The sequence below is a fragment of the Pseudoalteromonas sp. SG45-1 genome, from assembly GCF_014164135.1.
In the GTDB taxonomy this organism is placed as follows: domain Bacteria; phylum Pseudomonadota; class Gammaproteobacteria; order Enterobacterales; family Alteromonadaceae; genus Pseudoalteromonas; species Pseudoalteromonas distincta.
In genome coordinates this window covers 1-57,671 of record NZ_JACJEP010000001.1, presented here as the reverse complement: position 1 = coordinate 57,671, position 57,671 = coordinate 1, and the positions used below count along the sequence as shown (strand labels likewise).

The 57,671-nt window shown below is 39.4% G+C and carries 56 protein-coding genes and 2 rRNA genes (1 of these 58 running past the window's edge); 20 read left to right on the top strand and 38 right to left on the bottom strand.

What is annotated here, in order from left to right; translation table 11 throughout:
* Positions 1-81, top strand: the final stretch of a protein-coding gene (locus H5117_RS00290) for a MoxR family ATPase (RefSeq protein ID WP_182692907.1). It extends 765 nt beyond the left edge of the window; only the last 81 of its 846 coding nucleotides appear in the window; its start codon lies beyond the left edge, outside the window; it ends in the stop codon at positions 79-81.
* 265 nt (positions 82-346) lie between these two features.
* Positions 347-1,534: a VWA domain-containing protein gene (locus H5117_RS00285; protein ID WP_182735924.1), complete on the top strand. Its 1,188-nt coding sequence runs from the start codon at positions 347-349 to the stop codon at positions 1,532-1,534.
* A 253-nt stretch (positions 1,535-1,787) separates the two neighbouring features.
* Here the strand turns inward: H5117_RS00285 and H5117_RS00280 are convergent, their stop codons facing one another.
* From H5117_RS00280 to tkt, 6 genes are all read right to left on the bottom strand, one after another.
* On the bottom strand, positions 1,788-2,588 hold the full coding sequence (locus H5117_RS00280) for a hypothetical protein (RefSeq protein WP_182735923.1): 801 nt from the start codon (positions 2,586-2,588) through the stop codon (positions 1,788-1,790).
* 187 nt (positions 2,589-2,775) lie between these two features.
* Positions 2,776-3,231, bottom strand: coding sequence for a GNAT family N-acetyltransferase (locus H5117_RS00275; protein ID WP_182735922.1), 456 nt, complete (start codon positions 3,229-3,231; stop codon positions 2,776-2,778).
* 71 nt (positions 3,232-3,302) lie between these two features.
* On the bottom strand, positions 3,303-4,478 hold the full coding sequence (locus H5117_RS00270; protein WP_182736056.1) for an NRAMP family divalent metal transporter: 1,176 nt from the start codon (positions 4,476-4,478) through the stop codon (positions 3,303-3,305).
* Between the two features lie 202 nt (positions 4,479-4,680).
* Positions 4,681-5,037 carry a ribosome hibernation-promoting factor, HPF/YfiA family gene (gene hpf / locus H5117_RS00265; RefSeq protein WP_007376058.1) on the bottom strand — a complete coding sequence of 119 codons (357 nt, stop codon included), beginning with the start codon at positions 5,035-5,037 and terminating at the stop codon, positions 4,681-4,683.
* 177 nt (positions 5,038-5,214) lie between these two features.
* Positions 5,215-5,529, bottom strand: coding sequence for a pyrimidine/purine nucleoside phosphorylase (locus tag H5117_RS00260; RefSeq protein ID WP_002958974.1), 315 nt, complete (start codon positions 5,527-5,529; stop codon positions 5,215-5,217).
* Between the two features lie 184 nt (positions 5,530-5,713).
* Positions 5,714-7,705 (bottom strand): transketolase, encoded by a 1,992-nt coding sequence (tkt, locus tag H5117_RS00255; RefSeq protein WP_182735921.1) that lies wholly within the window; start codon positions 7,703-7,705, stop codon positions 5,714-5,716.
* Positions 7,706-8,009: 304 nt separating this feature from the next.
* Here tkt and metK point away from each other — a divergent pair, with 304 nt between their 5' ends.
* The 5 genes from metK to serA all read left to right on the top strand — a co-directional run bounded on the left by metK (position 8,010) and on the right by serA (position 12,445).
* On the top strand, positions 8,010-9,161 hold the full coding sequence (gene metK / locus H5117_RS00250) for a methionine adenosyltransferase (protein WP_002958976.1): 1,152 nt from the start codon (positions 8,010-8,012) through the stop codon (positions 9,159-9,161).
* A 175-nt stretch (positions 9,162-9,336) separates the two neighbouring features.
* Positions 9,337-9,894 carry a hypothetical protein gene (locus H5117_RS00245; protein WP_182735920.1) on the top strand — a complete coding sequence of 186 codons (558 nt, stop codon included), beginning with the start codon at positions 9,337-9,339 and terminating at the stop codon, positions 9,892-9,894.
* An 8-nt stretch (positions 9,895-9,902) separates the two neighbouring features.
* Positions 9,903-10,499, top strand: coding sequence for a 5-formyltetrahydrofolate cyclo-ligase (locus tag H5117_RS00240; protein ID WP_182735919.1), 597 nt, complete (start codon positions 9,903-9,905; stop codon positions 10,497-10,499).
* Positions 10,500-10,552: 53 nt separating this feature from the next.
* Positions 10,553-11,206 carry a ribose-5-phosphate isomerase RpiA gene (gene rpiA / locus H5117_RS00235; protein WP_002958979.1) on the top strand — a complete coding sequence of 218 codons (654 nt, stop codon included), beginning with the start codon at positions 10,553-10,555 and terminating at the stop codon, positions 11,204-11,206.
* Between the two features lie 9 nt (positions 11,207-11,215).
* A complete protein-coding gene (gene serA, locus H5117_RS00230) occupies positions 11,216-12,445 on the top strand; it encodes a phosphoglycerate dehydrogenase (protein ID WP_024595232.1) in 1,230 nt (409 codons plus the stop codon).
* 52 nt (positions 12,446-12,497) lie between these two features.
* Here serA and panP read toward each other — a convergent pair whose 3' ends face one another.
* Complete coding sequence (gene panP, locus H5117_RS00225) at positions 12,498-14,123, bottom strand: pyridoxal-dependent aspartate 1-decarboxylase PanP (protein WP_002958981.1); 1,626 nt, start codon at positions 14,121-14,123, stop codon at positions 12,498-12,500.
* A 532-nt stretch (positions 14,124-14,655) separates the two neighbouring features.
* On the opposite strand from panP, the gene H5117_RS00220 reads away from it, so the two are divergent.
* Positions 14,656-16,536 (top strand): GGDEF domain-containing protein, encoded by a 1,881-nt coding sequence (locus H5117_RS00220; protein WP_182735918.1) that lies wholly within the window; start codon positions 14,656-14,658, stop codon positions 16,534-16,536.
* 266 nt (positions 16,537-16,802) lie between these two features.
* Here the strand turns inward: H5117_RS00220 and H5117_RS00215 are convergent, their stop codons facing one another.
* From H5117_RS00215 to folB, 8 genes are all read right to left on the bottom strand, one after another.
* Positions 16,803-17,480 (bottom strand): tRNA (guanosine(46)-N(7))-methyltransferase TrmB, encoded by a 678-nt coding sequence (locus H5117_RS00215; RefSeq protein ID WP_024603594.1) that lies wholly within the window; start codon positions 17,478-17,480, stop codon positions 16,803-16,805.
* Positions 17,480-18,247 carry an ABC transporter permease gene (locus H5117_RS00210; protein ID WP_002961025.1) on the bottom strand — a complete coding sequence of 256 codons (768 nt, stop codon included), beginning with the start codon at positions 18,245-18,247 and terminating at the stop codon, positions 17,480-17,482. The genes H5117_RS00215 and H5117_RS00210 overlap by 1 nt, the downstream gene beginning before the upstream one ends.
* Positions 18,248-19,177 carry an ABC transporter ATP-binding protein gene (locus H5117_RS00205; RefSeq protein ID WP_024595485.1) on the bottom strand — a complete coding sequence of 310 codons (930 nt, stop codon included), beginning with the start codon at positions 19,175-19,177 and terminating at the stop codon, positions 18,248-18,250.
* The gene (locus tag H5117_RS00200) at positions 19,177-19,797 is read right to left on the bottom strand and encodes a flavin prenyltransferase UbiX (protein WP_002961027.1); all 621 of its coding nucleotides are present in this window, start codon (positions 19,795-19,797) and stop codon (positions 19,177-19,179) included. Before H5117_RS00200 ends, H5117_RS00205 begins: the two co-directional genes overlap by 1 nt.
* 1 nt (position 19,798) lies before the next feature.
* Positions 19,799-21,154, bottom strand: a complete 1,356-nt coding sequence (mpl, locus tag H5117_RS00195) for a UDP-N-acetylmuramate:L-alanyl-gamma-D-glutamyl-meso-diaminopimelate ligase (RefSeq protein ID WP_182735917.1) — start codon at positions 21,152-21,154, stop codon at positions 19,799-19,801.
* A 175-nt stretch (positions 21,155-21,329) separates the two neighbouring features.
* Entirely contained in the window at positions 21,330-22,130 is an 801-nt protein-coding gene (locus H5117_RS00190) for an undecaprenyl-diphosphate phosphatase (RefSeq protein WP_149603106.1), read from the bottom strand.
* The gene (gene folK, locus H5117_RS00185; protein WP_024595488.1) at positions 22,127-22,615 is read right to left on the bottom strand and encodes a 2-amino-4-hydroxy-6-hydroxymethyldihydropteridine diphosphokinase; all 489 of its coding nucleotides are present in this window, start codon (positions 22,613-22,615) and stop codon (positions 22,127-22,129) included. The genes H5117_RS00190 and folK overlap by 4 nt, the downstream gene beginning before the upstream one ends.
* Positions 22,616-22,975: a dihydroneopterin aldolase gene (gene folB / locus H5117_RS00180; protein ID WP_024604056.1), complete on the bottom strand. Its 360-nt coding sequence runs from the start codon at positions 22,973-22,975 to the stop codon at positions 22,616-22,618.
* Positions 22,976-23,205: 230 nt separating this feature from the next.
* On the opposite strand from folB, the gene plsY reads away from it, so the two are divergent.
* A complete protein-coding gene (gene plsY, locus H5117_RS00175) occupies positions 23,206-23,817 on the top strand; it encodes a glycerol-3-phosphate 1-O-acyltransferase PlsY (RefSeq protein WP_182735916.1) in 612 nt (203 codons plus the stop codon).
* Between the two features lie 11 nt (positions 23,818-23,828).
* On the opposite strand, the gene tsaD is transcribed toward plsY, so the two are convergent.
* From tsaD to H5117_RS00160, 3 genes are read right to left on the bottom strand one after another with little or no spacing between them, the layout of a single operon-like run.
* A complete protein-coding gene (gene tsaD / locus H5117_RS00170) occupies positions 23,829-24,842 on the bottom strand; it encodes a tRNA (adenosine(37)-N6)-threonylcarbamoyltransferase complex transferase subunit TsaD (protein ID WP_165744224.1) in 1,014 nt (337 codons plus the stop codon).
* Positions 24,843-24,880: 38 nt separating this feature from the next.
* Positions 24,881-25,471, bottom strand: coding sequence for a YjaG family protein (locus H5117_RS00165; RefSeq protein ID WP_002961040.1), 591 nt, complete (start codon positions 25,469-25,471; stop codon positions 24,881-24,883).
* Positions 25,464-25,817, bottom strand: coding sequence for a DUF2007 domain-containing protein (locus H5117_RS00160; RefSeq protein WP_182735915.1), 354 nt, complete (start codon positions 25,815-25,817; stop codon positions 25,464-25,466). The genes H5117_RS00165 and H5117_RS00160 overlap by 8 nt, the downstream gene beginning before the upstream one ends.
* A 75-nt stretch (positions 25,818-25,892) precedes the next feature.
* Between H5117_RS00160 and H5117_RS00155 the strand changes: the two genes are divergently transcribed.
* From H5117_RS00155 to H5117_RS00145, 3 genes are all read left to right on the top strand, one after another.
* Positions 25,893-26,315: a DUF2721 domain-containing protein gene (locus H5117_RS00155; protein ID WP_002961042.1), complete on the top strand. Its 423-nt coding sequence runs from the start codon at positions 25,893-25,895 to the stop codon at positions 26,313-26,315.
* 378 nt (positions 26,316-26,693) lie between these two features.
* Complete coding sequence (locus H5117_RS00150; protein ID WP_002961044.1) at positions 26,694-27,578, top strand: LysR family transcriptional regulator; 885 nt, start codon at positions 26,694-26,696, stop codon at positions 27,576-27,578.
* A gap of 91 nt (positions 27,579-27,669) precedes the next feature.
* Entirely contained in the window at positions 27,670-28,290 is a 621-nt protein-coding gene (locus tag H5117_RS00145) for a 2OG-Fe(II) oxygenase (RefSeq protein WP_182735914.1), read from the top strand.
* Positions 28,291-28,328: 38 nt separating this feature from the next.
* Here the strand turns inward: H5117_RS00145 and ubiA are convergent, their stop codons facing one another.
* Together ubiA and H5117_RS00135 are read right to left on the bottom strand one after the other, a co-directional pair.
* Positions 28,329-29,207, bottom strand: coding sequence for a 4-hydroxybenzoate octaprenyltransferase (gene ubiA, locus H5117_RS00140; RefSeq protein ID WP_039489667.1), 879 nt, complete (start codon positions 29,205-29,207; stop codon positions 28,329-28,331).
* The gene (locus H5117_RS00135; RefSeq protein WP_002961048.1) at positions 29,204-29,743 is read right to left on the bottom strand and encodes a chorismate lyase; all 540 of its coding nucleotides are present in this window, start codon (positions 29,741-29,743) and stop codon (positions 29,204-29,206) included. The genes ubiA and H5117_RS00135 overlap by 4 nt, the downstream gene beginning before the upstream one ends.
* A 154-nt stretch (positions 29,744-29,897) precedes the next feature.
* Here H5117_RS00135 and H5117_RS00130 point away from each other — a divergent pair, with 154 nt between their 5' ends.
* Positions 29,898-30,296, top strand: coding sequence for a flagellar basal body-associated protein FliL (locus H5117_RS00130; RefSeq protein WP_002961049.1), 399 nt, complete (start codon positions 29,898-29,900; stop codon positions 30,294-30,296).
* A 3-nt stretch (positions 30,297-30,299) separates the two neighbouring features.
* On the opposite strand, the gene glpG is transcribed toward H5117_RS00130, so the two are convergent.
* The 6 genes from glpG to H5117_RS00100 form a co-directional block, all read right to left on the bottom strand.
* Entirely contained in the window at positions 30,300-31,118 is an 819-nt protein-coding gene (gene glpG / locus H5117_RS00125) for a rhomboid family intramembrane serine protease GlpG (RefSeq protein WP_182735913.1), read from the bottom strand.
* Positions 31,115-31,432 carry a thiosulfate sulfurtransferase GlpE gene (gene glpE / locus H5117_RS00120; protein ID WP_182735912.1) on the bottom strand — a complete coding sequence of 106 codons (318 nt, stop codon included), beginning with the start codon at positions 31,430-31,432 and terminating at the stop codon, positions 31,115-31,117. The genes glpG and glpE overlap by 4 nt, the downstream gene beginning before the upstream one ends.
* A gap of 68 nt (positions 31,433-31,500) precedes the next feature.
* The gene (gene tdh, locus H5117_RS00115) at positions 31,501-32,526 is read right to left on the bottom strand and encodes an L-threonine 3-dehydrogenase (RefSeq protein ID WP_024595694.1); all 1,026 of its coding nucleotides are present in this window, start codon (positions 32,524-32,526) and stop codon (positions 31,501-31,503) included.
* 50 nt (positions 32,527-32,576) lie between these two features.
* The gene (locus H5117_RS00110) at positions 32,577-33,770 is read right to left on the bottom strand and encodes a glycine C-acetyltransferase (RefSeq protein WP_002961055.1); all 1,194 of its coding nucleotides are present in this window, start codon (positions 33,768-33,770) and stop codon (positions 32,577-32,579) included.
* Positions 33,771-33,929: 159 nt separating this feature from the next.
* On the bottom strand, positions 33,930-34,493 hold the full coding sequence (gene gmhB / locus H5117_RS00105; protein WP_182735911.1) for a D-glycero-beta-D-manno-heptose 1,7-bisphosphate 7-phosphatase: 564 nt from the start codon (positions 34,491-34,493) through the stop codon (positions 33,930-33,932).
* Positions 34,493-35,551: a glycosyltransferase family 9 protein gene (locus tag H5117_RS00100; protein WP_182682154.1), complete on the bottom strand. Its 1,059-nt coding sequence runs from the start codon at positions 35,549-35,551 to the stop codon at positions 34,493-34,495. The genes gmhB and H5117_RS00100 overlap by 1 nt, the downstream gene beginning before the upstream one ends.
* A 122-nt stretch (positions 35,552-35,673) precedes the next feature.
* On the opposite strand from H5117_RS00100, the gene H5117_RS00095 reads away from it, so the two are divergent.
* Entirely contained in the window at positions 35,674-36,402 is a 729-nt protein-coding gene (locus H5117_RS00095; RefSeq protein WP_182735910.1) for a 3-deoxy-D-manno-octulosonic acid kinase, read from the top strand.
* Between the two features lies 1 nt (position 36,403).
* On the opposite strand, the gene H5117_RS00090 is transcribed toward H5117_RS00095, so the two are convergent.
* On the bottom strand, positions 36,404-37,489 hold the full coding sequence (locus H5117_RS00090) for a glycosyltransferase (RefSeq protein WP_182735909.1): 1,086 nt from the start codon (positions 37,487-37,489) through the stop codon (positions 36,404-36,406).
* On the bottom strand, positions 37,486-38,559 hold the full coding sequence (locus H5117_RS00085; protein WP_182735908.1) for a glycosyltransferase: 1,074 nt from the start codon (positions 38,557-38,559) through the stop codon (positions 37,486-37,488). Before H5117_RS00085 ends, H5117_RS00090 begins: the two co-directional genes overlap by 4 nt.
* 211 nt (positions 38,560-38,770) lie before the next feature.
* Here H5117_RS00085 and H5117_RS00080 point away from each other — a divergent pair, with 211 nt between their 5' ends.
* Positions 38,771-40,276 carry a capsule assembly Wzi family protein gene (locus H5117_RS00080; protein WP_182736055.1) on the top strand — a complete coding sequence of 502 codons (1,506 nt, stop codon included), beginning with the start codon at positions 38,771-38,773 and terminating at the stop codon, positions 40,274-40,276.
* A gap of 98 nt (positions 40,277-40,374) precedes the next feature.
* On the opposite strand, the gene hldE is transcribed toward H5117_RS00080, so the two are convergent.
* Together hldE and H5117_RS00070 are read right to left on the bottom strand one after the other, a co-directional pair.
* Complete coding sequence (gene hldE, locus H5117_RS00075; RefSeq protein ID WP_182735907.1) at positions 40,375-41,814, bottom strand: bifunctional D-glycero-beta-D-manno-heptose-7-phosphate kinase/D-glycero-beta-D-manno-heptose 1-phosphate adenylyltransferase HldE; 1,440 nt, start codon at positions 41,812-41,814, stop codon at positions 40,375-40,377.
* On the bottom strand, positions 41,814-42,404 hold the full coding sequence (locus H5117_RS00070) for an SIS domain-containing protein (RefSeq protein ID WP_002961065.1): 591 nt from the start codon (positions 42,402-42,404) through the stop codon (positions 41,814-41,816). Before H5117_RS00070 ends, hldE begins: the two co-directional genes overlap by 1 nt.
* A 182-nt stretch (positions 42,405-42,586) precedes the next feature.
* On the opposite strand from H5117_RS00070, the gene waaA reads away from it, so the two are divergent.
* Positions 42,587-43,870: a lipid IV(A) 3-deoxy-D-manno-octulosonic acid transferase gene (gene waaA / locus H5117_RS00065; RefSeq protein ID WP_182735906.1), complete on the top strand. Its 1,284-nt coding sequence runs from the start codon at positions 42,587-42,589 to the stop codon at positions 43,868-43,870.
* A complete protein-coding gene (locus H5117_RS00060) occupies positions 43,867-44,415 on the top strand; it encodes a DUF1415 domain-containing protein (protein WP_002961067.1) in 549 nt (182 codons plus the stop codon). The genes waaA and H5117_RS00060 overlap by 4 nt, the downstream gene beginning before the upstream one ends.
* 48 nt (positions 44,416-44,463) lie before the next feature.
* Here the strand turns inward: H5117_RS00060 and H5117_RS00055 are convergent, their stop codons facing one another.
* From H5117_RS00055 to purL, 4 genes are all read right to left on the bottom strand, one after another.
* Positions 44,464-44,793: a YdbL family protein gene (locus H5117_RS00055; RefSeq protein WP_182735905.1), complete on the bottom strand. Its 330-nt coding sequence runs from the start codon at positions 44,791-44,793 to the stop codon at positions 44,464-44,466.
* 11 nt (positions 44,794-44,804) lie between these two features.
* Positions 44,805-45,002, bottom strand: coding sequence for a YnbE family lipoprotein (locus tag H5117_RS00050; RefSeq protein WP_007378800.1), 198 nt, complete (start codon positions 45,000-45,002; stop codon positions 44,805-44,807).
* Between the two features lie 2 nt (positions 45,003-45,004).
* The gene (locus H5117_RS00045) at positions 45,005-47,455 is read right to left on the bottom strand and encodes a YdbH domain-containing protein (protein WP_182735904.1); all 2,451 of its coding nucleotides are present in this window, start codon (positions 47,453-47,455) and stop codon (positions 45,005-45,007) included.
* Positions 47,456-47,732: 277 nt separating this feature from the next.
* A complete protein-coding gene (gene purL, locus H5117_RS00040) occupies positions 47,733-51,623 on the bottom strand; it encodes a phosphoribosylformylglycinamidine synthase (RefSeq protein ID WP_182735903.1) in 3,891 nt (1,296 codons plus the stop codon).
* A 211-nt stretch (positions 51,624-51,834) separates the two neighbouring features.
* On the opposite strand from purL, the gene mltF reads away from it, so the two are divergent.
* Together mltF and H5117_RS00030 are read left to right on the top strand one after the other, a co-directional pair.
* Entirely contained in the window at positions 51,835-53,343 is a 1,509-nt protein-coding gene (gene mltF / locus H5117_RS00035; protein ID WP_182696573.1) for a membrane-bound lytic murein transglycosylase MltF, read from the top strand.
* A gap of 164 nt (positions 53,344-53,507) precedes the next feature.
* Positions 53,508-53,675: a hypothetical protein gene (locus tag H5117_RS00030; RefSeq protein ID WP_002961076.1), complete on the top strand. Its 168-nt coding sequence runs from the start codon at positions 53,508-53,510 to the stop codon at positions 53,673-53,675.
* A gap of 2 nt (positions 53,676-53,677) precedes the next feature.
* On the opposite strand, the gene tadA is transcribed toward H5117_RS00030, so the two are convergent.
* Positions 53,678-54,193 carry a tRNA adenosine(34) deaminase TadA gene (gene tadA / locus H5117_RS00025; RefSeq protein WP_002961078.1) on the bottom strand — a complete coding sequence of 172 codons (516 nt, stop codon included), beginning with the start codon at positions 54,191-54,193 and terminating at the stop codon, positions 53,678-53,680.
* Between the two features lie 178 nt (positions 54,194-54,371).
* On the opposite strand from tadA, the gene H5117_RS00020 reads away from it, so the two are divergent.
* A complete protein-coding gene (locus H5117_RS00020; RefSeq protein ID WP_033021433.1) occupies positions 54,372-55,676 on the top strand; it encodes an inosine/guanosine kinase in 1,305 nt (434 codons plus the stop codon).
* A 36-nt stretch (positions 55,677-55,712) separates the two neighbouring features.
* On the opposite strand, the gene glsB is transcribed toward H5117_RS00020, so the two are convergent.
* From glsB to rrf (H5117_RS00005), 3 genes are all read right to left on the bottom strand, one after another.
* Positions 55,713-56,636 carry a glutaminase B gene (gene glsB / locus H5117_RS00015; RefSeq protein ID WP_002961081.1) on the bottom strand — a complete coding sequence of 308 codons (924 nt, stop codon included), beginning with the start codon at positions 56,634-56,636 and terminating at the stop codon, positions 55,713-55,715.
* A gap of 741 nt (positions 56,637-57,377) precedes the next feature.
* A 5S ribosomal RNA gene (gene rrf, locus H5117_RS00010) occupies positions 57,378-57,492 on the bottom strand.
* A gap of 62 nt (positions 57,493-57,554) precedes the next feature.
* A 5S ribosomal RNA gene (rrf, locus tag H5117_RS00005) occupies positions 57,555-57,669 on the bottom strand.
* Positions 57,670-57,671 lie beyond the last annotated feature (2 nt).

The following is a 57,671-nucleotide window of genomic DNA, read 5'->3' as shown; positions in this document are numbered from 1 at the left end:
TTAATGCCCATGTTTGGCGCATTACTTAAAAATGAGCAAGATATAAGCCTAATCGAAAAGCTCGCGTTTATGAGCCGCTAGGGCCTGTTGACCTTTCAGGATTAAATTTGTTCTAACTAAGGACGATTTAATCGTGGCGCGAGGTTTGTAACCTAGTGGGCTAAGTAAAAGCCGAGCAACAAAGAGTTAATCGTCCCTAGGACGAACCTTCAGGCAGCGCGTGTTTGGTATTTATGCTGTGTTATCGCCTATTTACGGGGAATAAACACACTACATAGGCTCTGCCTTGCCTAAATACCAAACACACTGCTGCAAATTTAACCTCGAAAGATAAACAGGCCCAAACATGTTAGTACAGTTTTTTTTCAAATTACGTAAATACCGCTTACCGGTGAGCCTGCGCGAGTTACTCGATTTAATTAACGCCTTAAAAAAAGGCGTTATATTTGCCGACGTAGACGCCTTTTACCATCTAGCACGCACCATCATGGTAAAAGATGAAACGCATTTTGATAGGTTTGATAAAGCCTTTAGCGACTACTTTAGCGGTATTGCCGATCTTGATTTGCTCGAGAGTTTAAAGCAACAGCACAACTTACCTGAAGACTGGCTACGTAAAGAGTTTGAAAAAAACCTAAGCGATGAAGAAAAAGCCCAACTTAAAGCTATGGGCGGACTCGATGAGCTTATGAAAACCTTAAAAGAGCGTTTAGAAGAGCAACAAAAACGCCACGCTGGCGGTAATAAATGGGTAGGTACTGGCGGCACATCACCTTTTGGGGCATACGGCTATAACCCAGAAGGTGTGCGCATAGGGCAAGACGGCAATCGTAACCGCCAAGCAGTAAAAGTGTGGGATAAACGAGAATACAAAAACCTCGATACCGACAGAGAAATTAGTTCGCGCACAGTTAAACTCGCCCTTAAAAAGTTACGTAAGTTTGCCCGCACAGGCGCAAGCGACACCCTTGATTTAAACGAGACTATTCGCGCTACTGCAAAACAAGGCGGCATGCTTGATGTAAAAATGGCACCCGAACGCCACAATGCAGTAAAAGTATTGATGCTGTTTGATATTGGCGGCTCAATGGATGACTACATCCACACCTGCGAAGAGCTATTTAGCGCCGCCCACAGCGAGTTTAAACATCTAGAGTTTTACTACTTTCATAACTGTTTATACGAGCACGTTTGGCAAGACAACGCGCGCCGCCATTCAAATGTAATAGACACCATGACGCTGATTAATAAATTTACCAGCGACTATAAAGTAATATTTGTTGGCGATGCCACTATGGGACCTTACGAAATAGCTTATGCGGGCGGCTCGGTAGAACACTACAACGAAGAGCCCGGCAGTGCATGGCTTGCACGCATTACCAACCACTTTGATAAAGTCGCCTGGCTCAACCCACAACCCGTTGAACACTGGCCGTACTATCAATCAATTGATTTTATAAAGCAGCTGATGGATAACAGAATGTACCCGCTGAGTTTGGATGGAATAAGTAGAGCGATAAAAGAGCTGAGTTAGAATATTAATTTACGACTGCTCAGTGCCAGCGGCAGACCTTCAAGTCGTTTATCTGAAACCCTGTTGGGTGGCGCCTTCAGCTTAACCAACCTACCTTTTGACGTAGGTCGGATAAGTGGCGCAGCCACGCCATCCGACAAAAATGATGAATTTATTAGAAACAACCCGACTTACCGCGTTAATCGTATGCAAGCAAAACACCTCTCATTTTTGTGGTTATTTAGAAATAGAAGCTTCTTTTATGGTCGTAAATTTAAGTTATCTTTAACTTTTCTAACTCTTTATATATTTTAAAAACTTCTCCTATTATTGAATTACTTTTAGCTCCAAGGAGCTTTGGCATCCTATGAAATAGTGATCCTCTTCGTTTGTAATCCAAGCCAGGATAGTGCGATATAAACTCGTTTTTATTATTAACTACGCAATCACACTTTATTTCTGAGCTTCTCATTTTTGAGACTGTATTGGTATAATAATCAGCTCTCAACTCGTAATTATGAATTGCGTCTTCTAACTCTTCTAAAATACAAAGCAAACGTTTAGTTTTCGTGCCTATTAATATTTCTAAGTATGTACTCATAGAAAAAATATTAGCAGCCTGTGCACTTAGCTGATGGTGTCGGGCAGAAACTTTTTCTTCAAACAGCTTTAATTTATTCTCAAGCTCTTGGATTTCATGGATTACTTCGGGTCTTTTTAAGTCTTCTTCAGCTTTACGATCCAACTTAGCAAATAGTAAATAAGCCTCATCGGCCATCTCAAGAATAAAGTTAGGCAAAGGTTGTACCTGTTTAATAAAAAACTCTCTAAACTCTTTAACACCTTGATTATGCCTAAATAATATAAATTCTCTTACAGCAACAAGAGCAGCTACAACTGTAGCCATTCCACCAGAAAAGCTTCCAAAGTTTGCTAAAATATTACTAGACTCTCCCTTTACTGATAGAATTATAAATGAGCCGTATAAAAGAGTTGCTATTGAAAGCCAAAGAGCGAGCCAAAAGAAATAATTTATATAAAGTCGACCTACTTTTACTTTTAGATGCTTAAGCATTTAACATTTCCTTTATATAGACATCTAGTAACATAACACAATCTCGGCTTCCCCTCATGAAAGCAAAGTGTCAAATCTTGACTTCATACATCATAATTTTTGACTGTTAGCTTCACACTCTGAGCCGCCATACAGATAATATATACGTCGTCTGACTATAAAACCTTACTTTCTCGTTCATTTTGGTTTAAACCGATTTACTCATGAACAAACTGTACGGATCTAGCTCATAATCATCAAACGGCTCGCACTGGTTAAAACCAAATTGGCCATAGAGCTTTTGTGCAGGTAAAAATGCCTCAGCAGTGCCCGTTTCTAAGCTTAGCTTTTTGTAACCACGCAGTGTTGCTTGCTCAATAATATGCGCGAGTAATTTAGCGGCTATGCCTTGGCGTAAATAGTTACTTGATGTGCGCATTGATTTAATTTCGCCTTCGCTCGCATTTAGTGCTTTTAATGCGCCAACACCCGCTAAGTTATTATCAATCCATAAGCTATAAAAAGTTATATCGGGCTGAGTGAGTTTGCTCACATCAAGTGCATGCACGCTCTCAGCGGGTGAGTGTTTTAGCATATCGTTATGATGCGCTTGTAGTAACTTAATAACGTGTGGGTTTGAAAGCTTACCTATTCTAATATCCATTTATACCTCGTTTAATCCTAGAATTTAATGCTTTAGGGCTTTAATTAAAACCCTAAAGTAAGTGGCTCTATTTAGGCTGCTAGTTTCCATACTACAAACGCAACAGCAAAGCCTACTAAATACACTAGCCCTAACCACGTTAAACTACGTAATAACACGCTGTGCTTTATAGCAGGCTCTGAGCGCACAAGGCTAAAGTTAAGCCATGCAAAAACAGGCGTTGTTACAAATGAAAGCGTCATGGCAAAAGTAAGCATGGGGCCAAGGGCTGATTTAAAAAATAAAATAACGGCCATACCGGCAAATGCTTGTAGTATTAACCAAATATTTAGACTGTGTTTTGATTGCCCAAAGCCAAGTAGTTTATGAGATTCGTTAAGCGTACGGGCGTAGCCATCTAGCACGGTGAGTGTAGTGCCAAACATACATAAAAAGGCGATTGCTGATACAAGCGGCCTTGCCCACTCGCCTATTGTGAGTGCGTACATATCTATAAGCTGCTTGGCAAACGCGACACCGCCAAGTTCTATACTACTGGTTTGCCCGTACTGTACTAATACACCTAAGCTAAAAAATACCAAGGCTAAGCCAGCTGTAAGCCAGTAACCTACGTTAAAATCGAACAAGCCTTGGCTTTTAGAAACTGTTTGCTGCGCTTGTTTTTCTTTTAGCCATAAAGAACTTAATGCAGATATTTCGATAGGTGCTGGCATCCAGCCCATTAAAGCCACTATAAAGCTAAGCATGGCAAGTTCATACGGTGAAGGTCCCACATAATCAGCAGGTGCCATTGGGCCGTTACTAAACGCGATAACTAACGCAATAACGGTAGCCAGCGTTAATAACCCCATTATGCCTTTGGCCACACTGTCGAGCGCTTTAAAGTGCCCTAACAATAATATGGCTAAGCACACTCCTAATAATATCCAACATAGCAGTGTTACTTCTATCACTACGGGCAACGCGTAATGCAGTAAGCTTGCAGTAAGTAGTAATACGCCGGCGGTATTAACTACGGCGGCTACAATGTTTAAACCGATAAAACTGTAAAAATAAAACGGGCCTTTGCTTTTATAGCCCTCCACTAGGCTATTTTTAGTGGCGAGTGTGTATTCCATACCAAAGCGAAAAAACGGGTACTTTAAAACATTAACAACGAGGATAAGCCAAAATAATTGCCAGCCAAATATTGCCCCAGCTTGCGTAGAGGCAACTAGGTGAGATCCGCCAATAGCGGCTGTTGCCATGAGTATTCCAGGTCCAAGCGCACCTAGTCGAGACTTCCATACTGCTTTTGTTGTGTGCATTAATTTCTCAAAATATGTGTGTTATACGCTGCTTTTATTAATTTTTTTGATTAATAAACTGCAAGAACGCATAACTTACCTAAATTACAGGCAATAAAAAAGAGCCATACGGCTCTTTTTTACAATACTTTGTGACTAAATTTTATTTAAGATCCATCTCTTGGATGATCTCGTGTGCGATTTCAGGTGTAGTGCTAACAGGCTTTTCGTGTAAGTTTGCTTTTATCTGCCCTTTTCGATGTTTTAGTGCCGCATCGAGTTTTTTAGCTGCGCTTGCAATGGCTGGGTACATAACTTCGTTTTCCCCTTTTACCGATATGCGCGTGCCTTCGTAATTAGTGCTAATTTCAGCTTGGATTTTATGATGCTCTTTAGACAAAATAATATCGAGTGCAATAAGCGATGGAAAGTGGCTCTCGATTTTTGAAAATTTTTCGTTGATGTGCTCTCTAATAGAGTCAGTAACTTCAACATGGTGACCAGAAAGATTAATTTTCATAGGGTATCCTTTTATTTGTTACCTCATAAATAGTATTGGGGGCTATTTAGATTAACACAAGGAAAAAAGAGAGATATTTGAGGTTTATTTGCGGTTTTTGGTGATTTAAATCATACGTTGCGCAAAGTTTATGCAAAGCCCATAGTACATGGGCTTTCAGACGTCTAGCTGTATTGATTAATCTGTGTACGAACAACAGTAGTCAGCAAAATCAGATACTTTTACTTTAAAGCTTACATTTGCATCAACATTAAACGATTCACCTGCGTTAAATGTTTTCCACTCACTTGCCCCTGGTAATAAAATATCCCATTGGCCAGCTAAAAGCTCCATGCACTCTTTTTGGTTTGTATCAAAAACAAACTCACCTGGTTGCATAAAGCCTAACGTTTTCGCTTCGCCATCACCTAAAATAACGGTACGGCTCGACACTTTTCCGTCAAAATATACATTGGCTTTTTTTACTACACTTACGTTATCGAACTTTGGCATTTTTAGCTCCTGCTATTAATTTAAGATTTTTATTTATAAATTTTATCGCACTACCTTGCCTGATAGCTTACTTTCTTGCAAGGAAAGCAGCATTGTTCAAGGTGAAGTTGCTTCATGTAAGGGCATAAAAAAACCCGCAACATGTGCGGGTTTTTCAATTACTTACTTTATTTAATCAAAGCGATTAAAAAAGCTCGTTTGCTTTGCTTACAATGTTTGCCACTGTAAAACCAAAGTGCTCAAACAGCTCACCAGCAGGTGCCGACTCACCAAAGGTAGTCATACCTACTACTGCGCCATTTAGACCTACGTACTTGTACCAGTAGTCAGCAATACCTGCTTCTACTGCTACGCGGCGTGTAACAGATGCCGGTAATACGCTTTCTTTGTACTCTGCGCTTTGATCTTCAAAGGCATCAGTACATGGCATAGATACAACACGTACCTTTTTACCTTGGCTGCGTAGTTCGCTTGCTGAATCTTGTGCTAGTTGCACTTCAGAACCCGTTGCAATTAAAATAATCTCAGGGTTGCCGTCACAGCTAAGGATGTAACCACCCTTTTTAACGTCTGCTAATTGCTGTGCGTCACGCGCTTGTTGCTCAAGACCTTGGCGAGTAAAGATTAACGATGTAGGACCGTCTTTACGCTCAATAGCTTGTTGCCATGCAATTGCCGACTCAACTTGGTCACATGGGCGCCAGTTGTATAAGTTAGGCGTTAAACGCATGCTTGCAATTTGCTCTACTGGTTGGTGAGTTGGACCATCTTCACCTAAACCGATTGAATCGTGCGTGTATACAAAAATGCTTGGTTGCTTCATTAATGCAGCCATACGTACGGCATTTTTTGCATATTCAACAAACATTAAGAACGTAGCACCGTAAGGAATAAAGCCTTTATGAAGGGCAATACCATTCATAATTGCCGACATACCAAACTCACGTACACCGTAGTAAATGTAGTTACCGCTTGCATCGTCGTGTGTTAAACCTTTAGAGCCATCCCAAATTGTTAAGTTTGAGCCTGCTAAATCGGCTGAGCCACCCATAAATTCTGGTAATAACGGACCAAATGCGTTTAATGCATTTTGCGATGCTTTACGAGACGCTGGGTTTGCAGGGTTTGCTTGTAATTGCTCAATGTACGCTTGAGATTTTTCAGCCCAATCGCCAGGCAGTTCGTTATTAATACGACGCTTGTATTCAGCCGCAAGCTCTGGGTATGCTTTTGCGTATGCTGCAAATTTTTCGTCCCAGCTTGATTCAAGCTGCTGACCTTTTTCTTTGCTATCCCATTGTGCGTAAATATCATCAGGAATTTCGAACGCATCGCCAGTCCAACCTAAGAATTCGCGAGACGCTTTAATTTCGTCATCACCTAGTGGTGCACCGTGACAATCGTGGCTACCAGATTTATTAGGTGAGCCGTAACCAATAATTGTTTTACAACAAATTAGTGATGGTTTATCGGTAACACTTTTAGCTTCTGCAATTGCAGCACTTATAGCATCGCTGTCGTGGCCATCAACACCACTAATTACATGCCAACCGTATGCTTTAAAGCGAGCTGGCGTGTCATCTGTAAACCAACCTTCTACTTCACCATCGATTGAAATGCCGTTGTCATCCCAAAATGCAACAAGTTTACCCAGACCTAATGTGCCTGCAAGTGAACCAGCTTCATGAGAAATACCTTCCATAAGGCAGCCATCGCCCATAAATGCATAGGTAAAGTGATCAACAATATCGTGACCTTCACGGTTAAACTGCGCAGCTAGCGCTTTTTCAGCAATTGCCATACCTACGGCATTTGTGATCCCTTGACCTAATGGACCCGTAGTAGTTTCGATTCCTGGTGCATAGCCATATTCAGGGTGACCTGGTGTTTTAGAATGCATTTGACGGAAGTTTTTAATTTCGTCCAGTGGTAAGTCGTAACCACTTAGATGCAATAGAGAATAGATAAGCATTGAACCGTGGCCGTTTGAAAGAATAAATCTGTCACGGTCAGCCCACTCTGGATTTGTTGGGTTGTGTTTTAGATAATCGCGCCATAATACTTCTGCGATATCAGCCATGCCCATAGGGGCTCCAGGGTGACCAGATTTGGCCTTTTGTACTGCGTCCATTGACAAGACGCGAATAGCATTTGCAAGTTCTTTGCGAGATGGCATGAATTCTCCTACCTTTATGTGTATTTGCGCGGGTATTTATGTGTTTGTTTATGCACCCAAGTAACTTGGGTTTGTTTATATCGACCATTCTTACTTATTGTGGGGGCTGTGTGCAATTAAAAACCCTATAAAAGTGAGGCATTATGAATATTTTTTAAGACCAAAAAGTTATTAGTAATTTTATTTAGACGTCTAGGCGTAAAAACACTATGCAAGGTGTTTTGTTTTCGATAAAATACGCCCCTTAATTTTTTAGCGCTAATACCGACGTTTGTGAAGCGCAATATTTGTGAGCAGAAATACAATGGCAAAACATTTATTTACTTCTGAATCAGTTTCTGAAGGTCATCCGGATAAAATCGCCGATCAAATCTCTGATGCGGTACTTGATGCTATCCTAGAGCAAGACTCTCATGCCCGTGTTGCGTGCGAAACTTACGTAAAAACAGGTATGGTTATGGTTGGTGGTGAAATCACTACTAGCGCATGGGTTGATATTGAAGAAATTACACGTAAAACAGTACGTGAAATTGGCTACACGCATTCAGACATGGGTTTCGATGCAGATTCATGTGCAATTTTAAACACTATTGGTAAACAGTCTCCTGACATTAACCAAGGTGTTGACCGTACTAGCCCAGAAGAACAAGGTGCTGGCGACCAAGGTCTTATGTTTGGTTACGCATGTAACGAAACAGAAGTGCTAATGCCTGCGCCAATTACTTACTCACACCGTTTAGTACAGCGCCAAGCGCAAGTACGTAAAAGCGGCGAGCTTAACTGGTTACGTCCAGATGCAAAATCTCAAGTTACTTTTGCATACGAAAATGGTAAGCCAGTAGGTATTGATGCAGTAGTACTATCTACTCAGCACAGCGAAGACATTTCGCAAAAAGATTTAGTAGAAGCGGTGATGGAAACTATCATCAAGCCGGTACTTCCTGCAGAGCTTATTACAAGCGCGACTAAATTTTTCATTAACCCAACGGGTCGCTTTGTAATTGGCGGACCAATGGGCGATTGTGGTCTAACAGGTCGTAAAATCATCGTTGATACATACGGTGGTATGGCTCGTCACGGTGGTGGTGCTTTCTCTGGTAAAGATCCATCAAAAGTTGACCGCTCAGCTGCATACGCTGCACGTTACGTTGCTAAAAACGTAGTTGCGGCTGGCCTTGCTGATAAATGTGAATTACAAGTTTCTTACGCAATCGGTGTTGCAGAGCCTACATCTATCAGCGTTGAAACGTTTGGTACAAGCAAGTTAGAAGAAAGCCGTTTAATCGAGCTTATTCGTGAACACTTTGACCTGCGCCCTTACGGCTTAATTCAAATGCTTGATTTAGAGCGCCCTATCTACCTTCCTACAGCGGCTTACGGCCACTTTGGTCGTGACGAATTCCCTTGGGAACGTACAGATAAAGCTGATGCACTTCGTGCAGCTGCTGGCCTTTAAGCTGAAAGTGTTGAAGAAAATTAAAAACGGCCCTTAATAGGGCCGTTTTTGTGTCTAAAACTTATCAGTTACATTGTTTGTAGTGCGTCTACAAAATAACTATAAAATCGACCTCGAATTCTTTTGTACTTTAGGTATATACTCACTTCATTATAAAAGCTTTAGGGATAGTTAAATGGCCGATAACTTTCGCGTTATATTTGCAGGACTTGCCGATAACGTTGACATAAAAACAGCGTGCGCAAACTTAGCTGCAAAATTAAAAACCTCAGATGAAAAAGTAGCTCTTTTTTTTAAAGGTAAGCCGCTGTTTGCGCCAAGCGATAAAGACAAAGCGTTAAAACAGACTAAGTTATTAGCAAGCCTAGGTATTAAAAGTAAGCTGCAAGCTGTTTCAAATGCGATTCAAAATAGCTCCCCCGCAGCTGCAAATAACAACCAACGTGATGAACGTATTTTTGATGCACTAGATTACATCACTAGCAGCTTAATACGCCTTGAAGAAAAGCTAGATGAGCTAGAGCAACGCCTTCCTGAAGCTCAATTAAATACATCAGACGAAAGTGTAGACGAATGGCAAAATGATGACCTAATGCTAGATGAGGATTTAGCGACTCCTAAAAAACACAGTAACTTACTTTTATATTCATTGATTGCAACTGCCACCATCTTGCTAGTCGTACTGGCTGTTTTTTTGATTTTTCCCGATTTATTCTCTTTTAAAAATGGCTAATTAGTTTAATGAGCAATAAACGCGCACAAATAAGAGCTGAAATTCGTAACACCCGTAAAAACTTGTCAAATAATCAGCAAATAATTGCTGCGCAATCGCTAAAAATGAATTTTATTCAACACTTAAAAAGCGAAAATACAACGAATTCAAAGCATATTGCCATTTATTTAAGTAACGACGGAGAACTAGACACTTCATTGTTAATTAAAGAATTATGGAACTTAAACCACGTTGTTTATCTACCTATAATACACCCATTCAATGGCGCTAATTTACTATTTCAGCGCTATGAGAAAAACTCACCCATGAGAGCAAATCGCTATGGTATCTTGGAGCCTAAGCTGAACTGCTCTCAAATATGCCCATTACCAGTGCTTGATTACCTCCTTTTGCCATTAGTTGCATTTGATAAACAAGGTAATCGCCTAGGAATGGGAGGTGGGTTTTACGACCGGACATTGGCACGTTTACATGAACAAAATTGGCAAAAACCACAACTAATTGGCCTTGCACATGAATGCCAAAAAGTTGAGGCCTTACCAATCGAGTCGTGGGATGTACCACTTAAAACCATTATCACCCCAGATAAAACATACTGTTGGTAACAATTAAATTTGATTACTAACCGCATATTTCTGACATACATGAGCGCAAAGCAATGACACAAGACGAATTAAAAAAAGCAGCTGCTTGGGCAGCACTCGAGTTTGTAAAAGAAAACACCATTGTCGGTGTGGGTACAGGCTCTACTGTTAATCACTTTATTGATGCCCTTGGCTCAGTAAAGGACACTATTGTAGGCGCTGTATCAAGCTCAGAAGCGTCAACTGCACGTTTGGAAGCGTTAGGTATTGAAGTGTTTGAACTTAATAACGTTGATGCTTTAGATGTATACGTTGACGGCGCTGACGAAATAAACGCTCAAAACGAAATGATTAAAGGCGGCGGCGCAGCGCTAACACGTGAAAAAATAGTAGCAGCAGTTGCAAAACAGTTTGTGTGTATTGTTGATGACACAAAGCTGGTAGATACATTGGGTGACTTCCCGCTTCCGGTAGAAGTTATTCCAATGGCGCGCAGCTACGTTGCACGAGAATTATTAAAACTTGGTGGTGACCCTGTTTATCGCCAAGGCGTAGTTACCGATAATGGTAACGTTATATTAGATGTATTTAACTTAAAAATTACCAATGCCAAACAACTTGAAACACAAATAAATTCAATTGTTGGCGTAGTTACCAACGGGCTATTTGCGATGCGAGGTGCTGATAAAGTGATTATCGGTACCAAAAATGGGCCACAAATTAAATAGGATGAGGTTATGAGTAAGGTATCGTTAGCAAAAGACAAAATTAAAATTCTCTTGCTTGAAGGTGTTCACCAAAGCGCTGTTGAAACGCTAAAACGTAACGGTTACAGCAATATCGACTACGTTAAAACATCCTTACCTGAGGACGAGCTTAAAGAGCGCATTAAAGATGTTCACTTTGTAGGACTTCGTTCTCGTACTCATATTAACCAAGCTGTATTAGACTCAGCTGAAAAGCTAGTTGCTATTGGTTGTTTTTGTATTGGTACAAACCAAGTTGATTTAGATGCAGCACGCGAACGTGGTATTGCTGTATTTAACGCTCCATTTTCTAATACTCGTTCAGTTGCTGAACTTGTACTTGGCGAAATTCTACTTTTATTACGTGGTATTCCAGAGCGTAATGCAGCGGCTCATCGTGGTGGCTGGTTAAAAACAGCAAATGGTTCGTTTGAAGCACGTGGTAAAACATTAGGTATTATTGGCTACGGTCACATTGGTACTCAGCTAGGTATTATGGCTGAAAATATCGGTATGAACGTGGAGTTTTACGATATCGAAGATAAGTTATCACTGGGCAATGCAACACAAGTTCATAACCTTACTCAGCTGTTACAACGCTCTGATATTATTAGCTTACATGTACCAGAAACACCGCAAACTAAAAACCTTATTGGTACAGCAGAACTTGCTGTTATGAAGCAGGGGTCTATTTTGATCAATGCATCACGCGGAACTGTTGTTGATATTGATGCTCTTGCAGAAGCGCTTACAGAGAAAAAACTAAGTGGTGCAGCAATCGATGTGTTCCCTACTGAGCCAAAATCTAACGATGAAGAATTTGTATCGCCACTGCGCCAATTCGACAATGTTATTTTAACGCCGCACATTGGTGGTTCTACACAAGAAGCGCAAGAAAACATTGGTATTGAAGTAGCGGGTAAATTGGCTAAATATTCAGATAATGGCTCAACTATTACTGCGGTTAACTTCCCTGAAGTATCGCTACCTGAGCTTGCTAATCGTAGCCGTTTATTACACGTACACCACAACCGCCCAGGTGTACTAACGCAAATTAACCAAGCGTTTGCACAGCACGGTATTAATATTGCTGCGCAATACCTACAAACAGACGCATCTATTGGTTATGTAGTTATTGATGTTGATACAGATCAATCTGAAGTAGCACTTAAAGAACTGAGCGCTGTTGAGGGTACAATTAGAGCACGTATTTTACATTAACCATTCTTTGATATTAAAAAAGGGTCCTTATGGACCCTTTTTTGTATTTAGATTACATATACTTTCTCAAGTATTTTTTGAATACCGGATCTGTTGCAGCCAACTCTTTTTGCTCAGCTAATATCTCTTTTAAAATAGCGCCTGAGGTAAGCGGGTTAGCAAGAACCACTCTAAATACAACCGTTGGTTGATTGTCGTATTTAGAAGGCGTTAAGCGTGTACGTGATACAAATGAGCGACCAGACTCGCGTTGACGCTTTTGCATACTGGCAGTAAAACGGTTCAGTGAAGCAAAAATATCTAACCGAGTTGCAGCATCTGCATCGGCTATTGCTTGTTTAATTTGCTTAGGTACATAACGATACGTTAATAAGCACAACTCAGGCTCCGAAATAAGCTCAAAGTCTTCATCAGCCTTAATTAAATCAGCAAAGTAATGTGCTTTTTTGATGCTTCGATCAATCAGCATTTCGTAACCTTTACGACCAATAACACGTAAGCAAGCATGTACTAACATTGCCATACCAGGTCGGCTGCCTTCAAGCGTGTGGCTACCTAAGTCTTTTGAACCTTTACGTAATATATACTCAGCGTGATGCTCTATTGCATCAGTTGCAGCGGGGTCTTTAAATAAAACCAAACCCGCTCCCATTGGTACATACATTTGTTTATGTGCATCGATGGTAATTGAATCTGCTCGCTCAATCCCTTTTAGTAAAGGACGGTGCGTACTCGATAAAAGGGTCGCTCCCCCCCATGCTGCATCTACATGAAAATGGCAGTTAATGTCTTGTGCTAAGTCGGCCATTTCATCAAGTGGGTCAATATTACCGGTTTCGGTTGTCCCCGCGACCCCAATAATCGCCATTACTTTAATACCTTGCGCTTCAAGCTCACGTGCTTTTTCGCGCATAGCTGTTACATCGACTTTATTATTTTCACAGGTTTTAATACCAATTAAGTTATCGCGACCAATGCCGAGTAAATCAACCGATTTACCTAACGAGTAATGCCCGCGTTCTGATATTAATACCGCTAAACCTTTATAACCGTAATGCAGCATACCAGCAATTAAGCCTTGTGCACCTATACCTCTAAAATCGCCATCAGGTTTTAATAAGCGGTTTCGCGCAATCCAAAGCGCAGTAATATTAGCAACCGTACCACCAGAGCAAAATGCACCTAATGAGGTTTTAGCACTGTGCATCCATTTAGAATAAAATGAGTCTTCTTGCCCATAAGCTAAATGATGCATCATCCCAAGCACTTGACGCTCAAGAGGCGTAAACGCTTTAGATGTTTCTATTTTTACTAGATTTTGATTTAGCCCTACCATCAATTTTGACAGCGGTAATAAAAAGTGCGGCAAGGCAGAGGTCATGTGACCAATAAAACTAGGCGCAGCTGTATGCACAGAATGTGCAACAAGTTGCTCCATTATGTCTTGGGCATAAGCAGAGACAAACGTTGGATCTTCTGGGATCACTGCCGATTGAAAATCTTTTTCTATTTCATGTAATGGTTTTTCAATTGCCGCTATATTTTCGTTTAGAAAACCTGCTAAATTACTCGAAATTTCAAGCTCGATTTTGCTTAAAGTTGAGTCTGGCGCTTCAGGTACAGTAAATATACGCTTAAGGCTTTCTTTAGAGGCGACGGCACAACGCTTTTGATCCATCTTAATACCTAGTGTGTGTGTAGCTAAAACACGCGCTTACCGATCAAAAACGCCTACTTATTAGGACATTTGGAGCAATCGTGTTTCTTTAAAAATTGCGCTAACTTTACTGCAATATAACTAAAATGTCTCGTTTAAACCTATAAAAGCAATCAAAGCGATGACAAAAAAATGATAATTTAGGGTCTATTTATCTTTCAAGGTTAAATTTTCAGCAGCCTGTTTGGTATTTAGGCAAGGCAGCGCCTATGTAGTGTGGTTATTCCCCATAAATAGGCGATAACGTAGCATTAATGCCAAACAGGCGCTGCCCAAAGGGTTCTGCCTAGGGTCTATTTACTCTTTGTTGCTCGGTTTTTACTTAGACCACTAGGTTACAAATCTCGCGCCGCGATTAAATCCCCCCTAGTTTGAACAAATTATAATCCGCAAAGATAAACAGACCCTAATTAAAACTCTACCAAACCTAATTATTTATTGGGCATTTACTTATTTTGGGTATAATAAATTTGATAACAAAAAAGGGACACATATGCCAGAAGGAAGAGTCAAAGTTAGTTGGATAGTGGCAGGCTTTAGCTTGTTTTTAATAAGCTTGCTAACCTACGTTTACTACACTTACCAAACCACGCGTGCTGAAATAATGCAGTCGGTTGATAATCGCTTACTTAATGCCGCCACCAGCGTTAAACATATTTTAGGTGACGATTATTTAAGTGCGGTTAATCAAGGCGATAATATAAGTTTTTCTTACTATCAAGATAAAAGTAAACAACTCTCTGAGTTTGCTCAAGCACTTGATATTGCTTATGTCTATTCAATGATTTTAAAAGACGGTAAGGTGCTTTTTAGCTCATCAAGCTACACGCAAGGCGATCAGAATAATGGCAAGGTAACTCAATTTTTAGATCTCTACCCTGAAGCTACCGATGCAAATATAAGTGCTTTTTATTCAACAGAGCCAGTATTTGAAATATCGAGCGATCAGTGGGGCCACTTTAAAACAATTTTTATTCCTTACGTTGACCCAATCAACGGCAATACCTATTTAACGGGTGCCGATATAACTATTTATGATTTAAACGAGAAACTTAAAGAAAGCGTATCAAAAGCAGCTGCAATGGCTAGCTTCTTCTTTTTTATCGCGATACTCGTTGCCGCCATATATATTTATTTACTAAAACGGTCTTTAGCAACTGACTCAAGTACTGGTTTTTCAAATCATATTGCACTTGAGTACTTTATTAAAAAAAGTAATGCTCATCACATGCAATTAGCCGTTATTTGGGTTAATGAAATAGAAGATATAAACAGTTTTTATGGCACTGAAGTGGGTGACAAGGTAATGAAAAACTTACTTATTCACTTTAAACTTAGAAGCTCTACGCATTGCCATATATACAGACTAGCAACAAATAAAATAGTATTACTCGCGCCTAAGGAAATGAGTAATGACGAATTTACCGACCTCGTAAAAACATATAACTTTAATACACCGGTATTAACTGACCCTTTTATCTACATAACCCTATGTGCAGGTATTGCCAGTGGTAATAAATCGCTACTACTTGAAAACGCTCATATAGCAGCGCTGCAAGCTAAACAAGGCAGGCATAGTGTAGTTAACTACTCAAAAGCGCTACACGATGTAAAAACGCAATATCAATACAATGTAGAAATGGCTAAAGAAGTGCGAGAAGCGTTTGATAACAATCGTATAGTGCCTTACTTTCAACCCATTATTGACACAAATACCAATAAGGTCGTTCAATACGAATGTTTAGCTCGAATGGTAACAGCGCAAGGGGAAGTATTAAAACCTGATGCATTTTTAAATGTTGTTACCCGCTCAAGAATGGACGGAATACTTACCCGTACTATATTTTCACAATGTGTTAGTCGCTTTAGAAAAACCGATATTTGCTGGAGTTTAAATATAACAGCACAAGATATGCTCGACCCTAATTTAAGTGAGTTTATTGCGGACGAACTTAAGCGCTACCCGCATCCTGGTAATATCACATTAGAGCTTTTAGAAACCCAAGCTATTGCCAACTTCTCTGAAGTAAAAGCATTTATTGGCATGGTTAAAACGAAAGGCGTTAAGGTTATTATTGATGACTTTGGTAGTGGTTATTCAAATATATCAAACGTACTTAAGCTTGAAGTAGATGGTATTAAATTAGATGGCGCACTAATAAAGCAAATAGTGAATGACAAAGATATCTACTTGTTTATTGAGCATATAGCCAGCTTTGCTAATCAACTTGGTTTACAATTAATGGCAGAGTCGGTAGAAAATACAACCATAGTAACCGCACTTAAAAAGGCGAATGTGACACTAATGCAAGGCAATTATTTTGCCCACCCAGTGCCACATGTTAATACGGTTACAGAAGAATTAGCACTTTGACTTACTTTAACCAGGGCGTGTTGATCTTTGTGGATTGAAATTTGTTCAATCTAGGGGCGATTAAATCGCGGCGCGAGGTTTGTAACCTAGTGGGCTAAGTAAAAACTGAGCAACAAAGAGTTAATCGTCCCTAGAAAGAACCCAAAGGGCAGCACATGTTTGGTCTTTATGCTGCGTTATCGCCTATTTATGGGGAATAACCACACTACATAGGCTCCGCCTTGCCTAAAAACCAAACATGCTTCTGCAAAATCAATCACGAAAGGTCAACACGCCCTAGGTAAGTTTATAACGAGTCGGTGGCTTTGCTGGCCACTGGCCCAGTATTTACGCTCAAAAGGCGTAATTGCATCGTCTGACTCATAAAGTGTTACATCGCAAGGGTTGCCTGTTAATTCAAGCGCCCGAGCAAACTCCTTAACGTAAATATCCCAATTGCTGCGCACTTCTAATTTTCCACCTAACTTAACGATAAATGGAAAAATAGCTGCGCCATGCCAGCGCCTACGAATATGCTTAGATTTAGGCCACGGGTTTGGATACAACAAATAATGGTGCGTAGGTTGCCAATTGGCGGCTACCGCTAAACGCCAAAAGTCATTTAAATCTGCTTGCACTAAGATGTACTGACCACTGTCGGTTTGCTTATATTCAACATCATGCTTATCTAATCGGTGCGAAGATTTATCAATTCCAACTATAAGTGCATCAGGGTGGCGCTTAGCTAAGTTAGCTGAGCTTTCACCCACGCCACAACACGAGTCCAAAATAAGCGGGCCACTAAAGGCTTGTACTTTAGCATTAACCTCGTCAAATGCAGTTTGCGTATGCGCTGCTATTGGCTTTTTAAATTCAGCATCTAAGTGCTTATTTACTATTTCATCAAGCTTTTCGTGAATACCCGCTTGATTAGATACAATACTACGTGAATTTGCATCACTCATTAGTGTCTTAGCCCCACACCTTTTTTAATTAAAGTTAGCGCTAAAGTAAATAACACCGTAATAAACACCAAAATAACACCTAGCGCTACACTTAAATCAACATCCGACACACCTAAAAAGCCATAGCGAAATGCATTTACCATGTAAATAATAGGATTTATTTGCGATACGTTTTGCCAAAATTCTGGCAATAACGTTATTGAATAAAATACACCGCCTAAGTAAGTTAATGGCGTTAGTATAAAGGTGGGAATAATGCTTATATCGTCAAAGCTATTTGCGTAAATTGCATTAATTAAACCACCTAAAGCAAACACAGCTGAGGTTAAAATAACGGTCGCCATAATTACAAAAATATTATGAATTTGAATATCAACAAATAACAACGATACACAAGTAACTATAAAGCCCACCATAATACCGCGCGTCATACCGCCGCCCATATAACCCAGTACAATGATGTAATTAGGCACAGGTGCAACTAAAAGCTCTTCAATGCTTTTTTGAAATTTTGTTGAGTAAAAACTAGAGGCTACGTTGGAATAGGAATTAGTAATAACCGACATCATTATAAGGCCAGGTACAATAAACTCCATATAACTAAAGCCGCCCATATCACCAATACGTGAACCAATTAAGTTACCAAAAATAACAAAATATAAGCTCATCGTAATTGCTGGCGGCACTAAGGTTTGTACCCAGATACGTAAAAAACGAATACACTCTTTAATCCATAAACTCTTTAAGGCTACGCCATATTTAAACATTTATTCGCCCCGCCCTTGCTCTAGTAATCCTACAAATAACTCTTCTAGTCTGTTTGCTTTATTTCGCATACTCAATACTGTATTTCCTTGGGTTGTTAATGCGCTAAATACCGCATTTAAGCCCTGTGATTTAGCGACTTCTACTTCAACAGTATGATCGTCCGTCATCGTAAACTTATAACCTTCAAGCGTGACAGGGTTTGCTGGCATTTTTAAATCTAAAATAAAGGTTTCTTTATCAAGTTTTGCAAGCAGTGCTTTAATGGTGGTGTTTTCAACAATTCGACCAGAATCAATAATCGCTATGTTTTTACACAGTAACTCAGCTTCTTCAAGGTAGTGTGTGGTTAAAATAATAGTAACGCCTTGCTCATTTATTTGGCGTAAAAAATCCCACATTGAACGACGAAGTTCAATGTCTACACCCGCTGTTGGCTCATCAAGTATAAGTAATTTTGGCTCGTGCATAAGGGCGCGTGCAATCATTAATCGACGTTTCATTCCGCCTGAAAGCGTACGTGCTTGCTTGTCTTTTTTCTCTAACAAACCCAGCTGCGCTAAATATTTATCAGCACGTTTATGGGCTTCACCACGTGGCACACCATAATAACCGGCTTGGTTAACCAGTATTTGGCTAAGCGTTTCAAACTGGCTAAAGTTAAACTCTTGCGGCACTAGGCCTAAATGCGCTTTTGCAGCTTCTAAATCAGTATCAATATCACAGCCAAAAACTTCTACTTTGCCTTTTGTTTTATTAACAAGTGACGAAATAACACCAATAGTGGTTGATTTACCGGCTCCATTTGGACCAAGCAAAGCGAAAAAATCGCCCTCTTCAACTTGTAAATCAACGCCTTTAATTGCCTCAACACCATTTTTATAAACCTTGGTAAGGCCTTCTATATTTAAAGCAATATTTTGCTTATTCATTACTTACCCTCACCATAACCCCAACGTTTTGTTAGGTTATGCTCAATATTTAAATGATCTAAAATTCTCGCCACCATAAAATCAACTAAGTCTTCGATACTTTGTGGCTTATGATAAAAACCAGGGGCGGCTGGCATAATTGTTACCCCTAAACGAGATAACTTAAGCATGTTTTCTAAATGAATTTCGTTAAATGGTGTTTCGCGAGGCACTAAAATGAGCTGTCCGCGTTCTTTAATTACCACATCAGCGGCGCGTTCTAATAAATTATCAGACGCCCCCACTGCAATTGCAGAAACCGATCCGGCACTACATGGGCATACTACCATTTTTTTAGGAGCAGCAGAGCCCGAAGCCACAGGACTAAACCAGTTATCTTTACCGTATACTTTTAGTTGTTCAGGTTTGGCATTAAACAGCGTACTTAACTGCTCTGTGGCTTTATCTTCATTACCAGAGAGCTTAATATTTGATTCTGTATCAAGCACCACGCGTGCTGCACTTGAAATGAGAACGTAGACCTGAAATTGCTGCTCTAGTAATACTTCAAGTAACCTAAGCCCATAAGGCGCACCCGATGCACCACTAAATGCGAGCGTAATTCTATCTTTAAATTGCACACTATTCTCCGCTGTATTTATCAGCTAAGCCATCAACAAGGTGTTGATGAAGGCCATTAAAACCACCATTGCTCATAATTAAAATATGTTGATTAGGCTCAATATTTTCAAGCACTGTATCAATAATTGTTTGTGTGCTGTTAAAGCACTGCATGCCTGCTTTATCTGCTTGCTCTTTTAGCGACCAATTTAGATTCTCTGGTTCAAAAAGGAGTACGTTGTCAGCATCACGCAGTGAATCTAATAATGTATATTGGTGCACGCCCATTTTCATGGTGTTTGAGCGCGGCTCTAAAATAGCGATAATTTTTTCATCGCCTACTTTTGCGCGCAATCCTGCAAGCGTAGTTTTAATTGCTGTTGGGTGATGCGCAAAGTCGTCATACACTTTAATATTATTTATATCCGCCTTTAGCTCCATACGCCTTTTAGGGCTAATAAACTCTCCTAAAGCATCAATACTATGATCAATGGCTATACCCACATGGCGCGCTGCTGCGATAGTCATAATCGCATTTTTAACGTTATGCTCGCCTATTGCTTGCCAACAGACAGTGCCCTGCTTTTCGCCATTAAGTAATACATTAAACTCACTTCCATCGGCTTTTATTAATTCATAGCTCCAATCATCGCCTAGCGTTTCGCTTTCGCTCCAAAGCCCTTGTGCTATTACGTCATTAAGCGCTACGTCTTGCTTTGGCCAAATTACCTTGCCGCTTTGAGGTAATGTACGCATTAAGTGATGAAATTGTTTTTTTATTGCGTTTAAATCTTCAAAAATATCAGCGTGATCGAATTCAAGATTATTTAAGATAAGTGTACGCGGGAGGTAATGCACAAACTTACTGCGCTTATCAAAAAAAGCAGTATCGTATTCATCGGCTTCAATAACAAAAAATGGCGTTTCACCCACTTTTGCCGATACACCAAAATTTTGCACTATGCCGCCAATTAAAAACCCTGGTTTTAAACCTGCGTACTCTAACACCCACGCGAGCATACTTGCTGTGGTTGTTTTACCATGCGTACCAGCAACCGCAAGTACCCAAGAATCTTGCAGTAAGTTATGCTTAAGCCATTCAGGGCCTGAAGTATAAGGCAGACCTTTATCAAGCACATATTCAACACATGGGTTACCCCGGCTCATTGCATTACCAATAACGACCATATCTGGCTTTGGCTCTAATTGAGATACGTCGTAGCCTTGAGTTAGTTCAATGCCAAGCTCTTCAAGTTGCGTACTCATTGGTGGGTAAACGTTCTGATCAGAACCCGTTACTTTATGACCCAACGATTTAGCAATGGCTGCAATACCGCCCATAAACGTGCCACAAATACCCAAAATATGTATATGCATATACTTTCCTTAAATCGTATGCTCACTTTACAGCTATGCAAAGTTTAATGGCGCTATAATGCCAAAATTCGTGCTTAGTTACCATTGCGAGTAAGCATTTCACTCGTGCCAAAATGACCACTTGATAATAAAAAAGCCTTCTTAATTAGAAGGCTTTTTTATTAGTCATTATTTGCTACATCATTAAAAATACTATTAAACCTACACCGAGCAATAAACGATATATCACAAATGGCAACATGCCCATTCGCTCTATTACTTTTAAAAACATAAATATACATGCATAAGCCGATAAGAACGATAGCACTACACCTAGTAATAATGTATTCCAATCAACCACATGGTCACCCAAAGCAAGCTCTGCAGTATAATAAAGCCCCATCATAGAAATAATTGGAATTGCCAGTAAGAACGAAAAACGCGCTGCGCTTTGCTTATTCATTCCAAGCATTAAACCAGCAGTCATCGTGATACCTGAGCGAGAAGTTCCCGGGATCATTGCAACAGCTTGTGCAAAACCAATAATAAGTGCTGTTTTCCAATTAAGCTGATAAATAGTTTTAATTTGCTTACCTTTTGCATCCGCGTACCAAAGCAATAAACCAAACACAATTGTGGTAGTAGCAATTACCCAAGCGCTTCGTAGGTACAACTCTATAAAGTCTTTTAAAAGTAAGCCTAAAATAGCGGCAGGCACAGTGCCTAAAATTATCCACCAACCTAGCTTACTATCATCAGTAGTACCCTGTGCTCCAAAGGATTTAAACCACGCACTGAGTATGTCGACGACCTCTTTGCGAAAATAAATAACAACGGCAATTAAAGTACCAACATGTACTGCCACGTCAAACGCAAGCCCTTGATCTTCCCAGCCTAAAATTTGCGATGGGAGAATTAAGTGCGCAGAACTAGATATTGGTAAAAACTCAGTAAATCCCTGTATGAGGGCTAAAATAATTATTTCGATGATACTCATGGGTTAGAAAACTCCACCTTCCATAGCTTTTGTTGAGGGTTATTATATTCATTCCATAACTGCGCAATCGTTTGTTTAGCAACAGGATGATAGAAATCTGGGGCAACCTCGCTAAGAGGTTGTAATACAAATGCGTTTTTAGTTATTTCATCTCGTGGTAATTGCGCTGGGGAGTCGCAAATTACATCATCATAAAACAGTAAATCTAAATCGAGCGTTCGTGGACTAAACTTTTTATCGTTCGCTGTGCGTCCATTATCACGCTCTATTTGTTTTAATAAAGCGCATACATCAACAAGCGACATATCAGTTGTAGCGCCAACGACTGAATTATAAAAATTATTGCCAGCAAACCCTACTGCTTCACTTTCAAAAACAGACGAGTGTACAATATGTTCAAAGTGCTGCTTAAGTGCAATTAATGCACATTGTATATAATGCGCTTTATTTATATTTGACCCTAGGCTGATATAAATTTGAGCCATTTAGTCAGTTGCCTTAACACGTGTAATTTCAACACCTACAGTTTGCGCTTGTGCTACTGCTGCTGGTTTACTTACTCTTATAGTAACTTGTGGAGTATTAAACTCGCTTAAAATAATATGCGCTAATTGTTCAACTAAAGTTTCTAGCAACTCTACAGGTTTTAAAGTGCAGTGCTCAATAACTCGCTCACTTACTTTTGAGTAATCCAGTGCTAAATTAATATCGTCATTTTCAGCTGCAGGCTTAATATCGCTTAGCATTTCAATATCAAAATAAAGGCTCTGTTTACTTTCTTTTTCAAAGTCGTACACTCCAATAATAGTGTCGACGTGCAATTGAGATATAAAAACCTTATCCATTGATACTCCAAATAACAACAAACTACTAAGCAACTATACTAAGCATCAATAAAATTAATACTGTATATGGTTTAGCCAGTGTTTAAATATGTAAAAATAACTTCTACAATAGCAAAATAACTAAACTAGCTATTAAATAGCCTGTTAATAATTTTTACGATAAATTTTGCTGTCAATAATAGCCTAAAAGCACTATCAATTGGTATAGCAATTAAAAAATAAGGAAGCGCGTGTTAGCCTCTATAATGTTTGTTTTAGCTTATTTACTTGGGTCGATTTCGTCGGCTATTTTAGTGTCGCGGTTGTTCAAACTTCCAGACCCTCGTAATAGTGGTTCTAACAACCCAGGAGCTACAAATGTTTATAGATTAGGCGGAGCATTTCCGGCTTGCTTGGTTCTGGTGTTTGATATTTTAAAAGGCACTATTCCGGTATGGGGGGCTTATTTTTTAGAAGTTGAACCTTTAGAGCTTGGTTTAGTCGCAGTAGCTGCTTGTTTAGGCCATATGTACCCACTGTTTTTTAGCTTCAAAGGCGGTAAAGCCGTAGCAACGGCATTTGGCTCATTATTACCTATTGGCTTATCATTGGCTGGTTTACTTGTGTGTACTTGGTTAGTTATAGTGGCAATAACACGCTATTCATCACTGGCAGCGCTTGTAGCTGTATCTTTAGCGCCCTTGTATACATGGCTAATAAAGCCACTTTATACTCTTCCCGTTACTTTTATCACGCTGTTAATTATATTTCGTCACCGTACTAATATTATTCGATTATTTAGTGGGGAAGAACCAAAAGTGGGTGCTAAAAAAGCACCCACCGATGAAAACAAAAATATCTAAAATATGATTCATTAAATCGGCTCAAGGCTATCTATAGGCCAACGAGGTTTTGTTTTCATATCAAGCGTGGCAAATTGCCCTGCTTTTAAGCGTTGCATTCCAGCATAAGCAATCATTGCACCATTGTCGGTACAAAATTCAGTACGCGGATAAAACACTTCGCCTTTCATACCTTTCATTACGCGTTCGAGCTGCAGTCGAAGCTGTGTATTCGCACTCACACCACCGGCGATGACCAAACGCTTAATACCTGTTTGTTTAAGCGCACGCTTGCACTTAATAACGAGGGTATCAATAACCGCAGTTTGAAATGCATGCGCTATATCAGCTTTGGTTTGATCATCGTCGTCATTTTCACGAATCGTGATTGATGCCGCTGTTTTTAAACCACTAAAACTAAAATCAAGACCTGGCTTGTCGGTCATAGGGCGAGGAAATACAAAGCGCTTTGCTACGCCTTGTTCGGCCATTTTAGCTAAGCGTGGGCCACCGGGGTAATCAAGACCAAGTAACTTAGCCGTTTTATCAAAGGCCTCGCCTGCGGCATCATCAACTGACTCACCTAGTACTTCGTATTGTCCAATACCCGCTACTTTAACCATCATGGTATGACCGCCCGATACAAGCAATGCAATAAACGGAAACTCAGGGGTATTTTCCTCAAGCATCGGAGCAAGTAAATGCCCTTCCATGTGATGTACTGCTACCGCAGGTATATCCCAACCGTATGCTAATGAACGACCAATAGACGTACCTACCAATAATGCACCAACTAGACCTGGGCCTGCAGTATAAGCAATACCGTCTAAATCTTCAGGGCCACAACCTGCTTGTGCAAATGCTGCATCTATAAGTGGTAATGTTTTACGAACATGATCGCGCGATGCAAGTTCCGGCACTACACCGCCGTAATCAGCGTGTACTTTTACTTGGCTGTATAATTGATGAGCTAACAAGCCTTTTTCGTCATCATATATTGCAATACCCGTTTCATCACATGACGATTCAATGCCTAAAATTCGCACTGTACTTCTCCTGCCTTTTAAATTCTACTTTGCTTCTTTTATAACGTAAGACCAATATTTGTTTGGCCATCTTCAAGGGCAAACTTTTTTAGTGCTTTTACGCTATCAGAGGTAATACGCCCCATATTTTCTACAAAATCAATTAGCTCACCTAATACTTCAATTTCGTACTGCATTAATGGGTGCTCTCTCACTGCTGTGTTATCAGCAATCTCACCTTCAACCGTCATTTGATATTCAATAAAGCGAGCCACTGTTGCTTGAGATATTTTGCTCACACTAATGAACTCTTGCTCATCTTGCGCCACTAAACCGTGCATTAAGCTAAGTAAAGACGTTGCAGCATCAATAGCAGGATAAGTACCAAACATATCAAAATCAGCAAGTTCAGGAACATTTGGCTCTATTTTTTCAACTTGTTTTTCGAGATCTATTTTACTTTTAGGCAGTAAGATTTTTTCCCAACAAACATTAAGCGAATTACGTAATAAGGTTTCATCACCAAACCCCGTTGCTTCGCTAAATAAACCGTAATTTGGCAGCATTCGCTCTATTAAAGCACTTGCTAAGACGGCCTTTTGTAAATAGTTAAGCTCTCTAATACGCTGAAAATTATTTGCTTTAGTCATTCTTTAACGTCTCACACGACCAACAAAAATCAAATGTTGATCCATTATGCTCATTACAATTAGGGCATACCCAATCTGGAGCGGATTGTTTTACTTGTTGATAGTTTACCAATATTTGCCGCGCATGGCGCTCTTTTATCGCATAAACCTGCACTCTAACTTGCGCCTGATCATATGGAATTTCTCCAAGCGCCCCTTGGAGCATCTCGCCTTTAATTTTACACTCTATTCCAGCAGTTTGTATTAAGCCTTTTACGATATTCGCTTCCAAGGTATTTTCAGCTTTATAAATTGTAACCCATTGAAAAGAGCTATCTGTTGAATTGTTATTATTAATATTTTGCAATATTCACCTCATTTATTTTGTGTTAACAATATCCTGCGCTAAATTATTAGCATGCTGTACTTTTAAGGAATAAACATGACACTAACAACCCCAGGCTTACTTTTTCCGGCCATATCGCTGCTATTACTCGCCTATACAAACCGATTTTTAGTTTTAGCGCAATTAATTAGGGAGCTAAATGCGCGTGAAGGTGAATCTATTCGGCCTGTTGTAGTGGCTCAAATCACTAACTTACGTAAACGTATTAAGCTAATTAGAACGATGCAAGTGTACGGGGTAGCCTCTTTTCTACTGTGTACACTATCAATGTTTGCATTATTTATTGAGTTTAATGCCACAGGAATTATTTTATTTGGCATTAGCTTAGCTTGCTTAAGTTTATCGTTATTAACGTCTTTATTTGAAATACATATTTCCTGTGATGCAATCGAGATAGAACTGCAAAGCATTGAAAATAAACCACTAAGTAGCCGAATAAATAGAAATTTTGTAAAATAGTTTATTATAAATAAAACACTCTATTATTTGTCACAATCATGTTGTATGAACGCCCCTTTTTGGGGCGTACTTTTTTATTAATTAGAACAATTTAATCCAAATATACTAACTAACTTACTGACTACAAATAAGTTTACTTAGCTAGCCCATTGCAAAAACATAGATAAAATACAATAAAAAACTAGTTATGAATTTTAAAAAGTAATACTATTTGGTCGCTTTTCTCTTTAATTAATACTAAAAGGGGGGTATCCTGCTGGAAACACGTATGAACTTGCAACCGTATTTCAATATAGAATTTTACTAAACTTTAGAATAAAAATTAATATATTTGATGTCCGTGGTATCTGCGACTTACTTATAAAAAGGGACTATAAAGTGAGATTTGAACAATTAGAGCAATTTGTAGCACTTGGTATATTACGTCATTTTAGACAAGCTGCTGAACAAACCCAAATTAGTACTTCAGCGCTAACGCGCAGCATTCAAACACTTGAAGATGAAATGGGATATGAGTTAGTAAAACGCTCAACACGCTCTGTTAAATTAACGCCAGAAGGCGAGCTTTTTCTAGAATATGCTAAAACGACCCTATCGGAACTTGAGCTAACGAAAAAGCGGATTTTTCAATCAGTAAACGGTAATGCCAATGAAAAGCTCGTTATTGGGTATACCAATAAGGCAAGCAGCATAGTCCCTATTTCTTGTGGACAGTTTTTAGCTCAATACCCTCATATAAAAATTGAGATGCAGCTACAAGATCAGCAAGAGCTAACGCGCAAACTCCAACAAGGTGAAATAGACATTAGCGTATACTCTCAAGCTATTAATAGTATTGGCAGTGACATTCACTTACCTGATCAGCTTGTGTTATTTGTTTCAAAAAACCACCCTCTTGCCCATAAAAACGATATAAGTAAACAAAACCTTGATAGCTACCCGATGTTTGGCTGTTTCTCTGAGTCTAAACAAGTACAAACTATGCTTAATGAAGCAATTGATTCTTTAAATAAATCATCAAGTATTAAAGTGGGCAGTATTGAGCAAGTAATGGCAGGTGTAGTTAAATCAGATCATTTTGCTATTGCAAGCATTGAACATGCTAATGCAATCGCAGAGAATTCTGAATTAGTACAACTTAAAACAAATAAAGGTTTAAACCACGAACAACTCGTTGTACAAACAAGCCAACAGACGTCGATTACTGAACATGTAGAGCATTTACTATCGCTTATAAAAAAAGCGGGTGCTGCATTTAGCTAATCTGATGTTTCAAAAAGTGCGGCACAATAAACAGTAGCTTTTAACAGCTTTTCGGCTACACTGTCGCACCTTTTTTAAACAGCTGATGTGAATGAACACACTTTTTGGTCCTGATGTCTATTTAGATGATATAGAACGCCAAGGATATACCGTAATTCATAACGCGCTTATTGCCGATTTAGTTAACGATTTAGTTGCAGACTGCCACCGTATAAACCCTCACTTTAGCCTTGCTGGTATTGGTCGATTAAATGACTTACAAATAGATAAAGCCGTACGTACTGATAAAACCTATTGGTTTGACGGCAGCTCTCAAGCACAGCTTACCTATCAAGCAATAATGCAAAGTATAAAGACCACGTTAAATCGCAGTTTTTTTATGGGGTTATTTGATTACGAATGCCATTATGCAAAATATACACAGGGTGATTTTTACAAAAAGCACTTAGATGCATTTAAAGGTCGCTCTAATCGAGTATTTACAACGGTACTTTATTTAAATACGCCTAAGCAAGGTGGCGAACTTGTTATTTATAAACTTAAAAGTAAAGAGATAGAAATAACAATTAAACCAACTGCTGGCACATTAGTAATGTTTGAAAGCGAACGCTTTGCCCACGAAGTACTTCCCGCCGTTGACGATCGCTATTCTATTGCAGGCTGGTTTAGGAAAAACGCCTCTATTAGCGGCATTATTGATCCCCCCCGATAACTCCTAATAGAGCATTTTAACAGCCTTTATTGAGGCTTTTAAAATGCTATTGGGTATGAAAGTAATAACCCTATAAAGATAGCCAAACCCACGTAATGATTATTTAAAAACGCTTTAAAACAGGCATCTCTTTCACGTTTATGAATAAGCGTTTGTTGGTATGCCAATAGGCCCACAGCAATACTTAAACCAACGCCAAATGCGACACTTAAATGATTGCTTATACCAATAAAAGCAACCAACGCTATAAATACAGCATTAAGTAAAAAGATAATATGGCGGTCGTATTTACCAAATAAAATAGCGGTTGATTTTACTCCTATTTTTAAATCGTCGTCCCTATCAACCATCGCATACATGGTGTCGTAAGCCACTGTCCAGCAAATATTGGCTATAAATAATAACCATGCCTGCTGTGGTAGTGCATTAATTGAAGCCATATACGCCATAGGAATAGCCCAACCAAATGCAGCCCCTAAAACAACTTGAGGTAACTGTGTATAGCGCTTCATAAAGGGGTAACAAAAGGCTAAAGCCAAAGCACCAAAAGAAAGCAAAATAGTATTGACGCTAAGCATTAATACTAAAATGAACGCAATAACTATGAGTAGTAAAAATAGACTAAGTGCTTCACCACTACTCACCTGTCCTGAAGCTAGCGGCCGTTGAGCTGTGCGTTTTACCGAGCCGTCTATTTTTCTATCTGCAAAATCATTAATTACACACCCTGCGCTACGCATAACAACAACGCCCAGCGTAAATACAATAAAGTTGAGTAAGCTCGGCATCCCACTATTAGCAAGCCATAAAGCCCAGTATGTTGGCCAAAGTAATAACAAGGTACCAATGGGCTTATCTATACGCATTAACTGTATATAATAAGGAATATGTTTTGGCTTTAAAGCGGCTAATTTCATGAGTATAAATATGCTCCAGGTAAAAACACTTCACACACTAAAAACTTATATTCTTTGAGTGAGAATACACTTCGACGCCCTAGTAAGTTTTTCTCGGGTAAGTTCAATTTTGTAACTAATTGCTGAATAGGGTGCGTGTCATCAAAATAAGCAATTTCTATATCCGTTCTTTTTAATGCTGGGTCTTGAAAAATCACATCACCTAAAGGACGCTCGCCCATATTGTGCAAAGGATTAATAGAATCATTTTTAGGAAGCCAGCTTTGTGCGTACACCACAGGTTTGTTATCGCACAGTAAGAGAACTTCTCTATTAATAGCTGTTTTAGCTGTGCTGTTTAGTAGTAAGTTTTGCTCTGGGCTTAAAGTAAATAACTGCTCACTTAACACCTTTACATTAAAAGTTTTTGAGTTACTTTTTAATTTAGCCGTTAATGAATTCTGTTCAAAAAGCCACTCTTGCTCTAGAGGAGATAAGTCACTTATATAAGAAGTGGACTGCCAATTAGCAGATATAGACAGAGGATAAGTAATCACAATAGCTCAACAAAATAAAAAACAACGAGATGATACCATTGCCAAAGCTTTTGAAAAAGTGATGTTTTATAACCATAAATAATTGCTTGGCGCTGTTTATTACCTACTATTAAGTATAAACTATTTGTAACAAGTTTTAAGAAACGCTTTAAATATGAAAAAAATAGTATACGCAGGTCTTTTTACGTTCTTTGTAAGCGTTATAAGCTTTACAGCTCGTGCTGAATCCACAGTTGGTTATTTTGGTTTTGAGCCAGATATAATCACCAACTACATTGGCGCATCAAGTAAAAAAATGGGCTATGTGCGTGTAACTATTGATTTAATGCTTACTGATACTTCTGATATTGCAGTGGTTGAACACCACACGCCATTACTTCGTGATGCCCTAGTAGAGATTTTATCTAAAGAACCAGAAGAAAAAATAAAATCACTTACTGGCCGTGAAGAAATACGTGCAAAGTGCGCCGAAAAACTAAAAAGCCTGCTAAAAGAAGAAACAGGACAAGAGATCATCCGTGAAGTCTTGTTCACTAAATATTTATATCATTAGTATTTAACGTTTTGCGTTAAATATTTTGGCGGTATAGGCAAAAGCCATACCGCTAACTAACCCACCTAAGTGCGCCCAATTAGCCATACCTACAAACAATACATCAGCAAACCCAAGTACTAACCAAATCAACATAAAGCCAACAATAGCCGTACTAACTAGGGCAGGCTTGTTAGGATTTAAAAAGCTATGAATCCAACAAAAACCGAGCAATCCATACACCACGCCGCTTAGCCCACCAAAATTGGGGCCAACCATTAAGTATTGTGCCCAATTACTTATAAGTGCAGTTACTAAAAACAAACCTATTAAGCTTAGTTTTCCGCATTGTTTTTCTATATTGTCACCAAGCGACATCCACCAAATTAAGTTAAACACTATATGCATCGCACTAAAGTGAACAAATGCGGGAGTTAACCAACTTAAAGGCTGCGTAGGTTTAAACTGCATCATAGTGTAAATGGTCTCAAAACCACCTAGTAAGAAAGCAAAATAAATTATAACGCTTACAATACTTACGGTTTGATTTAACCAGCTGAGCGCTTTAAAACGGGCTATTAGATTAAGTGATTGCCCTTGATATTTAAGCGGCGATTGTGTGCTACCTACATCCCATGAAGCTTGTTGATAGCGTTCATGGTTAGGGTTTTGTGTAAATTCGGCCCATAAAGGTTGTATTTGATGAAAATGCTCAGGTGCAACACTAATAATGACATTGCTACCATCTGAGGAGCTTAATTGTCCTTGTAAACCTTGGCTTTTTAAATAATCTATAAAGCCCTGTGCGGCGCGCGGGTTATTTAAACTGCCAAGCTCTATCATCGCTCTACTTTCTCGCTGTAAGCAGCTTCCCAAGCTGTAAAGCCGCCATCCATACTGTAAACGTCTTCAAAACCTTGCTCAACTAAGTAGCTAGCTGCGCCTTGTGAACTCATACCGTGGTAGCAGACAATAATAATTGGCTGATCGAATTCTTTTTCCATCATAAATTGTGCGATATTACCGTTAGAAAGTGCTTCTGAGCCTGGAATGCGACCGACTTGATACGAATTAGGATCGCGAATATCTGCAATTACCACGTCTTCTTTATCTAAAAGCTCTAACGTTTGCGCTATAGAAATATGTTTAAATGCCATTGAAGTCTCTTTAATTAATAGTATAAAAAAGGCGGCTAAAGCCGCCCTTCTTGTAATTTAGTGATGAACTAATCCCAGTTTAAAATTACTTTACCTGACTGACCTGAAATCATCATATCAAAGCCAGCTTGGAAGTCATCCACAGAATATTGATGTGTAATGATTGGGTTTAAATCTAGGCCAGATTGAATCAAACTTGCCATTTTGTACCACGTTTCGAACATTTCGCGACCGTAAATACCTTTAATCACTAAACCTTTAAAAATAACTTGGTTCCAGTCAACTGCCATATCAGATGGTGGAATACCCAGCATGGCAATTTTACCGCCGTGGTTCATATTATTAAGCATTGAATTAAACGCGCTTGGCACACCTGACATTTCAAGGCCAATATCAAAACCCTCTGTCATACCTAGCTCTTTCATTACATCTTCAAGCTTTTCATTGGCAACGTTTACAGCGCGTGAAGCTCCCATTTTACGTGCTAAATCTAGGCGGTATTCGTTTACGTCGGTAATTACAACGTGGCGAGCACCAACATGTTTTGCAACAGCTGCTGCCATAATACCAATTGGGCCTGCACCAGTGATAAGTACATCTTCGCCAACTAAGTCAAACGATAGTGCGGTATGAACTGCGTTACCAAATGGGTCGAAAATAGAAGCGAGTTCGTCAGAAATATTATCTGGAATTTTAAATGCGTTAAATGCAGGAATAACTAAATATTCGGCAAATGCACCTTCACGGTTTACACCTACACCCGTTGTATTACGGCATAAATGTACACGCCCTGCACGACAATTTCGACAATGCCCACACGTAATATGCCCTTCACCAGATACGCGGTCGCCAACCTGAAAGCCACGAACTTCTTGGCCCATATCAACGACTTCACCAACATATTCATGGCCAACAACCATAGGCGTTGGAATGGTTTTACTTGCCCATTCGTCCCACTTGTAAATATGTACGTCGGTACCACAAATAGCTGTTTTGCGAATCTTAATCAGTAAGTCGTTATGACCTACTTCTGGCTTTGGTGCATCTGTCATCCAAATGCCCGGTTCTGCTTTTAATTTTGATAATGCTTTCATAATCCACACTCAATTAAAAAACCGAAGCGAGGCTTCGGTTTAAAATAAAATTAAATAACGCCCATTTCTTTACCAATACGGGTAAATGCATCGATAGCTGTATCGAGTTGCTCAATACTATGTGCCGCTGAAATTTGTGTACGAATACGCGCTTGCCCTTTTGGTACTACAGGGAATGAAAAACCGGTTACGTAAATGCCTTCAGCAAGTAATTTATCAGCCATTAACGAGGCTACTTTGGCATCTCCTAGCATTACGGGGATAATTGCATGATCTTTACCTGCACACGTAAAACCAGCAGCTTCCATTTGCTCACGGAAATATTTAGCATTTGACCAAAGTTTAGCGCGAAGCTCGCCGCCATTTTCAAGCATTTCAAGTACTTTAATTGATGCAGTAACAATTGAAGGCGCTAATGAGTTTGAGAACAAGTATGGGCGTGAACGCTGACGTAACCATTCAACAATTTCTTTTTTACCTGATGTATAACCACCTGAAGCACCGCCCAGCGCTTTACCTAATGTACCGGTGATAATATCTACACGGTCTAATACATTACAGTACTCAGGTGTACCCTTACCGTTTTCGCCAACAAAGCCAACTGCGTGAGAGTCATCTACCATTACAAGCGCATCATATTTATCGGCTAAGTCGCACACAGCTTCTAAATTACAAATAACGCCGTCCATAGAAAACACGCCATCGGTAGCAATTAGTTTAGTTTTAGCACCGGCTTCGTCTGCTGCAATAAGTTGCTTCTCAAGATCAGCCATGTCGTTATTTGCATAACGAAAACGTTTAGCTTTACATAAACGTACACCGTCAATAATTGATGCATGATTTAATGAATCAGAAATAATAGCGTCTTCTGCGCCTAAAATAGTTTCGAACAAACCTGTATTTGCGTCAAAACATGAAGAATATAAAATAGTATCTTCTGTTTCTAAAAACGCACTGATTTTTTGCTCTAGTGTTTTATGGATATCTTGCGTGCCACAAATAAAACGTACTGAAGCCACACCAAAACCATGATTATTTAAACCATTTTGCGCCGCTTCAATTAACTCTGGGCTATTAGCTAAACCTAAGTAGTTATTAGCACAAAAGTTGATTACTTTACCTGATGCAACTTCGATTTGAGCTTGCTGCTGGGACTTAATAATACGTTCGTTTTTATACAAACCTTCGGTTTTTACGTCTTCAATTTGCTGTTGTAACTGGCTAAAAAAAGCAGATGCTCTCATCTAGGTTCTCCATCTATTTGAACGGGTAAACAACCGCACTTTCACGGCTGTTTATTATGCGGGGTATTGTAAAAGTTTAATGGGTAAAATGCACGGTTTGCAGTTCGTCGCAAACCCCCTAAGTTGGAAGGAATTCCTGCCAGTTTACAGGCTGTTTATTTATGTGTTTAAAAGTGCAGGTAAACTACTTATAGAATCGATAATTAAATCAGCTTCTTGCTTAGCGCTTTCGTCAAAGCTTTGCCCTGAACGCACTAAAACACGGGTAGTGATCCCTGCTTTTTTCGCAGCCTGCATATCACTGAGTTTATCGCCCACCATAATACTGCAAGCAGGGTCGATATTATGCTCTTGTATGCCTTGTAATAACATACCTGGCGCAGGCTTTCTGCAACTGCACTCTTTCAAATATTCAGGGCCCGCTTTTTTAGGGTGATGCGGGCAAAAATACACATCGGTAACTGCAATGCTTTGGGCACTAAACTGGTCTTTCATCCACTCGGTCAGTGCTAAAAAATCAGCTTCGGTGTAATAACCTCGACCAATTCCAGATTGATTAGTGACGATTATGATTTTATAGCCTGCATCATAAAATGTTTTACAAGTACTAAAAACACCGTCAATAAATTCAAATTTATCGCTTTGATACACATAACCATGATCAACATTTACCACGCCATCTCGGTCTAAAAAAAGCGCTTTATTTTTTTGTTGTGCATTCATTACAAAGACTCTTTTTGTACAACATGGTCAAACATCGCTTTTACATCATCAACTGTAATTTGGCTCATTAAATCATCGCCTTTTACGCGTGTCCCCCACGAGACTTGCTCAGCCGTTTTACCTGTTTGCTTAAACAAGTTTTGATGATAAACCTCTACCACGTAGTCTTGATATAAATAAGGACCTGTGCGTGCTGGATTTGAATGTGCATATAAACCAATAACCGGCGTACCAACTGTTACTGCCATATGCGCAGGACCCGTATCGGGCGCAAGCACTAAGCTGCCACGCTTTAAAACGCACAACAACTCTTTGAGTTTTGTTTTACCTACTAAATTTAAAATAGGCGTGTTGCTGTGCTCAATAACGCTATTTGCTAGGTTAATTTCAAGCTCTGTTGGGCCACCCGTCAATACCACCTTAAAGCCTTGCTCGCTTGCATAATCAGCCAATGTGGCATAACGATCAGCGAGCCAATTACGCTGCGCTTTACTAGCTGCGGGCGATATTACTAATAGTTTATTAGTTAGGTATTCTGATGTTAATAACTCATCTGCAACCGCTTGGTCTTGCTCGGTGTATGGCATGTCCCAACTCGGTTTATAATCAGAAACACCAATGGCTTTTGCAAAACCTTTAAAGCCTTCAAGCACATGCGCCTGGGCTTGTGGGTCTATTCGTTTATTAATAAATAAGCTGTGCAATTCTTTTGAACGTGCCCAATCGAACCCTACTTTTACTTTTGCAGGAATACAACGCGCTACAAACCCAGCCCTTAATGCAACTTGCATATTAAGAAGCACATCAAATTTTTGGTTATTGAAGCGTTGCTTTAAGCTTTTAAGCGCTGCTTTGCCTTGCTTTTTATCAAATACCACCAGCTCAACACCCGGTAAGTCAGCAAGTAACATGGCTTCTATTTTGCCAATTACCCAGGTGATTTTTGCATTCGGGTGTGCCTTTTGAATAGCTTGTACTGCACTCACAGCATGACATACGTCACCAATGGCTGAGAGTCTTAATATACAAATAGATGAATAATTAGGAGCTTGAGTCACACATTCCCTTAGGTATTAAATACAAAAGCCGATCTTAAATTATAATCACGCTATTGCAAGCACTTATCCTGCGCTTTAAAACGCGCTAATATAGACTCATTATTTAGCAATTACACAGAGCTATGTTTAAACAACACGTGCAAGGCAATCACACGCTATTAAGCCACCCTAAATACACAAGCCAAATTACCCTCGATTGGTTTGATGCAAATTATTGGCAACAACAAAATAAAATTGTGGGCGCTAAAAAAGGTCGAGCAACTGCGTGGTTTTTTAAGCAAGACGAATTAACAGCCGTACTTAGGCATTATTGGCGCGGTGGCTTAGTGGGTAAATTGCTAAGCGATCAATATTTATACCCAGGACTTGAACAAACCCGCGTATTTAAAGAGTTTAGCTTAATGAGTAAGCTTATAGAGCTTGGTTTAAACGTACCAACCCCTGTTGCAGCTAAAGTAACCCACAGCGGATTAATTTACCGTGGTGATATCATTACCGAGGCTGTTAAAGGCGCTAAAAGTGTACTCGATATATTAATTGAACGCTCATTGACTGAAGATGAGTTGGAGCGCATTGCTAAAACAATCGCGCTATTTCATTCAAAAGGTGTGTATCACGCCGATTTAAACATTAATAACATATTGTTTAATGATACTGGTGATGTGTATATTATCGACTTTGATAGAGGTGAAATAAGAGCGCCGAACCCACAGTGGCAACAAAGTAATATGGCACGCCTTGAGCGCTCATTTTTAAAAGAGCAAGGTCGAAATGATGTATTTAATTGGCAAGTGAATGACTGGCAAACTCTGCACAGCAACTACCTCAAAACACTCGCTAATATAAGTTAACTTAGTTAGCCAATGCTAAATACTGCAGAGCAACCTGCTCTGCCTGTACTTGTTTTAGAATATCTGCGTTTTCTATATTTGGCTTATCTGCTAGCACCTGCTTAACGGCATTGGCTAATGCCTCACTTTGTTGAACGGGTACTAAATATTTACTCAGCTCGCCTGTTAATATCTCGCTTGGTCCAAATGTACAATTAGTGCTAACTACCGGAGTACCCACCGCTAAAGCCTCAATTAATACCGTTGGCAGCCCTTCAAAATCAGAGCTCAAAACTAAAGCTTTGGCATGCTGAATCCAGTTGTACGGGTTTTGTTGAAATCCAGGCACTACTAACTGTTTATCTATGCCATATTGCTGTGCAAGCTTTAACACTTTTGCAGGTTTATTACATAAAAGGACTAACTTGTATTTTTTATCAAGCTTTGCAAATGCTGCAAATAATATATCGTGGCGTTTTTGTTTGGCGAGCCTTCCTACATGAATTAAGTAAGGCTCAATTGGGATGTCGTTATTTTTCTCATTTGCTTGTTGGTTTATTTTTTCAAAATCGAACGGGTTATAAATAGTCGCGATTGCACTTGGGTTAATTAAATCCCCTTGTGTTATTTCTTTTTCAACACCCTTTGATACGCAAATAAGTGATTTACCATTTAAGTTTTGCTTACTTTTTTTAAGGTATAAATATGAAAATGGACCTAACTTTTTTTGACGGGCAAGTTCTGCATTGACGGAGTTATGAATAACAAAGTGAACATTTTTGATATTACTAAGCGCGAGCAAGTTATTACTTCTATCAAGGTTAGAAAGCACTAGGTCAATATTGCCAATCTCGCTTTGTTTTTTTTCAAACCACGCTTCTAATCGCAAAATACTATTTTTTCGCTGCCAGAATCTATCTACTTTAGATGCTCTATCAGGAAAAAGGCTATCAACTTTAACTATATCAGGAATGTCATACTCAGCGTTGCTCGCAAGAGATAATATAGTGACATTGTGCTGTAGTTTCGCCATTTTTTCAGCCAAAGTAAGCATTACTTTTTCAGCACCACCACCTACTAGTGAATCAATTACAATCACTATATTCATAAGCGATCTCCTACAAGCATATTTTTTATGCCAGTAGTGATCACGTCGAAGCTATGTGTGCTATCGAGTTGCTTATATTTACCAATAAATTCACTATAAAAAGGCTCGGTAATAACTTGAGCTATTTTCGTTGTAATTTCATCAATATCAAGATTTGCTTTTATTACAACACCTGCATTAACGCAATGATCCAAACGTGTATTTTGATCTTTTGAGATAGCACATGCCACAACAGGGGTTTGAACTGCAATTGCTTGCAATAAAGTATCTCCACCACTAAGTAATGCGACTTTAGCTTGGCTCATTAATGCCAAAAATTCGGTTCCTTGCAGGCTTGATAAACAAGTAACCTCATCACTTTTAGGAATTGCTTTATTATAATTTGCACCAAACACAACAACTGCTTTTAACCCAGTATGCTTAGTAATTTTAAGCGCGGCTTTAAAGTAAACCTCAGCACAATTAAGATTATTTAATATATGCCCGCCAGAACCCGCATTAACAATAAAATAGCCATCAGATACTAAGTTATAGCGATTTAAAACATCACGTTTTTGCTCACAAGAAGCAAATGGAACAAAAGGGCCTACATTACGAGGGGGTGCCAAGGGAAACATGTCTAACTTCGCACTTTCAGCCCATGTAAGTGGCTCAATACAATAATCAGGCTGTACAACCCAATGTGTATCAATTAAATTAATCCTGTTTAGCTTCAATCCCTTAGCGCGTTTTTTTGCATGCTGAGAAATAAATATAACTTTAGCGCCTACTTTTTTAGCCGCTTTCATATGCCCTGCACGTCCTGCACAATCAAAAACAACGACGTCAGGTTTAAATTGCTCTATAAAGTCGCAAACAGAATCAAGCTCTTTAGTCGCTGAGTGTTCAAGCAATGTGGCTTCAAAAGGACACTTTTTTGCGTAGCTTGTATGCTTGTTTAGTATGAAGTGAATATCGAGAGAATCAGTAAGTTCTGCCTTTAAACTTTGAGCCACCAACAACGAGCGCATATATTCACCAATGCCTTCTGGTGATGATACGGGAATAAATAAAAGTCGTTTGTTGCTCATTACATTCTCAATTTCCTATTTGAACTCCAGTATACCAATCAGATACTTATTACGATAGCTAGGTTACATTTTAATATATTAAATTAGCTCTATAAATTTGATTATTTACTGCAATAACAAGCTTAGGTTGATAAACTTAGCCGCAATCTAAATCACAAGGATCTGAACTTTGCGAAACAGAATTTTTCTACTTTCTACTCTTTTTTGCGCTATGAGCGTGTCAGTTAATGCTGAACCATGGGTAAAACCCGATGATTACGGTCTTAGAGCTGATATTCAACAATTAGCTGATGCCGGTGTTATTTTAGCTCCTGTAACTACCTATCCGCTTATGTGGAAAAGTTTTATAAGTGATGTGCAAAGCATGCCGCTTGAGCAATTATCTCCAAGCTTGCAAGATGCTTTACTTCGCGTTAAGCATCGATATAAATCAGAAAATAGCAGCTCGCATAGTCTTCAATTATCAGCTTTTGCAGCCACAGATCCGATCATAGCAACAAGCTTTGGTGCAACAAATACACAAGAAACAGAGCTTTCAGCAGCTTACGCTTATTTAGGCGATAACTTTGCAGCTAAAGTAGCTATAAATTACAGAAAAGACGGTAAAAAATGTTTAGTTGATGGAAAAACGACTGACGATATAGTTACCGATGAGCAAGCTTTAACCGATTGTAACGATACCTCACTTGACGATAGTTACTTAGCTTACCGTTTAGGTAACTGGATTTTTAGAGCCGGTGCTGTTGAGCAATTTTGGGGACCTGGTGTTGATAACAGCTTAATTATGTCTGGTAATGCGAAACCTTTACCTGCACTAAGTGTAACCAGAGAAAAAAGTACTGCTTTTGAAACACCATGGTTAAGCTGGATTGGTCAATGGGGTTTTACCGCACAAATGGCTAAACTTGAGTCTACGCGTGTTATACCTGATGCTTTACTGTGGAGTACTCGTGTTAATTTTCGCCCTATTCAACAGTTAGAAATTGCACTTAGCTGGTCTGCACAATGGGCCGGTGACGGACAACCTGGCTCAGCAGGTGACTTTATTGATGTAGTTACTGGACAAACAAGCTGTATTGATGGAAGCGAGAGTTGTGATAGCCAATTAGAGTCAAAAATAGGTAATCAATTAGCTGGTATTGACGTTCGTTGGTCAGATACACTTTTTAACCAACCTTACGCTGTATATGCCAGTACGATTGGCGAAGATGCCAGTTCACAGTTTAAGCCTGCCGATAGAGCTTACTTATTTGGTGTACAAACAACCCAGCGACTGTATGATCAAAATATATTAGTGAATATTGAATATATTGATACAGGAGTGTCTTGCGATGCAGAATCAACTTCAGAAAACTGTTATTACGAACACGGTACCTACAAATCTGGCTACCGTTACTATGGCCGTACTATAGGCTCAACTTACGATAATGATGCACAATCAGTTGTTCTCACATTGTTAGGACAACTATCAAATGGTAATGATTGGCAGGTAAAGTTACGCAGTGTTGATTACAACAATGATAATCGCGATCTATATCCAAATAATCCTGACTTAGGTAATACTATAACTAAAACAGCCTACAACAGTAAGCAATTAGAACTTCGTTACAGAATGCTTTCTATGGGAGGGCGAGTCACTTTAGGTGCTTTTGCATCTAACAATGACGGCGCTGAAAACGATACTTCTGCATTTGCTAAGTACGAATATAACTTTTAATACGTTACTTTTAATAAAGTAACGTATTAAAAGTAAAAAAGGGATGAAAACAGTGTTTTCATCCCTTTTTTGTATTTTTTAGCAAACTAAATCAGTAATTACTGTTTAATTTTACTAATTACTTTTGATGTTGAGCACCCATCTAAAAATTCAAGCACTTCAACTTTTCCGCCATGGCGAAGTACATGCTCAGCACCCGCTATTTGATCTACAGTGTAGTCGCCACCTTTAACTAAAATATCAGGACTTATTTGCTCAATTAATTTAGCGGGAGTATCGTTTTCATCTAAACTTCCAAACGGAATAACCCAATCAACTGATGAAAGTGCGCTAAGTACCATCGCACGCTCATCTAGCGGGTTAATAGGGCGTTCTGCCCCTTTTAAACGCGTAATAGATTCATCATTATTTAATCCAACAACGAGTCTATCGCCTCGTGCTTTAGCTTGCGCTAAATAACGTACATGCCCAGCATGCAAAATATCAAAACAGCCATTAGTGAATACAATGGTTTCGCCGTTTTGTTTTGCAAATTCAATATGCTGAAGTACATCATCAAATGGTGTTTGGTAATGCTCACCCGTAGTATGTAAATACTGACCAAGCTTGCGGCTCAGCTCTTCTGGCGAGACAGTTGCAGCCCCAAACTTACTCACAACGATACCTGCGGCTAAATTAGCAATTTCGACAGCATCTTTAGGTTCCATGCCCGCGCCAAGCATAACAGCTAATGTAGCTATAACCGTATCACCGGCCCCGGTTACATCGCTTACTTCAAGCTCTTGCGCTGCAAAATCAAATTTTTCATCTGCACTAATAAGCGACATACCTTGCTCAGAACGCGTAAGTAACATAGCTTTAATGCCATTTTTGCTTATTAAATCACGCGCGCTTGCTGCTAAAGCCTCTTCTGAATCGGTTTGACCACCCGCTAACTTAAACTCATGTAAGTTAGGTGTAATGTAATCAGCACCTTCATATAAATGTAAATCTGGCGATTTAGGGTCGATTAAAACCGTTTTTCCGGCGCTCTTAGCAAGGCTTACCATTTCTTTAATTAAACTCAAAGATCCTTTGCTGTAATCAGAGAATACAATAAAGTCGTATTCATCAAGTACCAACTCTAAGCGGTTTAATAAAAGCTGGCTGTGTTGCTCAGTAAACGTTTCTTCTAAATCAAGTCGAACCAATTGTTGGTGGCGGCTAATAACACGCATTTTTGAAATAGTCGGTAAATCACATACACTCACTAATTGTGAGCTTATTTTTTCACCTTTTAGGATGGTCTCTAAAATCTGCCCGCTTTCGTCCTCACCAATTAAACCCAATAAGCCAACTTTTGCATCTAAACGCGCTATATTTTTTGCAACGTTAGCTGCGCCACCGGCTTTGTCTTCAAATTTACTTACTTTAACAACCGGTACTGGCGCTTCTGGCGAAATTCGACCTGTATCACCATACCAATAGCGGTCTAGCATTACATCGCCAACAACTAATATTCGTGCCGCTGATAAGTTTTTTAATAACGATAAATCCATTACTGCTGCTCCGCAACAACCATATCCATGGCTTCACATAACCAGTGACCTATAAACATGTGAGCTTCTTGAATACGTGCTGTTTCGTCATTTTTTATAATAATAGGTAACTTAGCAATGTCTTTTACTTTACCGCCATCACGTCCAGTTAATGCAACAGTAAAAGCGCCTAGTTTATTTGCAGCCTCTAATGCTAAATTAATATTGTTACTAGTACCTGATGTGGTTAAACCAATAACTAAATCTTCTGGCTTGCATAGCGCTTGAACTTGGCGTTCAAACACCGTATCAAAGTGATAATCGTTGCTGTGCGCTGTTAAAATTGAGGTGTCGGTGGTCAATGCCATTGAGGCAAGCGGACCTCGTTCTAATTTATAACGCACTACAAATTCTGCAGCTAAATGCTGTGCATCTGCTGCACTACCACCGTTACCAAACCAAACAATCTTGCCACCAGCTTGTAATGCACTATGGCATGCTTCTAACAATTGCATAGATTCTTGATGATAAGCCTCCATCGTTTCAAATAATGCCTGATGACGGTTTAATGTTTCAACGTAGCTAGTTGCCACTGAATCGATAATTGACATGAAAAAATTCCTCTTGGAACTGAAATGGCAGGAAAAATTAAATTCATTATTCCATAATTTTATTTAATTGTGTGTATTTTATCGGGTTATAACTGAACCCAGACCATATTTTATAACGAGTCTGTTTAGAAAACGGCTATTTCACGGTAAACTAACGCCACTTCCCTTTAAGAAAGATCAGTATGGCACGCATTTTTTACTCATTCGCATTAATTATTATTAGCCCACTGATTGTATTTTATCTCTATATTTTACGAGGTAAAAAAAACCAAGGCTATCGTGCACACTTTAAAGAGCGCTTTGGGTTTGTCAGTAAGTCTTTATTTACGGTTAAAACTAAACCTTTAGTTTTTCATTGTGCTTCTGTTGGCGAGGTACTTGCCGCAACGCCACTTATTAAAGCTTTGCAAAAAGTGCATCCAAATTTAAATATACTTATAACCTGTAATACTCCAACAGGCAGAGAGCAAATACTTAGCCAGTTTAAAAATACTGTAGCGTGTAGCTATTTACCAATCGATTTCCCGTTTACGACGGCTCGATTTTTAAAGCGTATAAAGCCACAAGCATTATGTATTTTAGAAACCGAGCTATGGCCAAATTTAATGGCGATAAGCCACAAAAAAAACATACCAGTGCTTGTCATCAATGCAAGACTCTCTGAAAAGTCACTGCAGGGCTATCAAAAGGTCGCTAAATTAACGCATATTATTATGCGCTCAATTACGGTACTTGCGAGTCACAATAAAACAGATGCTACACGCTTTATTGAACTTGGTCTTGAAGCTTCAAAAAGCCATGTAACAGGCTCAATAAAATTTGATATAACACCAAGTGAAGAGCAACTAGCTAAAGTACTCAACCTTAAACAGCTTTATAGTAGTAATGAACGCTTTGTATGGGTGGCAGGCTCAACACATCCTGTTGAGCATGAGCTGGTACTTTTAGCCCATCAAGAATTACTAAAAAAGCAACCGAACGCATTACTTATAATTGCCCCGCGCCATCCAGAGCAATTTGACAAAGTGGCAGAGCTTTTAACGCAAAGCCCACTTAGCTTTAGCCATCGTAGCCAAAATAACTATAATAATGAGCAAATACTCCTTGCTGATACGCTTGGTGAATTACAGTGTTTATATGGCGCTGCAAATATCAGCTTTATTGGCGGCAGCTTAATACGTAGAGGTGGGCATAACCCACTGGAATCAGCAGCGTTTTCGGTAGGTGTAATAACAGGTCCACACACATACAATTTTGACCATGTTTATCCCGAGCTAACAAAGCTCAAAGGTGCTGTAGTGGTTGATAGTAACGACGAACTAGCTAAGCAGCTTATAACGTTTAGCCAAAACACAAAAGCGTGCCAAACCTTAGGTATTAAAGCTGCGCAATGCGTAACTAAAAACCAAGGTGCTATACAAAAAACACTTAACATTATTAATCAATATTTAGAGCCAAAACCGTGACCAACATAGCTATAAGCCAAACCCGTGAATGGGTGTCATCTGTTATTGTTAAATATAACTTTTGCCCATTTGCTCGAAAAGAAGTAGAAAACAACTGTATTCATTACATAGTAAGCTCTGCAACGAGCATGGATGATGCTGTAATGGATATGCTTGAGCAATGTGTTGAGCTTGACCGTGAACCAGAGCGCGAAACAACCCTAATCATGTTTGACAATGGCTTTAGTGACTTTGAAGACTTTTTAGACTTGGTCGATTTAGCTAATGCACTTTTAGTCGCGCAAGGCTTTGAAGGTAAGTATCAAATCGCTAATTTTCATCCTGATTACGTATTTGCTGACAGTGATGAAACCGATGCCGCAAACTACACAAATAGAGCGCCCTTTCCTACATTGCATTTAATCCGCGAAGCAAGTATGAGCGAAGCACTTGATAGTTATAACGAGCCTGAATCTATTCCTGAGCATAATATAAATCTAGCAAGGCGTAAGGGGATTGATTTTTGGCAGCAGTTACTTGAAGGCTGTAAAAAACCGAGCGCTTAAATGCTCGGTTTTATTTTGGTTTGTGCAGAACAAGACAATAACAAACGCTTATTTTTTAACCCAGTTACCATTTACTTCAACGTAATGACCACTTTGGGTTTTTTCAATTGTTTTAGCAGCAGCAAGTGCTTCTACTTGTGAAAGCGACAAGTTATTCTTTTTAGCGAGCTTTAAGTACTGCGCTTTACGCTTTGTATTTATGTCATCAACAACGGCTTTTGCCTCTGCGTTTTGTACAACAAGTCCTAAATAACCAGAGCTATCTTCACCTACAAAACCTTGGTTTTTAGCGTCATCAAGGCTAATAGCCCAAGCAGAGAAAGACATACATACTGCACTAACTAACGTAATAATATTTAATTTTTTCTTCGTATTCATGTTCTAGCTCCTTAAAATAACTCACTGTCGTCACTAAATAAATTGTCGAGTTCTTTATCTACTTTTACGCGAATTTCGTGATCGACCTTCACATTTAAATTAATAGTAATGGGCTCTTTAGCAGACACCTCAACACGATGCGTGCAAGCACTGAGTGCACTAATAGCACTCAGTGCGAGCAGTACTTTTATCAATAACGACTGTCTCATTATTAGTTTCCTTTTTGTGAGTATTGTTGCTCAACTTTTTGTGTAATTTCGTCACTTAAACGCAGTGCACGCAAAAGTGTAAATACGTTTTCTTCGTGGTTATAATTAAAGTTAACCTGCTGCTGCTCTGCTTTATTATAGCCTTGCAAATTAACCCCTAGTTTTAACCAACCATCATTTTTTAGTGCCACACTGCTATTAAGTTTTTGAATATCTAAATTAGTTAATAACCCTAACACAGGTTGTAACTCTTGCTGTTGCTGCATTACTGAATCAAAAGCGGCATTATTGGTAATTTTTAAATTACCTGTTCCTTGGCTAAATAAGCTTCCGTCAATTATCTCAATTTTTCCACTATCAAAGTGAACCGGTAAAGCCCCCGCCAAGCGTCCCGTTAATACAATGCCCGACTTATCGTCGAGTGTAACAAGTTTGCTTGCATCAATATTTTCAAACTTAACATTAGCAACTTGGTTTGGCTTCCCTACTGTGCAGCTATCTAATGAAAACTCGCCACCAAACACACTTCCTTTTACATCATTTATAAGCGCGGTATTGTTATTAACTTGCCATTGACCTTTAATAGTTTTAACTACGGCACCGGCTCTAAATTCATTTAAATTAAAGGTAGTTGGTTTTACATTAAGCTTACCTGAATTATATTCCCCGCTAAATGTACTGCTTAAATCACTCGCAAGGTAATCGTTATACAATGCACTTGTATGACTAATCCCTATATTGAACAGTGCATTTTGTAAGTTTATATCGCCACTAATATAGCCATTAAATTCGCCCTCTGTTAACTGTGCAAGTGGCTCAAATTGACTAATAAACGCATTTAACGACAGCGCACTTTGTTCAGGAATAACTACTTCAAATGGATGAGCTTGCGACGACATATGATGATTTATCACTAACTCAACATCGTTTATAAATGCGTGATGCGTGGCTTTTAGTGCACGGCTTTGCAAGCCCGTAGACTCTACTTTTATATTATTAAGTTTTATGTCGGGGCTATTAACAGCCTTTATATTCGTTTTTGCTGTTAGATCAGCAAATAACTCACCTACGCCTAAATTAGCATTTGCTGTTAATGTGTTACTTATATCTGTGACTTTAAATTCTTTATATTCTGCGCTTTTTAATTGCTGAGTTAACGCTACCTCTGCGTTTAACTGTTTATCCATTTTTGCTATTAAATCACCTTGGTATTGCACTGCACTTATATTAAACGCATCTACACTATTAAGCGTTAATTTAGCATTTATAAGCCCAATTGGTTTTGAGTCTATAAACTCACTTATATTAAAGTGACCACTAAGGCTAAGCCCATCCGCTGTTGCGGGTACAAACTCAGGTAAATTTTCAAGCATAACGGCGTAATCGCCTTTAATTGCAGTGCCAGATAACTGAGCATTAACGTTAATATTATTTATATCGGGTGTATTTATTTGAGCTGATAAAGTTGACTGTAAGTCTTTAAATGGAGATGTAATATTTAGTGTTGTATCTGTTATTAAAATATCAAATTGCTTATCGCCCACGCTTACCAAATTAATTGCAGGCACCCTCAACCCACTAGCCTCTAAGCTAATTGATTGAGGGAGTTTAAGTTGCCAATTTAAAGGAACTTGTTTGCTAATAAAGCCTGCATATTCACTTGGTGGAATTAACTCAGTACAGCTTGGTGTTAAATTAATTTTGTTATTAAGCAAATCGGTATTAAACATTAACGCTTGGCTATTTAAATTAAAACGCGTCGCCAATTTACCAGTGGTTAATACGTTAACTTTGCACTGCTCATACGTGTGAGCAAACTGGGAGCTAATATCGCCATTTAACTCAAGTTCTATACCATCAAAGCTAAATGCTTGCTGAGTATTAAAGTTAAAATCTGCTATTAATGTATTTTTAGTGCTTATAACGTGCTTTAAAAAAGTGTCATTAATTTCAAACTGACCCCTTACTTTATTAGCAGTCAAAATTGCACTTGCGTTTATATCACCTGAGACATTAAATTTATTTAGTTCGGGTTCTAATATGCTTATTTTAAGTGGCTTATTGAGCTCATCACTTTTTACTACAAGCTGTTTAATATTGATTAATGGGCGATTTAAGGGAAGTGCTAAATCGAGATTTTTAGCAAGCTGATTAGCATTATCACTTTTAGGGAGTGGATTAACAGTTAGCACTGCATTTTCAATATCTACACGCTTTGTATTTGCAGTAATATCCGTCAGTTGTAACTGTTGATTTTGATAATTTAAACACACTCTGTCAGCATGAATATTTAAGCTAGACGTGATTGAAAAATCAAGGCAGTTTAATGTGACACCCGCTTTTTCGAGCTCAGGCGCTATAACCCACTGTAATAAAGGCAAGCGAAATACATAACCAAGCAGTAAGGTACTTAGCAATAAAACGCCAACAATTAAACCAATTCGCTTAAACATACTATCCTTAAATGCTTTGTGCTTTTAGCTATACTAATACCAACCTGCATAAATCTTTGATCAATTTAACGAATTAAATTGCACTATAACGTCGTTAAAAGTTTTTTATTTAGAACAAGTAGATATAAAAACTTTTGCCTAGTTCTAGCGTAATTTTCTTAACGTTAAATAGACCCCATATATAAGCAGATTGGTATAATCAAAAAAGGCTGCACAATGCAGCCTTTTTTATTTTACAGTAAGATTATGAATCTAACTTGTATAAACGTAAATATAATTAACCTACGTTTTTACGTGCGTTACGGAACATACGCATCCACGGGCTATCCTCGAGCCACTCATCTGGGTGCCAAGAGTTGGCAACGCTTCTGAATACACGTTCTGGATGCGGCATCATTACAGTGGCACGACCATCAGTTGACGTAATACCGGTAATACCTTCTGGAGAACCATTAGGGTTAGCTGGGTACTGCGTTGTAGGGTTACCGTAGTTATCTACAAATTTAACCGCTACAGTGCCGCTATCAAGCGCCGCTTTAGTGGCTGCATCGTTTGCAAACTCAGCATGACCTTCACCATGAGAAACCGCTATAGGCATACGCGAGCCAGCCATTCCGTTAAAGAACACAGACGGATTCTCTTGTATTTCTACTAAACTAAAGCGTGCTTCAAAACGCTCTGATTTATTAGTTACAAAGCGCGGCCAATGTTCAGTACCAGGGATCAACTCTTTTAACGTTGATAACATTTGGCAACCGTTACATACACCTAAGCTGAAAGTATCTTCACGGTGGAAGAAGTTTTGGAACTGATCGCGTGCCATATCGTTAAACAAAATAGACTTAGCCCAACCTTCACCCGCACCAAGTACGTCACCGTATGAGAAACCACCACAGGCCACTAAACCTTTAAATTGCTCTAGTGTTAAACGACCTTCTAAAATGTCGCTCATGTGTACATCAACGGCTGAAAAACCTGCGCGATTAAATGCTGCCGCCATTTCTAAATGAGAGTTAACACCCTGCTCACGTAAAATAGCCATTTGCGGTTTAGCACCGGTTGCAATGTATGGCGCTGCTATATCTTCGTTTAAATCAAAGTTAAGTTTTACGTTTAAGCCTGGATCTTTTGCATCAAATTTAGCATCAAACTCTTGCTTAGCACACTCAGGGTTATCACGGCGTGCTTGCATTTGATACGTTGTTTCAGCCCAAATAGTACGAAGCTCAGTACGCGTATGATTAAGTACCGTATTTTCGCCACGGTTAAATATAATCGTATCGTCACTGTTAAGCGTGCCAATGCTGTGGCTAATTGCAGCTATACCATGTTGTTCAAACACCGCATTTACTGCATCTAAATCAGCATTTGCAACTTGAATTACCGCACCTAGCTCTTCGTTATAAAGCGCTTCAATGTCTGAACCTGTTAAAGCTGCTAAATCAACAGTTACACCGGTATGACCCGTAAACGCCATTTCAGCTACTGTGGTAAATAAACCACCATCTGAGCGGTCATGATAAGCAAGTAACTTACTATCAGCCACAAGTGCTTGCATTGCGTTATAGAAGCCTTTTAATAACTCAGGGCTATCAACATCAGGGGTTACATCACCTAATTGCTTATAAACTTGTGCAAGGCTTGATGCGCCCATGCGGTTTTTACCCGCACCTAAATCAACTAATATAAGCGATGTATCGCCTTTATCTGTGCGCAGTTGTGGAGTTACTGTTTTACGTACGTCGTCAACACGACCAAATGCAGTTATAACCAATGAAAGCGGCGACGTTACTGATTTCTCTTGTGAGTCACCTTCATCTTTCCATGTCGTTTTCATCGACATAGAATCTTTACCTACAGGAATCGTTAAACCAAGCGCAGGACAAAGCTCTTCGCCTACGGCTTTAACAGCTTCATATAAACCAGCATCTTCACCTGGGTGACCCGCTGCTGCCATCCAGTTTGCCGATAACTTAATGTTTTCAAGGCTACCAATATTTGCACAAGCAATATTAGTTAACGACTCTGCCACAGCTAAACGAGCAGATGCACCGTAATTAAGTAATGCAGCCGGAGTACGCTCACCGAGTGACATAGCTTCACCGTGGTAAGTATCATACGTTGCCGCAGTTACAGCACAGTTAGCAACAGGTACTTGCCAAGGACCAACCATTTGGTCGCGCGCTACTAAACCCGTAACTGAGCGATCGCCGATTGTTATTAAGAATGTTTTTTCTGCAATGGTTGGTAAACGCATTAATCGCTGCGCTGCATCTGCTGCATTTATTGATGTGATATCAAGCGCTTTGCCAACAACTTGCTTTGACGTTACATCGCGGTGCATTTTAGGTGCTTTACCTAATAATACGTCCAGCGGCAAATCAACAGGGTTATTTTCAAAGTGGCTGTCTGACACAGTTAAGTGAGGTTCAGCTGTTGCTTCACCAATAACAGCGTACTGGGCACGTTCGCGCTTACAAATTGCTTCAAAGCGGTCAAAGTCCTCTACGCCAACAGCGAGTACATAACGCTCTTGTGATTCATTACACCAAATTTCGTGTGGTGCCATGCCTGGCTCATCGTTAGGGATGCTACGTAATTGGAACTTACCACCACGTCCGCCATCATTAACAAGCTCAGGAAACGCATTAGATAAACCGCCGGCACCTACATCATGGATAAACGCGATTGGGTTTTCATCGCCTAGCTGCCAACATTTATCGATAACTTCTTGGCAACGACGTTCCATTTCTGGGTTTTCGCGCTGTACTGAAGCAAAGTCTAAATCTTCGTTTGACTGACCTGAGGCCATACTTGATGCAGCACCACCGCCTAAACCAATGTTCATTGCAGGCCCGCCTAGCGCAATTAATTTAGCGCCTACAGGAATATCACCTTTTTGAACATGATCAGAGCGAATATTACCTAAACCACCGGCAAGCATAATTGGTTTATGGTAACCACGTACTTCTTCACCATTATGGCTTGTTACTTTTTCTTCGTAAGTACGGAAGTAGCCTAATAAGTTAGGACGACCAAACTCATTATTAAATGCAGCGCCACCTAGTGGACCTTCTGTCATTATATCAAGTGCGTTTACAATACGACCCGGCTTACCAAAATCGCTTTCCCACGGTTGCTCATAACCTGGAATACGTAAATTTGATACAGTAAAGCCAACTAACCCTGCTTTTGGCTTAGAGCCACGACCAGTTGCGCCTTCATCGCGAATCTCACCACCAGAACCTGTAGCAGCACCTGAGAATGGCGCAATAGCTGTTGGGTGGTTATGAGTTTCAACTTTCATTAGTATTTCAATGTCTTCTTGATGATACGCATATTCACCTTGCGCATTTGGGAAGAAGCGACCCGCTTTTGAGCCTTTCATTACTGCCGCGTTATCTTTATACGCCGACAATACATTTTCAGGATTTAGCTCAAACGTATTTTTAATCATTTTAAACAGCGATTTTGGCTGCTCTTTACCATCAATTGTCCAGTCAGCATTAAATATTTTATGGCGACAATGCTCTGAGTTCGCTTGTGCAAACATAAACAATTCGATGTCGTTAGGGTTACGTCCTAACTTTGTAAAATTTTCTACTAAGTAGTCTATTTCGTCATCAGCAAGCGCAAAGCCTTGCTCAACATTGGCTGTTGCTAGTGCTTCGCGTCCACCACCTAAAATATCGACAGACGACATTTGGCGTGGGGCATCACTGCGAAACAGCTGAGCCGCATCTTCAAGTTCATTGTGTGTGGCTTCAGTCATGCGGTCGTGCAATAACGCAGTTACTTGTGCAAGTTGTTCTGCGTTTAAATCACCTTCAACATAATAAGCAATACCGCGTTCAACACGGTGAACCTGCTTTAAACCACAGTTGTGGGCGATGTCGGTAGCTTTAGATGCCCAAGGTGAAATGGTACCTGGGCGAGGTGTAACAAGTACAAGTTTGCCAGCTGGGGTATGCTCAGCAATAGTTGGACCGTAAGTTAATAGTTTTTCAAGCTTGGTTTGCTCAGAGCTACTCAACGGCGATGTTAAATCGGCAAAGTGAGTATACTCGGCGTATACGTTAGTGACTGGAAGTTGCGATTGTTGGCAACGCGCTAAAATTTTATTAACTCTGAACTCTGAAAGTGCTGGTGCACCACGAAGGATCAACATAGGTAATTTCATCCGGGGTTAGGGATTGAACGATATTTTAGGCACGCATTATAGTCCAATTAGCATTCAGATTTAACTCAAAATTACGCTTTTCATAAAATTAACTTTTTAGCTTTATTTATAGCCTCTTTTGGTTAATAAAATAAAAGGTAAAGTGACGCGATGGCTTAGTTTTGCTATAACGGTGGCTGGCGAGCTTAAGGGGCACTCAATGTTCAAAGAAAAACTAATAATAATCATTACTTTAGTTATGCTGTTATGTGCATGTGATATGCAAGAGCAGCCAACTCAACTCGCCCAAATAAAAGAACAAAACAAAATACGTGTGGGTACACTTGCAAGTGCTAGTAATTATTATCAAGCCGTTCAAGGTGAACAAGGCTTTGAATATGAGCTATCTCAAGCATTTGCTGAATATCTAGGTGTAGAGCTTGAAATAGTGCCATTTTTTAACTTATCCGATATGTTTGAACGCCTGGAAAGCGGCGATTTAGATTTAATTGCCTCAGGACTTACCTATAATAAAACCCGTGCAGAGCAATACCGTTATGGACCAACTTACAGAACAATCAGCCAAAAGTTAGTTTATAAGCAAGGACGTGTTCGCCCTCGAGAGTTTGCCGACTTAGATGGCAACTTTACTGTTATCGCTAAAAGTAGTCATTCGCTTACTCTGCAAAAAATGAAAAAAAACAATCCAGATCTTACTTGGATAGAAAGCGAAGAGTTTGATGAAGAAGAACTACTTCAAGCAGTTATTGATGGCGAAATAGATTACACACTCGCTGATACACATACCCTATCGCTGTTTCGACGTTATCATCCAAATTTAAGTATCGGTTTTTCTGTTAGTCATAACGACCCGATTGCATGGATACTTAATAAATCAAAAGATGATTCTTTATACTCCTTATTAGTGCCATTTTTTGGCGATATAAAACAGAGTAATCAGCTCTACGTACTTGAAGAAAAATACTTTGGCCACGTGCGCCAATTTAACTATGTAAATACCCTTGCTTATATCGAAGCTATCAAAGAAACCTTACCAACATACCAACCATGGTTTGAACAATATGCTGGTAGCCTTGATTGGCGTTTATTAGCGGCACTTAGCTATCAAGAATCTATGTGGAATCCTCGCGCTAAATCGCCAACAGGCGTTCGCGGTATTATGATGCTAACCCGCAGTACAGCAAAGCAAGTAGGTGTTACCAACCGCTTAGAGCCAGAGCAAAATATTCGCGGTGGTGGTAAGTATTTAAGTAAACTGATTAAGCGTATTCCTGATAGAATTCCTCAACCTGATAGAACATGGCTTGCACTAGCGGCTTACAATGTAGGTTGGGGGCACGTTAACGACGCGCGTATAATTACCGAGCAGCAAGGCGCAAGCCCTGATAAATGGGCTGATGTAAAAAAACGCTTACCGCTGTTAATTAAAAAGCGCTATTACCGTAAAACTCGCTATGGTTATGCGCGTGGCGATGTAGCGGTTAAATATGTTGATAATATTCGTCGCTATTACGATGCACTTGTTTGGCTAGATGAGAATAATGCTATTGCTGTAGAGTCTGAGCCAGAACCAATCACAGAGCAGAGCACTGATACCGAGCCAAACTTAAATGAAGAAAGTGACGATAAAAGTAACAAAGATGAAGCGCAAACAGAAAAACAACAGCCTATAATTGAGCCCGAACTACCAAGTGAAAACAATAACTAAGATTTATATAGGTATCAGTTTTTTGAGCAAACCAGTAAGCAAAATTTAAGTAAATTAAATATCTGTTTACTTGTCATCAAATGATCACTAATGTGTATTACTTGTATATTATTATTTTATAAGATATACCCTGCGCCTTTCTCACTCTTGCATTAGGAGAAAACATGCTAAAACGTAGACGCACACAAAAATTAAAACGCAATGTGATTTATTCAACAGCCACACGTCGTCGTGTTATGCTAAGAAAACTGCACAAAAAAATCATCTGGCGCCGCCGAATGTTTGCTATGCAGCAAATGGCTGAAACAGAAATAGAGCCAATCGCTAGTTAACTCTAGCTAGGTTTATTTATTTGTTCATCACGAGCAGCTTTCTTAGCTGCTTTAATTTGCGCTCTTCTACGCTTAAAAAAATTCGAAATAGTATCACCGCATTGCTGTGCCAAAACACCACCGCACACCTCAACTTGATGATTTAACCTCGGCTCTTGTAATAAGTTCATAATTGAACCTGCAGACCCTGTTTTAGCATCGAGGGCACCAAATACTAAACGCTTTATTCTGCTATGCACCAACAGTCCTGCACACATAGAGCAAGGCTCTAACGTTACATATAGTGTGCAATCAATTAAGCGGTAATTATTAAGTACTTTTCCAGCTTCTCGCACTGCAATCATTTCCGCATGGGCTGATGGGTCGTTATCCGTTATTGAGCGGTTGTACCCCACTGAAATTAGCTGGTTATCTTTTACTACAATTGCTCCAACCGGAATTTCATCAAGCAACTCTGCTTGCTTTGCATACAAAAGCGCTTGCTCCATCCAGTAGGAATCATTAAATGGCTCGTTCATTCTTTCTACTTAAATAACTTTTTATGCTGTAATTATACCTAGTTAGCACTCTAAAGTGCGTCATTCATTACTTTATTGCAAAAATAAAACGATATTTACCTGTTTGTAATGGCTCACTAGTGTGGATTTACGCTATAATCTCACGCTTTTTTTATTTAGCTCACAACACGGGTAGCAAATGAAATTTCCTGGACGCCGCAGGCATAAACATTATTTTCCAGTGGAAGCCAAAGATCCACTTACTAATCAACTTAACGCAACAGAGCGATTACAACGTAGTTATATTACGGGTATCGATCAGATCGTTGTTGATATAGAGGCAAAAGTTGATCAAGCTTTCCTTGACGAATTTCAACTACGTAGAGGTATGTCACAAGTTATTGATAGCGACATAACGAACGCCTTATACGATCGTTTAAAATTAAACGATATGGTTGATTTTGAGTTTGCCGGTGGGACCATTGGTAACACTATGCACAACTACTCTGTACTTGCAGATGATCGCTCAGTTTTATTAGGCGTAATGAGCGAAAATATAAAAATAGGTAGCTATGCTTACCGCTTTTTATGTAATACCTCAAGCCGTGTAGATTTAAACTATCTCCAACCAGTAGATGGGCCTATAGGTCGTTGTTTTACATTAATTGATGAAACCGGTGAGCGTACTTTTGCGATAAGTGCGGGCCTAATGAATCACTTACGTCCTGAATCTATCGATAAAAACCTTATTGAAAATTCATCAGCATTAGTGATCAGTGCCTACCTCATGCGTACGCAAGGTAGTGAAACGATGACTGAAGCGACTATGCAAGCGGTAAAATACGCTAATGATGCAGGTGTGCCAGTTGTTCTTACACTCGGAACTAAATTCTTAATTGAACAAGACCCGACCTGGTGGGCAAACTTTGTTGAAAAGCATGTTGATATTCTTGCTATGAACGAAGAAGAAGGGTTAGCTATTACAGGTTTTGAAGACCCTCTTCTAGCTGCCGATAAAGCACTTGATTGGGTAGATTTGGTAATTTGCACCGCTGGCGAAAAAGGCTTATTTATGGCCGGCTACGTAGACGAAAGCTTAAAGCGTGAAACCGAATATCCGTTATTACCAGGCGCCATACCTGATTTTAATCGATACGAATTTTCACGTGCTATGCGTAAAACCGAGTGTGATGAGCCTATCAGAGCATATAGCCATACAGCCCCATTTATGGGTGGACCTGATTCAATCAAAAACACCAATGGTGCAGGCGATTGTGCTTTAGCGGCTGTGCTACATGACTTATCAGCAAATGTTTATCATAAACTTAATGTGGCAAACTCTGCTAAGCATCAGCAACAAGCTATTACTTACTCGTCACTATCGCAAATTAGTAAATATGCTAACCGAGCTAGTTATGAAGTGTTAGTTCAGCACTCTCCTCGTTTATCTCGCGGTTTACCAGAACGCGAAGACTGCTTAGAACAGGTTTATTGGGAACAATAATAACGGTGGGAGCAATCATTGCTCCCTATCAACTTCCTAAAAAATAGAAATATCGAGCTTTTTAGATAGCAGTTCCAACGCTGCAATTCCTGCAACCGAATTACCAAACGAATTAAGTCCCGGAGAATAAACAGCTACCGTAAACTTATTTGGTAACACGGCTAAAATAGTCCCTGACACTCCCGATTTACCTGGCATACCTACTCTGTAACCAAAATCCCCCGCAGCATCGTATAAGCCACTGGTAAATAATAGCGAATTAAGCTGCTTATTTTGACGGCTACTTAAAACACGATCGCCCGATCGATTATCAACACCTTTATTTGCTAAAAAATTATAAGCTTTGGCTAATTCAATACAGTTGAGCTCAATAGAACAAAAGTTAAAGTAAGACCATAAAACATCATCGACTTCATTTTCAAAATTACCAAACGACTTCATTAAATGTGCCATAGCAGCATTACGATGCCTAAATTCATACTCAGAATTAGCGACTTTTTTATCAATCACGATCCCTCTATTACCAGCTAACAACCTAAAGGTCTCGAGCATAGAGTGCATTGGTGCAGATAAGCGGCTGTATAACGCATCACACGTTACAATTGCGCCTGCATTTATGAAAGGGTTACGAGGAATCCCTTTTTCAAACTCAAGCTGTGTAAGCGAATTAAAGGCAGTACCTGAAGGCTCCTTTCCAACTCGATGCCAAAGTTCATCACCATAACGTTGCAGTGCCATAGTAAGTGTCATAACTTTTGAAACAGACTGAATGGTAAAACGTTGAGAGCAATCCCCCGCACATACAGTCTTACCATCAGTTGTATAAATAGCGATAGAAAATTGCTCAGGATCGACCTCTGCAAGGGCTGGTATATAATCAGCTACTTTTCCTTGTGATAATAAAGGGCGTACTTCATGTGCTATTTCATCAAGCACCTTTTGGTAATCAGCTGTAGGCAAACTAGACCTCTATATCATCATTCATAAAAATTGGATTTTAGCACGCGCGAATAAACGCAACTAGTTTTGTTGTTGAATTTAATGGGGGATGTTTTTCTTAATTTAAAAAAGCAAAAAACGTCACATTACTGTAACGGGTTTCTCTTAATTAAATCTTGGTAATATCGTAGTGCCACAGCGGTGGAGAGCCACATAGCAAATGCTACACTATCTTTGTGTCGGGGCGTCCTTCTGCGGGGCTCGCTTTAGAACTACTTTATTTCGCCACTGAGTTCGGCATGGACTATTTACAAAATTCCAAAAAGCAAAAAAAACGTCACATTACTGTAACGGGTTTCTCTTAATTAAATATTGGTAATGTCGTAGTGCCACAGCGGTGGAGAGGCACATAGCAAATGCTACACTATCTTTGTGTCGGGGCGTCCTTCTGCGGGGGTCGCCTTAGAACTATTTTATTTCGCCACTGAGTTCGGCATGGACTATTTACAAAATTTCAGAAAGCAAAAAACCCGTCACATTACTGTAACGGGTTTCTCTTAATTAAATATTGGTAATGTCGTAGTGCCACAGCGGTGGAGAGGCACATAGCAAATGCTACACTATCTTTGTGTCGGGGCGTCCTTCTGCGGGGCTCGCTTTAGAACTACTTTATTTCGCCACTGAGTTCGGCATGGACTATTTACAAAATTCCAAAAAGCAAAAAACCCGTCACATTACTATAACGGGTTTCTCTTAATTAAATCCTGGTAATGTCCTACTTTCACATAGCAAATGCTACACTATCATCGGCGCTGTTTCGTTTCACTACTGAGTTCGGCATGGGATCAGGTGGGTCCAAAACGCTATTGTCACCAAGAAAATTCTTTTCAATTTTCTTATTTTAATTATTAAGGTTAAAGTCCTTCGACTGAATTTGAAGCCTGGTAATGTCCTACTTTCACATAGCAAATGCTACACTATCATCGGCGCTGTTTCGTTTCACTACTGAGTTCGGCATGGAATCAGGTGGGTCCAAAACGCTATTGTCACCAAGCA

Bases quoted from the DNA above. Each gene is read 5' to 3' on its own strand.
- H5117_RS00285 (WP_182735924.1), top strand. From the start codon at position 347: ATGTTAGTACAGTTTTTTTTCAAATTACGTAAATACCGCTTACCGGTG.
- H5117_RS00280 (WP_182735923.1), bottom strand. From the start codon at position 2,588: ATGCTTAAGCATCTAAAAGTAAAAGTAGGTCGACTTTATATAAATTAT.
- H5117_RS00275 (WP_182735922.1), bottom strand. From the start codon at position 3,231: ATGGATATTAGAATAGGTAAGCTTTCAAACCCACACGTTATTAAGTTA.
- H5117_RS00270 (WP_182736056.1), bottom strand. From the start codon at position 4,478: ATGGCAACAGCCGCTATTGGCGGATCTCACCTAGTTGCCTCTACGCAA.
- hpf (WP_007376058.1), bottom strand. From the start codon at position 5,037: ATGAAAATTAATCTTTCTGGTCACCATGTTGAAGTTACTGACTCTATT.
- H5117_RS00260 (WP_002958974.1), bottom strand. From the start codon at position 5,529: ATGCCAAAGTTCGATAACGTAAGTGTAGTAAAAAAAGCCAATGTATAT.
- tkt (WP_182735921.1), bottom strand. From the start codon at position 7,705: ATGCCATCTCGCAAAGAACTTGCAAATGCTATTCGCGTCTTGTCAATG.
- metK (WP_002958976.1), top strand. From the start codon at position 8,010: ATGGCAAAACATTTATTTACTTCTGAATCAGTTTCTGAAGGTCATCCG.
- H5117_RS00245 (WP_182735920.1), top strand. From the start codon at position 9,337: ATGGCCGATAACTTTCGCGTTATATTTGCAGGACTTGCCGATAACGTT.
- H5117_RS00240 (WP_182735919.1), top strand. From the start codon at position 9,903: ATGAGCAATAAACGCGCACAAATAAGAGCTGAAATTCGTAACACCCGT.
- rpiA (WP_002958979.1), top strand. From the start codon at position 10,553: ATGACACAAGACGAATTAAAAAAAGCAGCTGCTTGGGCAGCACTCGAG.
- serA (WP_024595232.1), top strand. From the start codon at position 11,216: ATGAGTAAGGTATCGTTAGCAAAAGACAAAATTAAAATTCTCTTGCTT.
- panP (WP_002958981.1), bottom strand. From the start codon at position 14,123: ATGGATCAAAAGCGTTGTGCCGTCGCCTCTAAAGAAAGCCTTAAGCGT.
- H5117_RS00220 (WP_182735918.1), top strand. From the start codon at position 14,656: ATGCCAGAAGGAAGAGTCAAAGTTAGTTGGATAGTGGCAGGCTTTAGC.
- H5117_RS00215 (WP_024603594.1), bottom strand. From the start codon at position 17,480: ATGAGTGATGCAAATTCACGTAGTATTGTATCTAATCAAGCGGGTATT.
- H5117_RS00210 (WP_002961025.1), bottom strand. From the start codon at position 18,247: ATGTTTAAATATGGCGTAGCCTTAAAGAGTTTATGGATTAAAGAGTGT.
- H5117_RS00205 (WP_024595485.1), bottom strand. From the start codon at position 19,177: ATGAATAAGCAAAATATTGCTTTAAATATAGAAGGCCTTACCAAGGTT.
- mpl (WP_182735917.1), bottom strand. From the start codon at position 21,154: ATGCATATACATATTTTGGGTATTTGTGGCACGTTTATGGGCGGTATT.
- H5117_RS00190 (WP_149603106.1), bottom strand. From the start codon at position 22,130: ATGAGTATCATCGAAATAATTATTTTAGCCCTCATACAGGGATTTACT.
- folK (WP_024595488.1), bottom strand. From the start codon at position 22,615: ATGGCTCAAATTTATATCAGCCTAGGGTCAAATATAAATAAAGCGCAT.
- folB (WP_024604056.1), bottom strand. From the start codon at position 22,975: ATGGATAAGGTTTTTATATCTCAATTGCACGTCGACACTATTATTGGA.
- H5117_RS00165 (WP_002961040.1), bottom strand. From the start codon at position 25,471: ATGACTAAAGCAAATAATTTTCAGCGTATTAGAGAGCTTAACTATTTA.
- H5117_RS00155 (WP_002961042.1), top strand. From the start codon at position 25,893: ATGACACTAACAACCCCAGGCTTACTTTTTCCGGCCATATCGCTGCTA.
- H5117_RS00145 (WP_182735914.1), top strand. From the start codon at position 27,670: ATGAACACACTTTTTGGTCCTGATGTCTATTTAGATGATATAGAACGC.
- ubiA (WP_039489667.1), bottom strand. From the start codon at position 29,207: ATGAAATTAGCCGCTTTAAAGCCAAAACATATTCCTTATTATATACAG.
- H5117_RS00130 (WP_002961049.1), top strand. From the start codon at position 29,898: ATGAAAAAAATAGTATACGCAGGTCTTTTTACGTTCTTTGTAAGCGTT.
- glpG (WP_182735913.1), bottom strand. From the start codon at position 31,118: ATGATAGAGCTTGGCAGTTTAAATAACCCGCGCGCCGCACAGGGCTTT.
- glpE (WP_182735912.1), bottom strand. From the start codon at position 31,432: ATGGCATTTAAACATATTTCTATAGCGCAAACGTTAGAGCTTTTAGAT.
- tdh (WP_024595694.1), bottom strand. From the start codon at position 32,526: ATGAAAGCATTATCAAAATTAAAAGCAGAACCGGGCATTTGGATGACA.
- H5117_RS00110 (WP_002961055.1), bottom strand. From the start codon at position 33,770: ATGAGAGCATCTGCTTTTTTTAGCCAGTTACAACAGCAAATTGAAGAC.
- gmhB (WP_182735911.1), bottom strand. From the start codon at position 34,493: ATGAATGCACAACAAAAAAATAAAGCGCTTTTTTTAGACCGAGATGGC.
- H5117_RS00095 (WP_182735910.1), top strand. From the start codon at position 35,674: ATGTTTAAACAACACGTGCAAGGCAATCACACGCTATTAAGCCACCCT.
- H5117_RS00090 (WP_182735909.1), bottom strand. From the start codon at position 37,489: ATGAATATAGTGATTGTAATTGATTCACTAGTAGGTGGTGGTGCTGAA.
- H5117_RS00085 (WP_182735908.1), bottom strand. From the start codon at position 38,559: ATGAGCAACAAACGACTTTTATTTATTCCCGTATCATCACCAGAAGGC.
- H5117_RS00080 (WP_182736055.1), top strand. From the start codon at position 38,771: ATGAGCGTGTCAGTTAATGCTGAACCATGGGTAAAACCCGATGATTAC.
- hldE (WP_182735907.1), bottom strand. From the start codon at position 41,814: ATGGATTTATCGTTATTAAAAAACTTATCAGCGGCACGAATATTAGTT.
- H5117_RS00070 (WP_002961065.1), bottom strand. From the start codon at position 42,404: ATGTCAATTATCGATTCAGTGGCAACTAGCTACGTTGAAACATTAAAC.
- waaA (WP_182735906.1), top strand. From the start codon at position 42,587: ATGGCACGCATTTTTTACTCATTCGCATTAATTATTATTAGCCCACTG.
- H5117_RS00055 (WP_182735905.1), bottom strand. From the start codon at position 44,793: ATGAATACGAAGAAAAAATTAAATATTATTACGTTAGTTAGTGCAGTA.
- H5117_RS00050 (WP_007378800.1), bottom strand. From the start codon at position 45,002: ATGAGACAGTCGTTATTGATAAAAGTACTGCTCGCACTGAGTGCTATT.
- H5117_RS00045 (WP_182735904.1), bottom strand. From the start codon at position 47,455: ATGTTTAAGCGAATTGGTTTAATTGTTGGCGTTTTATTGCTAAGTACC.
- purL (WP_182735903.1), bottom strand. From the start codon at position 51,623: ATGTTGATCCTTCGTGGTGCACCAGCACTTTCAGAGTTCAGAGTTAAT.
- mltF (WP_182696573.1), top strand. From the start codon at position 51,835: ATGTTCAAAGAAAAACTAATAATAATCATTACTTTAGTTATGCTGTTA.
- H5117_RS00030 (WP_002961076.1), top strand. From the start codon at position 53,508: ATGCTAAAACGTAGACGCACACAAAAATTAAAACGCAATGTGATTTAT.
- tadA (WP_002961078.1), bottom strand. From the start codon at position 54,193: ATGAACGAGCCATTTAATGATTCCTACTGGATGGAGCAAGCGCTTTTG.
- H5117_RS00020 (WP_033021433.1), top strand. From the start codon at position 54,372: ATGAAATTTCCTGGACGCCGCAGGCATAAACATTATTTTCCAGTGGAA.